This window comes from Streptomyces sp. NPDC004647, assembly GCF_040609575.1.
Taxonomy (GTDB): Bacteria; Actinomycetota; Actinomycetes; order Streptomycetales; family Streptomycetaceae; genus Streptomyces.
This window is the reverse complement of sequence record NZ_JBEXKU010000004.1, coordinates 1-56975: the sequence shown is the minus strand read 5'-3', so window position 1 is coordinate 56975 and position 56975 is coordinate 1. Positions and strand designations below refer to the sequence as shown.

Genomic DNA, 56975 nt, shown 5'->3' with positions numbered 1-56975 from the left:
GCTGGCTCGCCGATGTGCTGTTGGCCAACCCGGCCTCCGTCTACATCGACCTGATGCGGTTCGCCCTGATCGACGGTTACGGCAGGGAGAATCTGCCGCCGCACGTCTGGACCCTGGCCATCGGCTGGGCGCTCCTGGCGGGCATCGGCGGTTTTGTGTACTTCTGGAAGGCTGAGGAGCGGTACGGCCGTGGCTGAGCAGATCGGTGTCTCCGAGGAACATGTCCCCACCGTGATCGCGGACGAGCTGCACATCGTCTACCGGGTGAACGGCGGCACCCGGGGCAGGGGCAGCGCGACCGCGGCCCTGAGCCGGATGATCGGCCGCAAGGGCAGCTCCCCCGGGATGCGGGAGGTGCACGCGGTGCGCGGCGTCACCTTCACCGCGTACCGGGGCGAGGCGATCGGCCTCATCGGCTCGAACGGATCGGGCAAGTCCACCCTGCTCCGCGCCATCGCCGGGCTGCTGCCGCCGGAGCGCGGCAAGGTCTACACCGACGGCCAGCCGTCCCTGCTGGGTGTGAACGCGGCACTGATGAACGACCTCACCGGCGAGCGGAACGTCATCCTCGGCGGGCTCGCGATGGGAATGTCACGCGAGCAGATCAGGACTCGCTACGAGGGCATCGTCGACTTCTCCGGCATCAACGAGAAGGGCGACTTCATCACGCTGCCGATGCGGACCTACTCCTCCGGCATGGCGGCGCGGCTGCGGTTCTCGATCGCGGCGGCCAAGGACCACGACGTCCTGATGATCGACGAGGCGCTGGCCACCGGTGACCGCAAGTTCCAGAAGCGGTCCGAGGAGCGTATCCGGGAGCTGCGCAAGGAGGCCGGTACGGTCTTCCTGGTGAGCCACAACAACAAATCGATCCGGGACACCTGCGACCGGGTGCTGTGGCTGGAAAAGGGCGAGCTCGTCATGGATGGCCCGACCGACGAGGTCATCAAGGCTTACGAAAAGGAGAGCGGCAAGTAATCCGCTCCCCGCACCGCGAATTCACGAGGCCTCCGCCCTCCCGGTGGGGGCCTCGCCGTGGTCCGATCGGCCCGGGACGGTCCGGCGCGCCCGCTCCGCGCCCCAACTCGCCCTCTTTCAGGGAAGGGTGACCCACCGTCCTGTGTTGAGCGGACGGGGTTCTCACCCGCGCGCGCCCGGAGGTGCTGTACGGCGTAAGCTGTACCGGTGCTGATTCGCGGCAAGTCGGGCGGTACTGCTCGGTACCCGCATCAAATAGCGGGAATCGCCGCAGGCGGGCGGGCGGCGTGTCCGAAATAGGATGTTCTGGGTCGGCAGTGTAGAACGGGAGATGTGACGGCTATGGCTACGGGTACTCTCCGGCTCCGAGGCACCTGCGCCGTCTTTCGCTGGGGCACCGTCCAGGAGAGCGCCTCACCGGGCAGACGGCGATGACCGCCGACATGCCACGGGCGCGGAGCGCCTTTCCCCGAAGGGTGGCGGCGGCCGGGCATCCCGGGCCCAAGGCCGCGGACGGAGGGGACGGACACACGCGCGCCGTACTCGGCAAGGCCGCCCACGAGAACTTCCCCGTCGCGCCCTTCTTCCTGCCCCGCGCCTGGCGCACCGACCTGATGGCCGTCTACGGCTACGCCCGGCTCGTCGACGACATCGGTGACGGAGACCTCGCACCCGGGGGCATCGACGCCGAACTGCTCGGCCTCTCCCGCGCACAGGCCGACGACCGGCCCGCGATGCTCGATGCCTTCGAGGCCGACATGTACCGGATCTTCGACAGTTCCGCCGAAGGCCCGCGCCACCCGCTGCTCCACGCGCTCCGGCCGACCGTCCGCCGCTGCCGTCTCACCCCGGAGCCGTTCCTGGGCCTTATCGAGGCGAACCGCCAGGACCAGCGCGTCCGCCGGTACGCGACGTACGACGACCTGCTCGGCTACTGCGAGCTGTCCGCCAACCCGGTCGGCCGGCTCGTCCTCGGTGTCACCGGCACCACCACCCCCGAGCGTGTACGGCGCTCCGACGCGATCTGCACCGCGCTGCAGATCGTCGAGCACCTCCAGGACGTCGCCGAGGACCTCGGCCGCGACCGGATCTACCTCCCCGCCGAGGACATGAAGCGCTTCGGCGTCGAGGAGTCCGCTCTCGCCGCGCCGACGGGGAGCGCACAGGTGCGCGCCCTGGTCGCGTACGAGGCCGAACGCGCCGGTCGGCTACTGGATGAAGGCACCCCGCTGGTGGGTAGCGTCCACGGCAGGCTCAAGCTGCTGCTCGCCGGTTTCGTGGCCGGCGGGCGCGCCGCCCTCAAGGCGATCGCCGTCGCCGGCCACGACGTACTCCCCGGACCGCCCAAGCCCGCCAAGCTCGACCTCGTGCGCGAGGTGGGGGCGACACTGCGAAGAGAGGGGTGAGCCGGACCGTGGACGGATCCGTACACGCGTCCGCGCCGGTGCTCGCTGCGTACAGCTACTGCGAGGCCGTGACCGGACAGCAGGCCCGCAACTTCGCCTACGGCATCAGGCTGCTGCCGACCGAGAAGCGGCAGGCCATGTCGGCGCTGTACGCCTTCTCGCGCCGGGTCGACGACATCGGCGACGGCGACCTCGCCCCCGATGTCAAGAACGCCCGGCTCGAGCACACTCGCGATCTGCTCGGCCGCATCCGCGACGGCCGGGTCGACCCCGACGACACCGACCCCGTCGCCGTCGCGCTCGCCCACGCCGCGCAGCGCTTCCCGATCCCGCTCGGCGGTCTGGACGAACTCATCGACGGCGTACTGATGGATGTGCGCGGCGAGACCTACGGGACCTGGGACGACCTCCAGGTCTACTGCCGGTGCGTCGCGGGTGCGATCGGCCGCCTCTCGCTCGGCGTGTTCGGCACCGTGACCGCCGCGGACCCGGGCGCACGCGACATCGAACGCGCCCCCGAGTACGCCAATACGCTCGGCCTCGCCCTCCAACTCACCAACATCCTCCGGGACGTACGGGAGGACGCCGCGGGCGGCCGCACCTATCTGCCCGCCGAGGATCTCGCCAAGTTCGGCTGCTCTGCCGGCTTCCACGGCTCCGAGCCGCCGGAGGGCTCCGACTTCACCGGACTCGTCGAGTTCGAAGTCCGGCGCGCGCGTGCCCTGTTCGGCACCGGGTTCCAGCTGCTGCCGATGCTCGACCGGCGCAGCGGTGCCTGTGTCGCCGCGATGGCCGGCATCTACCGGCGGCTCCTCGACCGTATCTCCCGCGACCCGGAGGCGGTGCTGCGCGGGCGCGTCTCACTCCCGGGGCGCGAGAAGGCGTACGTCGCCGTGCGCGGCCTGTCCGGTCTCGACGCACGGCAGGTTTCCCGGCATACGCTGCGGAGGCGCGCCTGATGCCGCCGACGCACACGCCGACGCACCTCCGGACCGAAGTCCTGAGCCGGAGGGCAACCCTCCGCGGGACCGCCGCGTCACTGACGGAGACGGCTGCCCGGTGCCACTACGGTGCGGCCGCAGGGGAGGGGCGATGACTGTGGACCGTATGCAGCCCGACAGGATCGGGGCGAGCGCGGCAGGACACGACGACGGGGCGGCGGCACCGGCCGGGCGGCGCAGTGCAGTGGTCATCGGCGGCGGAATCGCCGGAATCACCGCGGCCCTCGCTCTCGCCGACGCCGGCCTGCGCGTCACGCTGCTCGAAGGACGCCCCCGGCTGGGCGGCCTCGCCTCCTCCTTCCACCGGGAGGGTCCTGCCGGCGAGCTGAGCGTCGACAACGGCCAGCACGTCTATCTGCGCTGCTGCTCCCGCTACCGCTGGTTCCTCGACCGCATCGGAGGCAGCGCTCTCGCGCCGCTGCAGGAGCGGTTGGACGTACCTGTGCTCGACGTCGGCCGGCCGGAGGCTCGGCGGCTCGGCCGGCTGCGCCGCACCGCGCTGCCCGTCCCCCTGCACCTAGCGGGCAGTCTCGCCCGCTACCCGCACCTCTCGCTCGCCGAGCGCGCCCAGGTCGCCCGCGCCGCTCTCGCCCTCAAGGGCCTCGACCCGGCCGACCCGGCGCTGGACGGCACCGACTTCGGCACCTGGCTGCACCGCCAGGGCCAGTCCCCGCGCGCCGTCGAAGCGCTCTGGGACCTCGTCGGTGTCGCCACGCTCAACGCCCGCGCCGGACAGGCCTCCCTGGGGCTCGCCGCCATGGTGTTCAGGACCGGCCTGCTCTCCGAGCCGGGCGCGGCCGACATCGGCTGGTCCCATGTCCCGCTGGGCGAGCTGCACGACACCCTCGCCCGTACGGCCCTGGACACGGCGGGAGTACGGACGCTGCCGCGGACGCGCGCCCAGGCTGTCACCCCGGCCTCCGACGGCGGCTGGCGCATCGGGCTCAACTCCGGCAGCCGGCCCAGCGACCCGTTGCACGCCGACACGGTCGTCCTCGCCGTACCGCAGCGCGAGACCCACCGGCTGCTGCCCGACGGCGCCCTGGACGACCCGGACCAGCTCCTCGCCATCGGCAGCTCGCCGATCCTCAACCTCCATGTCGTCTACGACCGTCAGGTGCTGCGCCGCCCCTTCTTCGCCGCGCTCGGCACCCCGGTCCAATGGGTTTTCGACCGTACGGAGGCCTCCGGGCTCACCGGCGGCGGCCAGTATCTGGCCCTGTCCCAGTCCGCGGCGTACAGCGAGATCGACACGCCGGTCGCCGCGCTGCGCGAGCGCTACCTGCCCGAGCTGGAGCGGCTGCTGCCCGCCGCGCGGGGCGCGCGGGTGCGAGACTTCTTCGTCACCCGGGAGCGCACGGCGACGTTCGCCCCGGCACCGGGAGTCGGTAGGCTCCGGCCGGCGGCCCGTACCCGCGCGGCCGGCCTCTATCTGGCCGGCGCTTGGACCGACACCGGCTGGCCCGCCACCATGGAGGGCGCCGTCCGCAGCGGGATCACCGCGGCGGAAGCGGCGCTCGCCGAGATCGGCCGCCCAAATCTCGACCCTCCCCCTACCGTCCGGCGGGGGCACCCCCAGCAGGAGGCGGCATGAACGCGTTTGTACAGGGGGCAGAGCCCCGGACCACCGGAACGGCAGGAGACAGAGGAGAGATCGTGTCTTCGGAGAAAGCGGCCATCGACACTGCGAGCGTCACCGCGCTGCTGGAGCGCGGACGGACACTCGCCACGCCGGTGCTCCGTGCTGCGGTGGACCGGCTCGCGCCGCCGATGGACACCGTCGCCGCCTACCACTTCGGCTGGATCGACGCCGAGGGCCGCCCCTCCGACGCCGACGGCGGCAAGGCGGTGCGCCCTGCGCTCGCCCTGCTGTCCGCCGAGGCCGCGGGCTCCCCGCCCGAGGTCGGCATCCCCGGCGCCGTCGCCGTGGAGCTGGTGCACAACTTCTCGTTGCTGCACGACGACCTGATGGACGGCGACGAGCAGCGCCGGCACCGCGACACCGTATGGAAGGTGCACGGCCCGGCCCAGGCCATCCTCGTCGGCGACGCGCTCTTCGCGCTCGCCGGCGAGATCCTGCTCGAACTGGGCACCGTCGAGGCAGGACGCGCGACCCGTCGGCTCACCGCGGCCACCCGCAAGCTCATCGACGGCCAGGCACAGGACATCTCCTACGAGCACCGCGAGCGGGTCACCGTCGAGGAGTGCCTGGAGATGGAGGGCAACAAGACGGGCGCCCTGCTGGCCTGCGCCGTTTCCATCGGCGCGGTCCTCGGCGGCGCCGACGACCGTACGGCCGACACCCTCGAGGCGTACGGGTACCACCTGGGCCTCGCCTTCCAGGCCGTCGACGACCTGCTCGGCATCTGGGGCGACCCGGAGTCCACCGGCAAGCAGACCTGGAGCGACCTACGGCAGCGCAAGAAGTCCCTGCCGGTCGTGGCCGCCCTCGCGGAGGGCGGTGCCGCCTCGGAGCGGCTCGCCGAGCTCCTCGCGGCCGACGCCAAGAGCGCCGACCTGGAGAGCTTCGACGAGCAGGCGTTCGCCACCCGGGCGGCCCTGATCGAGGAGGCCGGCGGCCGTGAGTGGACCCGCCAGGAGGCCCGCAGGCAGCACACCTCCGCCATCGAGGCGCTGAACCGGGTGGAGATGCCCGCCGGGATCCGGGAACAGCTGGTGGCGCTCGCGGACTTCGTGGTCGTACGCCGGCGATGAACAACAACCTCATATAGCTCGCAGTCGCCGGCCGGCGCTCTCCCTCGTTGTTCGACACGGGGAAACCGGGCGCCGGCCGACGGCAGTCCCCCAGCACAGCAGCTCACTCACTGCACGAAGGGGAAGCCATGACAGCGACGACCGACGGCAGCACCGGGTCCGGGTCCGTAACCCCCCGCGCACCTTCGGCCACTGAAACAACCGGACCCACCGAGCAGGCCGCCGCGCCCTCCGGTCCACCCGGCCCCTCCGGCCCCTCCGGTCCACCCGGTCGATCCGGTCCCGTCGGCCCACCGGACGTGGAGGCCGCTGCCCGCCGAACAGCCGCCCGCGCCGTGGAGCACCTGCTGGGACGCCAGGACGCCGAAGGCTGGTGGAAGGGCGACCTCGAGACCAACGTGACGATGGACGCCGAGGACCTGCTGCTCCGTCAGTTCCTCGGCATCCGGGACGCCGGGACCACCGCGGCAGCCGGCCGCTTCATCCGCTCCGAGCAGCGTGACGACGGCACCTGGGCCACCTTCCACGGCGGGCCGGGTGAACTCTCCGCCACCATCGAGGCGTACGTCGCCCTGCGGCTCGCCGGGGACGCGCCCGACGCACCGCACATGGCCGCCGCCTCCGCCTGGGTACGCGAGCAAGGCGGCATCGCCGCCTCCCGGGTCTTCACCCGCATCTGGCTCGCGCTCTTCGGCTGGTGGAAGTGGGACGACCTCCCCGAGCTGCCGCCGGAGCTGATCTACCTTCCGGCCTGGTTCCCGCTCAACATCTATGACTTCGGCTGCTGGGCGCGGCAGACCATCGTGCCGCTCACCGTCGTGTCGGCCACGCGGCCCGTACGGCCCGCGCCGTTCCCCCTCGACGAGCTGCACACCGTCCCTCCCGTCGCCCACCACCACCCTCATTCGAAGGCTCCCCCAGACTTCGTCCGGGGGCACCCCCAGCGCGTCCCATGGGATTCTGCCCGGCCGAACCCGCCGCAGCGCCGGGCCCCGGCCACCAGCTGGGACGGCTTCTTCCAGCGGCTGGACCGGGCCCTGCACGCCTACCGCAAGGCGGCCGTACGGCCGCTGCGCCGGGCCGCGCTGAGGAGCTGTGCCCGCTGGATCATCGAGCGGCAGGAGAACGACGGCTGCTGGGGCGGCATCCAGCCGCCCGCCGTCTACTCCGTGATCGCCCTGCATCTGCTCGGCTACGACCTCCAGCACCCCGTGCTCCGGGCCGGGCTGGACTCGTTGGACCGTTTCGCCGTGTGGCGCCAGGACGGCAGCCGGATGATCGAGGCCTGCCAGTCCCCGGTCTGGGACACCTGCCTCGCCACCATCGCGCTGGCGGACGCGGGCCTGCCCGCCGACCACCCGGCGCTGGTGAAGGCCGCGGACTGGATGCTCGGCGAGCAGATCGTACGGCCCGGGGACTGGTCGGTGCGGCGGCCTCAACTTCCCCCGGGCGGTTGGGCGTTCGAGTTCCACAACGACAACTACCCGGACATCGACGACACCGCCGAGGTCGTCCTCGCGCTGCGCCGGGTACGGCACCCCGACGCCCCCAGGGCCGAGGCCGCGATCCGGCGCGGAGTGCGCTGGACCCTCGGCATGCAGTCGAAGAACGGCGCGTGGGGCGCCTTCGACGTCGACAACACCAGTGCGTTTCCCGGCCGGTTGCCGTTCTGCGACTTCGGCGAGGTCATCGACCCGCCGTCGGCCGATGTCACCGCGCATGTGGTGGAGATGCTCGCGGTGGAGGGCATGGAGCACGACAGCCGCACCCGGCGCGGCATCGCGTGGCTGCTCGCCGAACAGGAGGCGAGCGGAGCCTGGTTCGGCCGCTGGGGCACCAACTACGTATACGGCACCGGCTCCGTCGTCCCGGCGCTCGTAGCCGCCGGGCTGCCCGGCTCGCACCCCGCGATCCGCCGTGCCGTCGACTGGCTGGAGAGTGTCCAGAACGAGGACGGCGGCTGGGGCGAGGACCAGCGCTCCTACCCCGACCCCGAGTGGATCGGGCGGGGTGCCTCGACCGCCTCGCAGACCGGCTGGGCACTGCTCGCCCTGCTGTCGGCCGGGGAGCGGGACGGCAAAGCCGTCGAGCGGGGCATCGGCTGGCTCGCGGCGACACAGGGCGAGGACGGCAGCTGGGACGAGCCGTACTTCACCGGCACCGGCTTCCCGTGGGACTTCTCCATCAACTACCACCTCTACCGGCAGGTCTTTCCCCTCACGGCCCTCGGTCGGTACCTCCACGGAGAGCCGTTCCGGACCGATCCGCAGGAGGCCTGATGGGGCCGCCCGCGCCGGGCGCGGCACCGCTGCTGATCGCCTGCGCGCTCGGGATCGAGCGGTTCGCCCTGCGCAGCGGCGAGCGCGGCGGAGCCCCGGGACCGTTGACCGTACTGCGCACGGGCATGGGCCCGCAGGCCGCGGAGCGGACCGTCACCCGCACCATGCGCGAGGATCCCGCGGCCCGTGACGCCGCTGTGATCGCCACGGGTTTCTGCGCCGGCCTCGCCCCGGGGATGCACCCCGGGGACGTGGTCGTCGCCGACGAGACCCGCGACAGCGAGGGCAGCACCGCCTGCACCGGCACCGAGGTGCTCGCCAAGGCACTCGCCGACCTGCTGGGCGACCGCCCCGTACGCCCCGGGGGCCGGGCCCGCACCATCCACACCGGCCCGCTCACCGGTTCCGACCACGTGGTCCGCGGCGCCGAACGGGCCGAGCTGCGTGCCACCGGGGCGATCGCGGTCGACATGGAGTCCGCCGTCACGCTGCGCAGCGCGATGCGAGTGCCCGCGGACGGCATCTGGCGGAGGCCCGGAACCCGTCCGGTTGCGGCCGTACGGGTGGTCGTGGACGCTCCTGAGCATGAGCTCGTCCGAATCGGGACCCTGTGCGGTGGAATATCGGCTTTCCGCGTCTTGCGTGCAGTCCTTCCGGCTTTCTTCGAATGGCACCGTTCTTTGCTGCTCCCCAGGAGGTGAGCTAGATGGCCATGCCGCTCCGTCAGACCATCCGGGTCGGAACCTATCTCATGGAACAGAAGGTCCGGCGGCGGGAGAAGTTCCCGCTGATCGTCGAGCTCGAACCGCTCTACGCCTGCAACCTCAAGTGCGAGGGCTGCGGGAAGATCCAGCATCCGGCCGGGGTCCTCAAGCAGCGCATGCCCGTCGCGCAGGCGGTCGGCGCGGTGCTGGAGTCCGGTGCGCCGATGGTCTCCATCGCAGGGGGCGAGCCCTTGATGCACCCGCAGATCGACGAGATCGTCCGGCAGTTGGTGGCGAAACGGAAGTACGTTTTCCTTTGCACGAACGCGATGCTGCTCCGTAAGAAGATCGATAAATTCACGCCTTCCCGGTACTTCGCCTTCGCGGTGCACATCGACGGGCTGCGCGAGCGGCACGACGAGTCCGTCGCCAAGGAGGGCGTGTTCGACGAGGCGGTGGCGGCGATCAAGGAGGCGAAGCGGCGTGGCTTCCGGGTCACCACCAACTCGACCTTCTTCAATACCGACACCCCGCAGACCGTCATCGAGGTGCTCAACTACCTGAACGACGACCTACAGGTCGACGAGATGATGCTCTCGCCCGCCTACGCCTATGAGAAGGCTCCCGACCAGGAGCACTTCCTGGGCGTGGAGCAGACCCGGGAGTTGTTCAAGAAGTCCTTCGCGGACGGAAACCGGCGGCGCTGGCGGCTCAATCACAGCCCGCTCTTCCTCGACTTCCTGGAGGGCAAGGCGGACTTTCCGTGCACGGCGTGGGCGATCCCCAACTACACGCTCTTCGGCTGGCAGCGGCCCTGCTACCTGATGGCCGACGGGTACGTGCCCACGTACAAGGAGCTCATCGAGGAGACCGACTGGGACGCGTACGGACGCGGCAAGGACGAGCGATGTGCGAACTGCATGGCGCACTGCGGCTACGAGCCGACGGCGGTGCTCGCCACCATGGGCTCCCTCAAGGAGACCTTGCGGGCGGCCCGTGACACGGCCGGCGGAAACCGCGGGTGACCGTCATGACCTCGGTGGAGCCGGTCTCTCTTGGGCTCCCCGGCCTGCCGGCCCGGCCGCTCGAGATGCGCCGCCGCTCGGGGGCCATCCAGGTCGGCTCTGTCGCCGTGGGTGGGGATGCCCCGGTTTCGGTGCAGTGGATGACGACGACGGTGACGGGGTCGTCGCGCAGGCGCTGCGCGACGCGGACGTAGATCTGCCGGTCCGCACCTTCGGCGTTCCCGGGCAGTTCCTCGCCCACGGCAAGCGGGGCGAGGTCCTGGCCGATATCGGGCTCACCCCGGCCGAGATCGCCGGCCGGATCAGCGCTTCCCTCACCCGCCGTGAGGCTTCACTCGTCCCTGAGGAGTACGGCACATGACATCCGCTGAGTCCGCCGGGTCCGCCGCGGGACCGGCTCGGCCCGCCGTTCCCGGTGGAGAGGCCTTCGACCTGGGGAAGCTGCTGGCGGAGCGCGGTGACGAGCGCTACGAGCTGCACGCCCGGTACCTCAATCACCAGCTTCCGCGCATGCTGCACACCCTCGGCTTCGACAAGGTCTACGAGCGGGCCGAGGGCGCGTACTTCTGGGACGCGGACGGGCAGGACTACCTCGACATGCTGTCGGGCTTCGGGGTGATGGGGCTCGGCCGGCACCACCCGGTCGTACGGAAGGCACTGCACGACGTCCTCGACGCCTCGCTGGCCGACCTCACCCGCTTCGACTGCCAGCCGCTGCCCGGGCTCCTCGCCGAGCGGCTGCTCGGCCACGCCCCCCATCTGGACCGGGTGTTCTTCTGCAACAGCGGTGCGGAGGCGGTGGAGACCGCGCTCAAATTCGCCCGCTTTGCCACGGGCAGGTCCCGGGTCGTCTACTGCAGTCACGCCTTCCACGGGCTGACCACCGGCGCGCTGTCCGTCAACGGCGAGGCGGGATTCCGCGCCGGGTTCGACCCGTTGCTGCCCGACACGCCCGTGGAGCTGGGTGATCTGGACGCTCTGGAAAGGGAGTTGAAGCGCGGCGATGTCGCCGCGCTGATCGTCGAGCCGATCCAGGGCAAGGGCGTGCACTCCGTACCGCCCGGCTTCCTCCTCGCCGCCCAGCAGCTGCTGCACCGGCACAAGGCGCTGCTGATCGCCGACGAGGTGCAGACCGGTCTGGGCCGCACCGGGGACTTCTTCGCCTATCAGTACGAGGAGGGCGTCGAGCCGGATCTGGTGTGCGTCGCCAAGGCGCTCTCCGGCGGATACGTCCCGGTCGGCGCGACCCTCGGCAAGGACTGGATCTTCAAACGCATCTACTCCTCCATGGACCGGGTGCTGGTCCACTCCGCCAGCTTCGGTGCGAACGCGCAGGCGATGGCGGCCGGGCTCGCCACTCTCGCGGTGATGGAGGACGAGGAGATCGTCGCGGGCGCCCGGCACACCGGCGATCTGCTGCGTACCCGCCTCGCCGCGCTCGTGGACCGCTACGAGCTGCTGTACGACGTCCGCGGCCGGGGACTGATGATCGGCATCGAGTTCGGCAAACCGCGGTCACTGGGTCTGCGCAGCCGCTGGATGATGCTCCAGGCCGCCCGTAAGGGCCTCTTCGCACAGATGGTGGTGGTGCCGCTGTTCCAGCGGCACCACATCCTCACCCAGGTCTCCGGGGACCGGATGGAGGTGATCAAGCTGATTCCGCCGCTGATCATCGGCGAGCGCGAGGTCGACCGCTTCGTCGGCGCCTTCACCGAGGTCATGGACGATGCCCACAGTGGCGGCGGGTTGATGTGGGACTTCGGCCGCACGCTGGTGCAGCAGGCCGTCGCACACCGCTGACTCTTGCCTCTGAGGCAAGAAATTTGCCCCAAAGGCATTGACCTGGCTCAATCGGAGGCATGAGCCCCGAGACCCGGAACGCCTCCGCCGAGCTGCCGGCCGTCGCTCCGCGGCTGCGTGACCTGCGGCGGCGCAGCGGCCTCACCCTGGAGGCGGCGGCGCACCGGGTGGGCCTGTCTCCCGCACACCTCTCGCGGCTCGAGACCGGCCGCCGGCAGCCGTCGCTGCCCATGCTGCTCACTCTCGCCAGGACCTACGGTACGACGGTCTCGGAGCTGCTCGGCGAGACGCCCGCCGCAGCGGACCCGGTCGTACGCGGCTCCCGCACGGAGCCCGTCGGGGCCGATGGCTGGGCGTACTGGCAGGCGGGCGGCTCGGGCCGGGCGATGCAGGCTCTGCGGGTGCATGTGCCGGTGTGCGGTCCGCAGCGCGATCTGGTGCGGGTACACCCCGGAGAGGAGTGGATCTACGTCCTCGACGGGGAGCTCAGGCTGGCCCTGGGGGACGTCGAGGAAACCCTGTCGCCCGGGGACTCGGCGCACTTCGACTCGCTCACCCCGCACCGGATCGCGTCCGCGTCGCCCGCCGGGACCGATCTGCTCTTCGTCCACACGCTGCTGCAGAGCGATGCCGCCGGGCTGTGCCTCGGCAGCGGGCTGCCCCGCCGCACCCAGGAGAACCCCTCCATCCCGGAAAGGCGGCACGATGCCGAAAGATGAACCGGGCGCCGAACGCGGCGAAGGCCGGTTTCCCCGAGGGCTCCTGCGGCTCTTCGCCTACCTGGTCGCGGGCCACCTCTTCGCGGGCTTCCTCTTCCTGCGGTTCCACCTGGGGGCGAACAAGTAGGAGCCGCCGGACAGGGCCTGGAACAGGAGCCGCCGGACAGGCCCCGGGCCGGTCCGGCGGCGAGGGGGCCCTCGGGGTCATACCGCCTCTGCCACGCCGTTCCTGCGATCCCGCCGCGCCCACTCCACCAGTACGAAGGTCACGCTGATCAACAACGCCCAGGCGCCGATCTTCTCCCAGGAGACCGGCTCCCAGCCGTGCAGCTGGTAGGGGTAGCGCCAGGCGCCGAGATACGTGGCGATGTTCTCCGCCAGCCACAGGAAGAATCCGATCAGCGCGAAACCGAGCGCCAGCGGCATGCTCTGACGTGTGGGTCCCACGGTGAACGCCACCCGCGTTCCGGCCGTCGCCGCCAGCAGAGCCGCGGCGAGGGGCCAGCGGACATCGGGCAGCCAGTGGTGGCTGAAGAAGTTCACGTAGATCGCCGCTGCCACCACCGTGGTCGCCCCGGCGCGGTAGCGGACCAGTTTCAGGTCCAGCAGGTGCCACGCGCGGCAGAGGTAGCTGCCGACCGCGGCGTAGAGGAACCCGCCGTACAGGGGCACTCCGGCGAGCTTCAGCACCGCAGGTTCCGGATAAGTCCAGGAACCCAGGGAGACCTTCACGAGTTCGAAGGCGAGTCCGACGACGTGGCACACGGCGATCACCGCGAGATCGCGCCCGGTTTCCCATCCGCGGAGCCGGAACACCGCGGTCAGCGCCACCCCGTAGAGGACCAGCAGGTCGTACCTGGCGACGGGCAGATGAGGCAGCACCGTGGACAGTGCCACCCCGGCCAGCAAGGCGACGGCGAACGCGCAGCAGCGCGTCTCGAGCCAGGCGAAGGTGAGCAGCTGCCGCACAGGGAAAGAGATCGCGGACATGCCCGAACTGACGCGCGTACGCCTCACGGGGTTCCCGATCGCCCGGGCCGGGGGTGGCGGAGCGCCGCGCTTCAGGGGGACGGCACGCCGCCGCCCAGGGGCGGATGTCCTGCTCAGCCGCTGTGGAGGAGCCGCTCGCGCAGCTTCTCGCGCTTCTCGGGGCCGAACTTGAGTCCGTCCCTGAGGTAGTCCTCGGTGGAGCCCCAGGTCTCATGGATGGTCTCGAACGCCGCCGCCAGATACTCCGCACGGGCATCGAACAGCGGGCTCAGCAGCTCCCTGACCTCGGCGGACGTGTGCGCTTCCGAATTGTCGCTGCGGCGCAACTGGTAGCGGCGGTGGGCGGCGTTGCTCGCCAGGTAGTCGGCCTCGATGGCGTCCCGCTCGACGCCGAGCGCCAGCAGCGTCACGGCGATGGACAGGCCCGCGCGGTCCTTGCCCGCCGCGCAGTGCATCAGCGCCGGAACGCTGTCCTCGGCGAGAGCGTGCAGCACCTGGCTGTGCTCGGCGGTACGGGTCCGGATGATGGTGCGGTACGTACCGGTCATCCGCCGCGCACCCTTGCCGTCGGCCAGCGCCGTACGCAGCTGCGCCAGCTCGCCGTCGCGCACCATGCGCCAGAACTCGGCGCCGTCCGCCGGGTCGGTGAGCGGGATGTTCACATGGCGCACGCCCGGGAGCGCGACATCCGGGCCCTCGAGGGCGACGTCGGCGGAGTTCCGGAAGTCGAAGATCGTATGCAGGCCGAGCGAGCCGAGGTACTCGGCGTCCTCGGTGGTCGCGCTCGCGAGGTGGCCGCTGCGGAACAGACAGCCGTGCCGGATGCGGCTCCCGCCCACGGCAGGCAGCCCGCCGACGTCACGGAAGTTGCGAATCCCTGCCAGCGCGGGCTCGGTCGACGGAACCTGCGGGACCTGCGGCGTCTGCGTCACGGACACTCCTCGCTGTCGGCCGCCGGCCCGATTTGCCGACGAGGTGACACATCGACGATACGACACGCATGCCAGAGGCAATCATCTCGCCACATGCCCCTCCCTGCGCCCCCCGCGGCATCCGCCTCCACCGGCTCAATGGCACTCTGTGTGAACATCCGGTTACGGTGCACGCGTGTCGGAGGGCGAGCCCCATGGGGCCCGGCCCGTTCGGGCAAGGGTGTACCGGGGCCGTCCGGGCAGGGGCATACCCGGGTAGAGACCGCTGCCGAACGCCTACTCGACGGACGCGACGCGGTCGGCGGAGAGGACGTTGCACCGGATCGGGCCGGTCAACGTGTTGTTCGTTCCCGAGGCATCCTCCTCGCCGTCGCCATTGCCGGTGTCGACGCTCTGGCCGGGGGCCAGTTCGGTGACGACGGAAGTCAGCGTTTCCTTCCGGTCTCCTGTCGCCGGATCGGTGACCTCGATCTGAATCAGGTAGTCGGAGACCTTGGACGACGCATTCCTGATCTCGAAATCCGCGACGGCCAGTCGGTCTCCGAGGCCGTACGGGTCGCCGATCCGGCAGGACTTGATGGTCACGTCCGCCCGCCCGTCATTGAACACCGAGTCCTCATCCGGAGCGTTCGGCCGGGGAGTGTCCTCCTTCTTCGGAGTTTCCTTCTTTGACGGTGGCATCTTTTGGGAGGTTGCAGCGCCGCTGTCGTCGTTGGTTTTTACCGACCTCGCCGCTGCCGCATGCGGCCGTGACAGCTCCGCATGTGGCGAGCAGCAACGCGAGGGCAGTCGGTGGTGAGGGGCCTGCTCTTCATGTCCTGCGCCAGGACTTCTCTCTCGACCTTCTCTCGCAACGTTCTCTCTCCCTCTCAACGCTCCCTCCGGGCAAGCCGGTAGATGAGGTACGTCATGGCGAGAATGAAGTCAGCGGCCACCCATAGAACGACGATCAGGCCCACTCCGATGGCGGTTCCGACATCGTTGGCGTCCTTGCAGAGTTGCAGGTCATCGCCGGTGAGGCCGGAGCATTCGGCGGGAGTGCCACTACTGCTCGCCGCACCGGTGATGATCCAGACCAGGAACAGCAGCTGCACCGCCAGGAAGACCCAGAGGAAGACCATGTGCCTCTTCCTCGGGGCGGATTCCTGCCGGTGACCGGAGCCGCCGTCCGCGGGCGGGGTCTGCTCGCCTTCGCTCAGCGGGGGCGGATAGCCGGGAGTTCGCGCTGCCCATGCCCCCTGGTCGTGACCGCGTCGGGCGGAATGCTTCGCTCTGTTCATGGCGCATTCCTCTTCTCCCCCGTTCATTGATACGTTCCGAGCGCGGCGGAGAGATTGCCCAAATCTCTCCGCTTTCTCGATGGTGCGGCCGATTTGCCGCGGCTCGCCCATGTGAGCCGGTTCCGAGCCGCGGCGAGTTACGGTCGCGTAAGGAGGGGATCAAGGTGCATCATCTGCTGACGTGGAAGACGATTCGACATCAATCACCGGAGGCGTCATCGGGTCGTACGCGGCCGTCGGTGACAGTTTCACCGAGGGCGTCGGCGATCCGGGGCCCGGCGGCACTTTCATCGGCTGGGCCGACCGGCTTGCGGTGCTCCTCTCCGACCAGCGGCCGGAGCAGGACGACTTCCGCTACGCCAATCTGGCCGTCCGCGGCCGACTGCTCGACCGGATCGTCGCCGAGCAGGTGCCGCGCGCCAAGGAACTCGGCCCGGATCTCGTGACTTTCTGCGCCGGGGGCAACGACATCCTCCGTCCGGGCAGCGACCCCGACGACGTGGCGGAGCGCTTCGAAGCCGCGGTCGCCGACCTGACCGGGGGCGCCGTCGGCACCGTCATGGTGTGCACCGGCTTCGACACTCGCGGGGTACCCGTACTGCGCCATCTCCGCGGCAAGATCGCCACGTACACCGCACACGTCAGGGCCATCGCCGACCGGTACGACTGCCCGGTGCTCGACCTGTGGTCGCTGCGCTCCGTACAGGACCGGCGGGCCTGGGACTCCGACCGGCTGCGTCTCTCGCCGGACGGGCACACCCGGGTCGCACTGCGGGCCGCCCAGGTCCTCGGCCTCTCGGTCCCCGCCGACCCCGACCAGCCCTGGCCGCCGGTGCCGCAGCGCGGCTCGGCCGAGGTGCGCCGGGACAACGTCCAGTGGGCGCGGGAGTATCTGGTGCCGTGGATCGGACGGCGCCTGCGCGGTGTGTCCTCCGGAGACCATGTCGAGCCCAAGCGCCCGGATCTGCTCCCGCTGCGGTGATGCTCCTCGCGGGTGATCTGAACCCGCGGGCGTGTGACCCGCAGGGCGCGTATCGCCGGGGAGGCGTGTGACCCCGCGACGTCCAGACGTAAGGACGCGCGTGACCCGCGACGTACAGACGCAAAGACGCGCGTGACCCGCGACGTAGAGACGTACAGGTGCGGTCCCGCAGGGGTCAGTGGCGCCCCAGCTGCCGTTCAGGACCGGTGGGAGCCGGGCCGCACTCCAGTTCGGCCCAGACGACGTGACCCCGGCCGCCCTCCGCAGGCCGTACCCCCCAGGCGTGTGAGAGAGCGTCGACGAGCAGCAACCCGCGTCCGCCCTCGCCGTCGAGATCGCCCGATCCGGGGTGCGGCGCCGTGGCCGCGCAGCCCTGGTCGGCCACTTCCACCCTCAACCGAGCCCCGATGAACCGCAGTTCACAGCCGATCTTTTCACTGTCGGTGTGACAGACCGCGTTGGTGACGAGTTCGGAGACCACCAGCTCGGCGCTGTCGCGGCACTCCCGGCCGACGCCCCACTCGTACAGCTGCTCCAGGACGCGCCGCCGTGCCTCGGCGACGGAGGTGCGCAGCGCAGGGAATTGGAACGCGTCGCGGCGGCCCCCGGCGTGAACGCAGCCGCGGTCCGCTAACAGGAGAGCGTCTCGGAAGGAACCCACTCCGCAACTATGCGCGTAGCGACCGACGTATGGCAAGGTTCAATCTGTAAATTGCAGAAACGCATGGACAGTCTGTCAGGGTGACTGACGGCATGACACACTTCGGGGCAGTGACGGCAGTTGGAGGGAAACGGGTAGTGGCGGACACGCGATCCGGCGGCGCACCCACCGTCCTGCGAGTGGTGCTCGGCAAGCGCCTGCAGGATCTGCGGGAGAAAGCGGGACTGACGTACGAGGACGCGGGACGCGCCCTGGACGTCACCCACGCGACGATCCGCAGAATGGAAAAGGCCGAAGTGGGCCTGAAGATCCCGTACGTGGAGAAGCTGCTCCTGACCTACGGAGTCACCGAGCACGAGGAGCTCGAGGGCTTCCTCTCACTGGCGCGCGACGCGAATCGACGCGGCTGGTGGCACCGTTTCCGCGACGTCCTGCCCGAGTGGTTCAGCGCCTTCGTGAGCTTGGAGGGCGAGGCCAATCTCATCCGGGCGTACGAGCCGCATTACGTGCCAGGCCTGTTGCAGACTCCGGACTACGCGCGGGCCGTGCTGCGCGCCGGGATGCCGCATGCCTCGGAAGAGGAGATCGAGCGTGGCGTCGCACTGCGTATCGAGCGTCAGAGCCTGCTGACCCAGGCCGATCCGCCGCTGCTGTGGGTCGTGATGGACGAGACGGTGCTGCGTCGGCCCATCGGGGGACCGGATGTGATGCGCGGTCAGGTCGACCGGCTGATCGAGGCGACCGCCACACGACACGTCCGGCTGCAGATCATGCCGTTCGCAGCGGGTCCGCACCCGGCCATGTACGGGCCCTTCCACATCTTCCGGTTCCCGATCCAGGAACTGCCGGACATCGCCTACACGGAGAGCCTCGTGGGCGGCGTCTACCTTGACCAACGTGACGACGTCTCGGCGTTTCTGGAAGCCCTTGACCGGATGTGCGCGCAGGCCGCGCCGGCACACACCACCGGGGATTACCTGGGTGGCATTCGCGAGGAGTTCTGAAAACCATGGGTCGCATATACAACGGCATGCCCGCCAAGGACCTCGGTACCGAGGGCTGGCGCAAGCCGTGGAGCGGCGGCAACGGGGGAAGCTGTCTCGAGGCCTTGCGGCTGAGCGACGGCCGGGTGGCGCTGCGCCAGTCGACGGATCCCGACGGGCCCGCCCTGATCTACACCCACCATGAGATCGAGACGTTCATCCGGGGCGCGAAGGCAGGCGAGGCGGACTTCCTGCTCGCCTGACCAGCAGATCAGCCACCACATGACCGATTGGAGGCCGGCGTGACCGACCAGGGCTTCTCCGCCGACGAGATAGACACCAGCAGACCGCACCCGGCCCGGATGTACGACTACTACCTCGGGGGACGGGACAACTACGAGGTGGACCGCGAGGCGGCCGAACGCGTCATCGAGGAAATCCCCGAAATCCGCTTCGCCGCGCGGGCGAACCGGGACTTTCTCCAACGGGCCGTCCGCGCCGTGGTGCGGAGCGGCATCCGCCAGATCATCGACGTCGGCACCGGCATCCCCACCTCGCTCAACACCCATGAGATGGCACGGGAGATCGCGCCCGACGTACGGGTGGCGTACGTCGACAACGATCCCATCGTCGCCTCCCACGCGGGCGCCCGGCTGACCGGCACCCCCGATACGGGCTTCGCTCTGGCCGATGTCCGCAAGCCCGAGTCGGTCCTGGAGCATCCGACGGTCAAGGAGCTGATCGATTTCGACCGGCCAGTGGCGCTGCTGCTCGTCGCCGTCCTGCACTATGTCACGGACGAGGAAGGGCCCGGCCAGGTCGCCGGCACCCTGGGGCAGGCACTGCCCGCGGGCAGCCAACTGGTGCTGTCCCATGCCACCACGGATTTCCATCCCGACGGTTTGCCCAACGTTCTCAAGGTCTACCGGAACGCCACAGCCAGCATGAACCCGCGCCCGCACCGGGAAGTCCTGTCGTTCTTCGACGGGTTTCGGCTCCAGGAGCCGGGCCTGGTGCAGGTTCCGCTGTGGCGGCCGGACGGCCCGGCCATGCCCGCCGAGGAGATCGCAAAGACAGGCGTCTACGGTGGCGTGGGCGTCAAGGTCTGAGCAGGCCGGGCGGCCCGGCGCGGACGCCTCCGCAGCCATCGCGAGCAGCCTGTGGCGTGCCCACCGGGGCCCACCGGAGATGCGCCGACCAGCGAACGCGCCGACCGGCGGGCGCACCCACGGGCGAACGCGCCGACCGGCGGGCGCACCCACGGGCGAACGCGCCGACCGGCGGGCGCACCCACGGGCGAACGCGCCGACGGGCGGACGCGTCGACCGGCGGAAGCGCAGATGGTCGGACGCACCGACCGGCGAACGCACCGACCGGCGAACGCCCCGAGCGGCGAACGCCCCGACCGGCGAACGCCCCGACCGGCGGGCGCACAGGCGAGCGGGCGGCAGGCTGCTCTGCCCGGCCTTGCGCCCGAGCCGCGGGTAGGGTGACGCCGTGGCCAGAATCCGGTTGAACGTGGCGGAACGGCGCGAAGCGCTGCTCCTCGCGGCCGTCGAGCAGATCGAGGAACGCGGCATCGCCGCGCTGCGCATCTCGGATGTCGCCACGGCCCTCGGCGTCAGCAACGCCCTGGTGCTCTACCACTTCTCGACGAAGGAGAAGCTCGTCGCGGCCGCGTTCGAGCATGCGGCACAGGCCGACCTGGCCCGGCTGCACACGCTCGCCGGCCGCGGCGGCAGCGCGGTGAAGCGGCTGCGCGCCGCCGTGCGCTGGTACTCGCCCACCGGGCAGGCCAAGGGCTGGAAGCTGTGGATCGAGGGCTGGGCGGCCTCGCTGCGCGAACCCGTGCTGCGCGAGGTGACCCTGGGCTTGGACCGGCAGTGGAAGGCGACTCTCACGCGAATGATCGCGGAGGGCGCGGAGGCCGGCGAGTACGAGTGCCGGGATCCGCGCGCCTCGGCCTGGCGGCTCACGGCGCTGCTGGACGGGCTCGCGGTCCAGATGACCGCACTCCCGGGCGCGCTGAGCCGTCGGCAAATGGAGTCCTGGGTCGACGACGCCCTCGCAGCGGAACTGGGCCTGGACCGCGCCGATCTGGTTTCGGGACGCTGAACACGGCGTCATCCGGCGGGGTTTCACGGCTCATGTGCCGCCGGGGTTCGTCTCCACGGGTTGTCCGGGGCCCGTCATGCCGCCGCGGCGGGTGTCGCCACGGGCGGCCGTTTTCGTCGGTTCGGCGGGTTGCTGCGTCCGACGGAGGGGAAAACACCCGCCCGGGCGAAGTCCGGGGGAGTGTCCGCGAGGGTTGGACAACCGGCCGCGGAACGCGCGAACTTGGCCGAGTCCGCCATCGCTGGCGTTTCCGCCTCCCAAACCGCACCGAGATGCCACGTCAGGGAGCACATCCGGACGATTCCGGGGGTTCCTCGTGCGCCCGGCGGGAATGATCGGACAGGCCGTAGGCTGACGGCGGCGCGGGGACCGTACAGGAGGAAGAATGAGCAGCTCGGTTGGGCCGGAGGCCGCGACAGCGGTCGCGCCGTACGACGTACTGGTCGTCGGCGGGGCAGGCGTTGACACGGTCGTACGGGTGGACACCCTGCCGGTGCCGTACGCCGACTCCTACGGCGTTCCACCGATCCGCGAGTGGGCCGGGCACACCGGAACCGGCGTGGCGCTCGGATGTGACGCGCTCGGGCTGTCCACCGGCTTCCTCGACTTCATCGGGGACGATCCGCAGGGAGCGCTGGTGCTGCGCCGACTGGCCGACAGCGGCGTGCGGTTCGACCCGCTCCTCTCGCCGGACGGCACCCGGCGGGCCGTGAACCTCGTCGACGCCTCAGGCCGCCGCACCTCCTTCTACGACGGCCGTGATCCACTGCATCTGCGGATGCCGCCCGAGCACTATCTGCCGCACCTGCGACGGACCCGGCACGTCCACGTGTCGATCACGCACTTCGCCCGTTTCCTCCTCGACGACATCGAGGCGCTCGGCATCCCGGTCTCCACCGATCTGCACGACTGGGACGGACTCGCCGACCACCACCGCGAGTTCGCGCTCCGCGCCGATGTCGTCTTCCTCAGCGCGGCGGGCGCCGGGGAGCGGCTCGCCGGGGTGATGCGGCAGATCCTGGGCGAAGGCCGCGCGGAGGCCGTGGTCGCAACGGCCGGCGCCGGCGGCGCGTATCTGCTGACCCGCGAAGGCGGCAGGATGCCCCGGCACGTGCCCGCGGCCGCGCCGCCCGCACCTGTGGTGGACAGCAACGGCGCGGGGGACGCGTTTGCCTCCGGATTCCTGTACGGGCGGCTGGCGGGCGAGGATTTGGAGGAGTGCGCACGGTACGGGTCAGTGGCCGGCGCGTACGCCTGCACCGCCGAGGGCACGCACACCGCGCTCATCGACGCCCCGACACTCATGGAGAAGAAGGACGAGCACGTCGGTCACCCGGTCGCGGCACGCCCCTAGAGGGTGCTTCAGAAGTGGATCACGTTAGTGATCCACTCTGGCACGATCTTGGCGTGGGTCGGGGTGATCTGACCGCCGCACAGTGGGCGGTGCTGGCGCCGTTGCTGCCGGTTGGTAAGAAACCGGGGCCTACTCGTCCCGTGCCAACCGTTCGGCGCGGTAGTGGTAGCCGCATATTTCGCTGAAGCCTGTCCGCTCGTATAGCCGGAGAGCCGGGATGTTGTCGCGCTCCACCTGGAGATACATGCGGTCGGCTTCGTGTGCACCGGCCCAGTCGGCCAGCGCGGCGAGCACATTGCGGGCCGCACCTTTCCCGCGTGCTTCGGGAAGCGTGGCCATACCGAACACTCCCGCCCAGCCGGCGTCGGCGACCGCGCGGCCCACCGCGACAACGTCGTCCCCGATCAACGCACTGGTGTAGGCACACGGCCGCTCCACACGAGCGAGCATGTCCCACTCGGAACGGGAGTCCCCACCATGACCATGCACAGCGTCCCAGACGTCGAACCACACGCTTGTCGGGCGGTCATCCACTCGAACCCGCAGCGAGCCTGTCGGCATCTGTTCCAGAACACGCGCGGTCGACGCCACCTGCAACGACATCGGGCTCTCACGACGATAGCCACGCTCCGCCAAGACTGTGTCGAGCCCTTCTGGACACGCCCCCGGGCTGATCTGGAACCGTGCGGCTGCGTGGTGACCGGCATAGAACTCCTCCGCCCCAACGACCCTGCGTACCAATTCGCCCGGCCTGGCTTCACCATGTGGCAGCACAGTTCCCACCCACCAGGAGCAGCTGGGGACATGGCGCAGCCGCCACCCTTCAACGTCCTTGACGTGCTCAGCCGGAAGAGCCCGAGCCGCTCTCTCCTGTAGGCCTCTCACCATTTCCGATCTGCTCATGGCAGACGGCACCGACACGCACACCCTCTCCAAGAACGGCAAGCATCGGACCTCTACAGACCTTGGCGTATCAAGAACCGCCGACCCGACCGGGTGTTCGCCGACAAGGCGTAACTCAGGCGAAGACGAAAGCGAGGATGAGCAACACAACGAGAAGGGCGAACGTCTCCCACCGTGCCGCGCGCTTTGGCGTGCTCAGCGACATGGGCTTTGTGGACCCTCGGGTCTGTGGCCCGTTGGAGACTGTGTCATCGGAGGTGTCGTCGCTCATCACCCCATGCTGTCACACCATCAGTATTTGCGGCCTGTCGGGGAGATGGACTGCGGCCAACCGTCGGCGGCCGTGAAGATGGCGTCAGCGCCACTGCTGGAGCGGCCGAGGGCCCGGCTTGTTCTCGCACGTAATGGCGGTGCGGTGGCTGGCGCATGACTGCGATCATGTGCCGGACACCGACCCGTGATGCGTAAGGAACCGTTCGCCATGTCTGTGCCTGCCGACCCGACGGTTCTCCATCCCATGCCTGAACAACCGCGGGTGGTACTGCTCAGGCCGCTGGTGAAATCCCCGTTGACCGAGGTCGGGGAGTACTCCTACTACGACGACCCGGACGACGCGACCGCGTTCGAGACGCGCAACGTGCTCTACCGACGTGAGCGCAATCGGGCACGCGCAGCCCCACGACGAAGTATGCGGATTCGTAGCGGCCCCCCAGGTCTGCCAGAGCGACCGGCGTTCTGGTACTCGCTGCCACACGGCACTGCCAAACTGGGCTGAGGCCCCCAGCATCCAGCATTCCCCGGCGGGCGCCGCCGCCAAAGAGGAGAACCCATGCCGGCTAACCGCGAGGCGGTCATCTTCGACATGGACGGCACCCTCTGCGACGTCCGCCAGATCCGGCACCTCATCAACGGGCCCGGCGGCTTCCACGCCTTTCACGCGGCGTCGGCAAGCTGCCCTCCTCATCCGCATGTCGTCGATGCTGCCCGAGCAGCACACGCGGCAGGCATGGCTGTCCTGATCGTCACGGCACGCACGGCCCGTTTCCGGCATCACACGGCGATGTGGCTCGCTCTGCACGACGTCCCATCGGATGCGATGTGGATGCGCGCGAACGGCGATGGCCGGCCCGATGTCGAGGTGAAGCGGGACATCCTGGCCCGGATTCGAACCAGGTTCACGCCGGTCCACGCGTGGGACGACAACCCCAACGTGCTTCGATTGTGGGCCGAGAAGGGCATCCCCGCCACGGTTGTTCCTGGTTGGGAGGACAGGTCACTCGCCGATGTGCGCCCGTAGCTGCGCCAACGGAGTGTCGGGGCCGGCGAGTACGGTGAGGTCGACCAAACGCAGCGGAGGATGGGGTTCACGCACCGCGTGAAGTTGTGCGAGCGCCTCGGGAGCATCGGTGCCCACGTAGAAGGCGGAGGTGGGGATGGCGACCACACCCGCGCGCTGCGGCAACTCGCGGCAGAATTGCACACCGTCCCCGTAACCCCAGGGCCGTACAACCGCTTGCACGGAGCTGCGCCGCGCCCAGGCCTTTGTACGGGAACGCGTCAGTGAGGGGCCTCGGCCGCAGGCCCCCGGAAGGCGCGCCGGTACGCGTGGGGGCTGGTGCCCACCACGCGTTTGAAGCGCTCCCGGAATGCGGTCGGCGAGCCGAATCCGGCCTGGACAGCGATGCGTTCCACCGAGTGCGTCGTGCTCTCCAACAGGGCCTGGGCGCGGCGGATTCGGGTGCGGTGGAGCCACTGCAGCGGGGTGGTGCCGGTCTGTTCACGAAAGCGCCGGTTGAGTGTGCGGGTACTCATTCCGGCGTGGGTGGCGATGTCTTCGAGGGTGAGTTCCCGGTCGGCGTGGTCCTCAAGCCATCCCAGCAGCGGCTCCATCGTGGTTCCGGCGGGCGCGGGAGGCCGGTTGTGGACGATGAACTGGGCCTGGCCGCCTTCGCGTTCGAGCGGCATGACGGACAGGCGCGCCGCGTCGGCGGCGACAGCCGAGCCGTGGTCCTTGCGGATCATGTGCAGGCAGAGGTCGAGGGCGGCGGCGGCGCCCGCGGAGGTGAGGAACTGGCCGTTGTCGACGTAGAGCACGTCCGGATCCACGGTGACCTCCGGGTGGAGGGAGGCCAGGAGCGGTGCGGCGATCCAGTGGGTGGTGGCACGCTGTCCGTCCAGGAGCCCGGTGGCGGCGAAGATGAAGGCGCCGCTGCAGACCGATGCGATACGGGTGCCGTTGGCGGCGGCGCTGCGCAGGGCTTGGCGGACCTCCTCGGGCAGGGGAACAGTGGCGTCGGCCGTGCCGGGCAGGATGATCGTGTCGGCTTCGGCCAGGGCGTCGAGTCCGTACGGAGCCCGCAGGGTGAATGGCCCGGCGTCGACTTCCTCGGTGGCCGCGCAGATCCGGACGCGGTAGGCGGCGCGGCCGTCCGGCAGCCGGGCGCGGGAGAAGACCTCGATCGGGGCGGACAGGTCGAAGGCGATGACCTGGTCGAGCGCGAGTACAGCCACCGTGTGCATGGCTAGAGGCTATGGGTTGCGTGGGTTGCAGCCAATACCCTGACCTGGGGAGTCGTGAATCAAGTGGCCAATCTAACCCTGGTTTCCGCGGGTTCCCAGTGTGACGAGAACCCGTTGGAACGTGGCAGTATTGCCACTTCTCGGGTGTCCGACCGCGGCTCTAGCGTCGGTTGAGGCTCCCCGGCCGGGGAGCCTCACGGCTCTGGAGGACCGCATGATGCTTGCCCAGTTCGTCCTGTTCGACGGCTTCGATCCGCTGGATGTCATCGCACCGTTCGAGGTGTTGGGGATCGGCGGTGTGGCCGGCGAGGGCGCGATCCGTGTGGAGCTGGTGTCGGCGGAGGGGGCGCGTGAGGTACCCAGCGGCGTGGGGACGCTCTCCCTGCGGGCAACCGCGAAGCTGGACCCCCAGCAGGCCGACCTGATCGTTGTGCCGGGCGCCGCCGGGCGGATTCCGGCGAAGGGCGAGGAAGCCGCCGACGAGGAGGCGATCCCGGCGATCCTCGGCGGTGCGTTGCAGACGGAACTGCCTTCGCTGCTGAAGGCGGCTCTCGATGAGCCGGGGCTGACGGTGGCCACGGTCTGCGGCGGTTCCCTCATCCTCGCGATGGCGGGCCTGATCGACGGACGGCCCGCGACGACCCATCACATGGGCCTGGACGCTCTCGAGGCCACCGGCGCTGTCGTCGTCGCCGCCCGGGTGGTCGATGACGGCGACCTGGTCACCGGCGCCGGTGTCACCTCCGGCCTCGATGTCGCTCTGCATCTGCTGGAACGCGAGCTGGGCCCGCGCGTCGCGCATGCGGTGGAGCAGGTGGTCGCGCATGAACGCCGCGGCGTCGTCTGGCGTCCGGAAGGCCTTGTGCCCGCGGGCCTGTAGCGCACCTCGAACCGGCAGGCGGGGAGACGACTCGCCCCGGGAGGACCGGCCGTCCGCCGGCCTCCCGGGGCGTCGCCCGCGCCGTGCCGCCACATGTCCGTACGTACGAAAGGGCGATCCGCCCCGTGACGAAGTTCCTTCTCGCCGTCCACGTCCTGGCCGCGATCATCGCGATCGGGCCGGTGACCGTGGCCGCCAGCATGTTCCCCCCGGCCGCCCGCCGGGCCCTGTCCGCCCCCGCTGATGGACACGTGTTCTCGTCGGCGCGTCTGCTGCACCGGATCTGCCGTGTCTACGCCGTCCTCGGTGTGGTGGTACCGGTCTTCGGGTTCGCCACCGCCGGCAGTATGGGTGTGCTGGGTGATTCCTGGCTGATCGTCTCGATCGTCCTGACGTCCATGGCCGCCGTGGTGCTCGGCGCTCTCGTCCTGCCCCGCCAGAGCGCGATCCTGGCCGGCCTGGAGTCAGCCGCGCCCCCCGGAGCGGACGACGAAGCAGCTCGGCGGATGACCGTACGCCTGGCCATGTTCACCGGCATCTTCAATCTCCTGTGGGCCGTGGTCACCGTACTCATGATCGTCCGGCCCGGTTCCAGCACAGGAGCGTGAGCATGTCGTCCCTGCGACCTTTCGGGATCGCCGCTCGCGTCGAGCTGTTCTCGCTGGTCCTGCTGCTGGCCAACCTCGCGACCGTGCACTGGAAGGCCGTCTCCTCAGTGATGGGCCCCACGCACGGCTGCGCGTATCTGTTCGTCGTCATCGCGGCCCTGCAAGCCGAAGACGCGACCAGGGCGACGCGGATCACCGCCGGGATCCCCGGCATCGGCGGTCTGCTCGCCCTGCGCCGGATCCGAGCGGCCGTACGCGATGCACCGTGACCGGAGCGGCCGGACAGACGGGCAGGTGACTGCCGTCAACGGCGGCCGTTCAGGAGGGACAGGACGGCGTGCCGCACCCTCATCCGTGCCATCCGAAGCGTTCGGTGATCAACGGGAGCCGGTCGGCGACGATGGCGTGGGCCGCCGCCCGCGGCGTGCTTCCGTCGGCCTCGGCCCGGGCCAGCATCCGGTCGGTGAGGGCGCGCAGGGAGCGCCGGATGTGAGCGAAGGCGTCGTCGGGGTCGGGGCCGATGTCACCGAAGAGCGTCCACCACCACCAGGCGTTGGCGGCGGAGTTCACCACCACATCGGGCAGGACAGTGACTCCCCGGGCGGCAAGCAGTTCCTCGGCCTCCGGCAGTACGGGCATGTTGGCCGCCTCGACGACCCAGCGGGCGGTGATTCCGCGCTCGTTGGCCGTGTTGATGCAGTACGAGACGGCGGCCGGCACCAGGACCTCCGCGGGTGTCTCCAGCCAGGCCGCGCCGGGCAGTTCGGTGTCGCCGGGCCGGAGCGCGGTGCGGTCGACCGTGCCGTACGGATCGCGCGCGGCGAGCAGTGCCTCGACGTCGAGGCCGTCCGGGTTGGCGATCGTGCCCTTCACGTCGGCGACCGCCACGACCGGCAGGCCGGCGCGGGAGAGGAACCGGGCGGTGGCTCCGCCCATCGTGCCCAGGCCCTGTACGGCGACTCGCGTGCTCGCGTACGGCACTTCGGCCCGGTCGAGGGCGGTGAGGGCCGACTCGGCGACTCCGCAGCCGCCGACCAGCTCGTCGAGGCCGATGTCCTCCACGTCGGCGGCGAAGGCGTCGGTCAGCCGTCGCCGGGCTGCCCCCTCGTCGTCCAGCAGCGGGTACACCGCCTGGATGGAGGAGACGAGTCCCGCCTCGGCCACGGCCTCGTCCACCCGGTCCTGGGTCAGGCCCAGGTCCTCACCGGTGGTCCAGAACTGCTCGATGTACGGGCGCATGGCGCGCAGATAGCGGACCAGCACACCGTACGCGGCCGGGTCGTGCGGATCGCAGTCGATACCGCCCTTGGCGCCGCCGAGCGGAATGTAGCGGGCGGTCGGGTCGTAGTGCAGGGCCTCCTTCATCGTCATTCCACGCGCGAGCCCGGCGACTTCGTCGAGCCCGCAGCCCTGACGCATCCGCAGGCCGCCGCTGCACACGCCGCGTACAAGACGGTCGATCACGAGGAAGCCCTGGCGGCCGGTGACATGGTCGGTCCAGCTGGTGGAGAGAAAGGGGGCTGCGGCGGTCACGGGCCGCTCTCCTCGGGGACGGTGATGACGGTGGGGCCGGGCGTGTCGAGTGCCGTCCGCAGGGCGTCGGCGAGCTCGCCCGGGGTGTCGGCCCTGGCACCCTGGCCGCCGTACGCGCGGGCGAGTGCGGCCAGATCCGGCGAGGGGAGGTCCACGGCGGTGGGGGAGTCGCCGCGGGCGGTCATCTCGTCGCGGATCTCCCCGTAGCCGCCGTTGTCGAATACCACGACGGGGAGGGGATACCTGAGCTGAGCGGCCGTGCCCAGCTCCTGGACGGTGAACTGCAGTCCGCCGTCCCCGCTGAGCGCGATCACCTGCCGCCGCGGATCCGCGGCCTTCGCGCCGATCGCGGCGGGGAGGGCGTAGCCGAGGGTGCCGAAGCCGGTGGGGTGGAGGTAGCGGCCGGGCGGGTCGACGGGGAGGTGGGGGAGCGCGCCGTAGTAACAGCACTGCGCGCTGTCCGAGGTGATCACCGCATCGGGTGCGAGGACCTCCCGGATCGCCGCGAGGTACGGGAGCCAGGGGGCGTCGCGCTCGGCGGTCTCCCAACTGCGCGCTGCGCGCAGGGCGGTGGCGGTGGCGGCGGTGGTGGTGGGTGGTGCGGCGGTGGTGGTGGTCGAACGGGCGGGGGGCATGAAGTAGGCGGTCGTGTCGGCGGGTCCGGCACCGTCAGGGAGCGAGCCGGCTTCTGCTGTTCCGGTTTCTGCCGTACCGGTTCCTGCCGTACCGACTGTCTCAGCGGCAGCGGCAGGGGCAGGGGCAGGGGCAGTGGCAGGGGCAGTGGCAGGGGCAGTGGCAGTGGCAGGGGCAGTGGCAGTGGCAGTGGCAGTGGCAGTGGCAGCGCCGGCGGCCGCGGGAGTGGCGGTGGCTGCGGCCGCCGCGTCCGTGGCGGGCAGCAAGCCGGTCAGCAGGTCGGTCAGAACCGCCCGCGCATCGCCCACGAGCGCGATCCCCGCCGGCAGGCCCGCGTACATCTGCGCCGGGTCCAGATCCGCCCGGATCAGCGTGCCTCCGAGGGAAAGCCCCTCGCACCAGAGGTCGGATTCCGCGAGCTCCGTGCCGACGGCCAGCACCACATCGCAGTCCGCCAGCCATTCCCGCACGGCCGGACTGTGCAGCGCGACACCCACGGAGAAGGGATGGGACTCCGGGACGACACCCTTGCCGTTGGCGGTCGTCACCACGGGTGCGCCCAACTTCTCCGCCAGCGCCAGACATTCGGCAGCCGCGCTGCGCGACCCGCCACCCAATACCAGCGCGGGGCGGCGCGCTGACGTCAACGCCGTGGCCGCCGCTCGTACGGCCTCAGAAGCGGGCCGGAGGGGCGCGATGACCGGCGCGCGGCGCGCGGCGCCCACCGGTTCAGCCGACTCCAGCAGGTCGAGCGGGATCTCGATGTGCACCGGCCGTGGCCGCTCGCCGCGGAACAGGGCGAAGGCGCGGGCGACCGCCGCATCGATCTCCGCCACCGAAGAGACCCGGTGGCTGAAGGCGGCGATATTCCGGAACACCTCGCTCTGGCTGCGCATTTCATGCAGCAGACCGACCGGCTGCCGCGGATGGCGCAGCGGCATCCCGGGTGAGACGACGAGCAGCGGCACGCTGTCGGAATACGCCTGCCCGACGGCGGCGGCGATGCTGAGCAGGGCGGGCCCGGTGGTGGTGATCGCGACGCCGGGGCGGCCGGTCGTCCGGGCGTAGCCGTCGGCGGCGTACCCGGCGCCCTGCTCGTGGCGCGGCGCGATGTGCCGGATCCCGTACGCCGAGAGGTGCCGGTAGATCTCCAGGTTGTGCGTGCCGGGGATGCCGAAGGCGAGGTTCGTACCGTGCGCGGCCAGCGCCCGTACGGCCACCTCACCGCCCGTCAGTGCCCTCATCGCACACTCCGGGAGAGGGCCCGGCCGCGTACTGCCGCCTGTGGCTCGGCCATCCGCTGGGTGCGCGGGTACAGCTCGGTGGGGAGGACGGACATGGTGCCCCCAGGCTCGGACGGCGGCAGAGACAGCGACGGCGACGGCGACGGCGACGACGGAGCCACGGCAACGGCGCAGTGGCACCGCGTATGGCGAACCGCGAACCGCGAACCGCGAACCGCGAACCGCGCACCACGGCGACCGCGGATCGCACGGTTGGCGGCTCCAACTGAATAGTCATTCAGTATCCGGACGGCGTGGAGCGCCTGTCAACGCCGCGCACCCCGCCCCCGGCCCCGGTGCGCGACCATGGAGGGATGGACGGTGAACTGTTCCCCCGCACCCGCGCCGAAGTGGCTCCCGGGGCCGTTCACGCCCCCGACTGGCTCGATCCCGACGCGCAGCGCGAGCTGGTCGACGAGTGCCGCGAGTGGGCGAAGCCGCCCGCGGGGCTGCGTACGGTGCGGCTGCTCAGCGGCGCGGAGATGTCGGTCAGGCAGGTCTGTCTCGGCTGGCACTGGGGCGTTGTGCCGCGCTGTCCGAACTGCGGGCGGGCGGTGAGGAACAGTCCGCAGTGCCCCGGCCCGCACTGGTTCCCGTACAGCTATGCGCGCATGGTGATCGACGGCGACGGCGCTCCGGTGAAGCCCTTCCCGGAGCGGCTCGGCGACCTGGCGCGCAGGGCGGTCGAGGACGCGTTCGGGCAGCCGTGCACCGCCCCGTACGACATCGCGCTGATCAACTTCTACGGCGCGGACGCCCGCATGGGCCTGCACCAGGACTGCGACGAGCGGTCGGACGCCCCGGTCGTCTCGTTCAGCCTGGGCGATTCCTGCGTCTTCCGCTTCGGCAATACGCGGACCCGCACCCGCCCCTGGACCGATGTCGAGCTCCACAGCGGCGACCTCTTCGTCTTCGGCGGCCCGTCCCGGCTCGCCTACCACGGAGTGCCGCGCACCCGCCCGGGCACCGCCCCGCCGGCTCTCGGCCTCACCGGCCGCCTCAACATCACCCTGCGGGTCAGCGGTCTGGACAGCGACAGCGCGGACCGCCCTTCGCCGGACTGATCCCGGCCACGCCACGCCGCGCACCTGCCGTCGGGCGACGATCCCACTGGTCCGGGGCGCTGCAGAGACGCCCGAGGCCACCGACTACCCTCGGCTGCCAAGCACGTGGGACATGGGGGGAGTAACGGGGGACAGGTGACGTGGGAGAGGCACCCGCCATGGACGCACTGACAGCTGAGGACCCGCAATGGATCGGTGACTACCGGTTGCTGGGCAGACTCGGCGCGGGCGGCATGGGCCGGGTGTATCTGGCGCGTTCCGGAGGCGGGCGCACCGTGGCGGTCAAGCTCATCAAGGCCGGGATGGCCGAGCAGAGCGAGTTCCGCCACCGCTTCCGCCAGGAGGTCGAGGCCGCCCGCCGCGTCGGCGACGCGTGGACGGCGCCGGTGCTCGACGCCGACACCGAAGCCGAGGTCCCCAGGGTCGCCACCGGCTACATAGCCGGGCCGTCACTACAGCAGGTCGTCGGCGGCCCGCCCGAGGACGGGCGGGGCCCGCTGCCGGAACACTCCGTACGGACCCTCGCGTTCGGACTCGCGCAGGCGCTGCGAGACATCCACGGCGCCGGTCTGATCCACCGTGACCTCAAACCCTCCAACATCCTGATCACCATCGACGGCCCCCGCGTCATCGACTTCGGCATCGCCCGGGCGCTGGAGTCCGCCGCGGAGGACGGCGTGACCCTGGACGGCACGGTCGTGGGCTCGCCCAGCTTCATGTCGCCCGAGCAGGTACGGAGCGAGCGCGTCACCGCGGCGAGCGATGTCTTCTGCCTCGGCACGGTGCTGGCCTACGCGGCGACGGGGAGAACGCCGTTCGGGAGCGTCGACAGCGGGATCCACGCGGTGATGTTCAAAATTGCCGAGGAGGATCCGGACCTGAGCGGGCTGCCGGACGGACCGTTGCGCGCACTGATCGCGTCCTGTCTGGCCAAGCAGCCCGGTCTGCGCCCGACGCCGGACGAGATCGCGGCGCGTACGCGCCCGGAGGAATCGGGGACCGCGGCGCCGCCGTGGCTGCCCGCTCCGCTCATCGCCCAACTCGGGCGGCAGGCCGTACGGCTCCTTGACACCGACACCCCGCCGTCCGGAGCGCCCGGACATCAGTCCGCGTACGCCGCGCGGCCGGCGCAACCGGACGTCTCAGCGGCTGCGGAGTTCCCCCAGTCCTCGCAGTCTTCGGAGGCACTGGAAGCTTCGGAGGCCGACACCTACACGCTGCCGGCGGGCCACCACGGTCCGCCGTTGCCCGAGCCCGGCCACGGGGCCGCTGAGCGCCCGGGACAGCGGGCCCGCCGGGCCCTGCTGGCCGCCGCCGCGGTGGTGGTCGTCGCGGCGGTCGCGGGCACCGCTGCCCTCCCGGCGCTGCGCGGTCGGGGCGACGACGGCGCAGGGGCATCCGCATCCGCCGTTCCCCAACCGTATGTCGGTACGTGGTCGGGGGCCGTGGAGCGGGACGGGGAACCCACCGGCGGGTACCGCCGCTTCGTCATCTCCCGGGGAGAGATCGGCGAGTTGGTGGCCACCAGCATCAGCCTCGGCGGGACGTACCAGTGCAAGAGCGACGGCAAGCTCGTATCCACCGACGACGGGGTGCGGCTCGACACCAAGGTCGTCAAGAGCAGGCCCGAGGGCCGGTGCGCCGCGCTCGGTGAGCACTTCCTGAAGCTGCGCTCGGCCTCCACCCTCACCTGGTCCGCCGCGGGCCGCAACGGCACGCTGCGGAAGGTGGTGCCCGGGTCGGAGCGCGTCCCCGAGGGCTATCTCGGCACCTGGGAGCAGCAGTTGAGTGGCGGCGGGGGAGGCGGGCGGCAAATGATCGTCCGGCAGGCTCCCGTGGGCAGCCCGGTCCTCTCCCTCGTCTCGGACGTCAACGGCAGACACTGCGAGGCGAGCGCCGAACTGTTCTCGGTCGGCGAGACGCTCATGGTGGGCCCCTCGGTGGTCACCGAGTCCGAGCCCGCGGGCGGGTGCGAGGCGGGTGCGTCCTCCACACTCCGGAGGGTGGACGGTGGGCGCGGGCTCCACCGCGAGTTCACTGGTGGCGACATGGAGCCTCGGACGTACGCCAAGGTGCGGTGAGGATCCGGCCGGTCTGCGGGGCGCCGACCCGGACGGCTTCCGGATCTCGTCGCAGAGAGTGATTGATTTTCCCTAATTTTCACTCACAGTGATGAATTGCCGGTTAGAGTCCGCCCGTACCGGGGATGGGCCAGCACCGTGACGGTGAGCGGTGAAACAGGGTCCGCGGGCGACGAGTCCGTGGTCGGTCCGGGTGAGCTGGCCAGAGACGTCAGCGAGGGTCGTGCGGGCGTCGTATTGATGCGCACTGACAGCTTTGTGCAGCTCAGGCCGCTCGGCGGCGGACGGCAGTGGGACGCCAAGCCCGAGAGCGTCCGGCGAATGACTCCCCGGGAAGAGCTCAGTGTGCGGCTCGCCTGGGTCAACGCCGGGCACAGATGGGGGCGGTGAGTCCGGCGCATCGCGCCCACCCGAGATCATCGCCCACCCGGGATCGCCACCCGCCCGCGGCGCTCCCACGCCGACCGGCTCGGCAACCCTTGATATGTGACTAAAAGGTCACCTATTATCGACGGCATGGACGCAGTGTTCAGAGCCCTCGCCGACCCGACGCGGCGGAGCCTGCTCGACGAGCTCTTCCGTGAGGACGGGCAGACGTTGAACGCCCTCGCGGAGCGCTTCGAGATGACGCGCTTCGGCGTGATGAAGCATCTGAAGCAGCTCGAAGAGGCGGGCCTGGTGGTCGCCAGGCGACGAGGCCGCGAGAAGCTCCACTTCCTGAACCCGGTCCCCATCCGGCTCGTCCACGACCGGTGGGTGAGCAAGTACGCCGAGCCCTGGGCGGCTGCGCTCAGCGGTCTCAAGAGCACACTGGAGAGTCCCATGGAGAAGATCTTCGAGATCTATATCCGCACGACCCCGGAGCGACTCTGGGAGGCGATCACCGACCCCGAGATCAGGAGCAAGTACAACTTCGGTGTCGGGGTCACCTCGGACTGGACGCCCGGCTCGCCGTACGAGATGAGCTCGCCACGCGCCGACGCACCGCTCGGCGAGGGGGAGAACCTCGAGGTCGACCCGCCCCGCCGGCTCGTCCAGAGCATGATCGCGCTCTGGAGCGACGACGTGAAGAACGAGGGCACCTCGAGAGTCACTTGGGAGATCGAGCCCGTCGGCGACTCCTGCCGTCTGACCGTGACCCACGACCAGCTGCGCGAGGGCGCGAACGAGGAGCTCTACGGCGGCTGGCCGATGATCCTCTCCGGCCTGAAGACCTGGCTCGAGACGGGCGAGCTGCTCACCACGCCGGGATCGCTGCTCTATAGCTGAGCTCTATGACTGCGGAGCTGAGACGCGGAGCCGCTGCCCCGCGCACGGTTGTCTCCCTCCTCTGGGCGCGGTCTCTGTCGGAGCGCGAAACTGGGCGCGGTCTCTGTCGGAGCGCGAAAATCCGGCGAACAGGATGAGACGGCAGGGGAGTACCTGAGGGGCGCGCGTGGTTGTGAGGGGGAGCGCTTCACCCGCAGCCGGGCGCATCCCCGGGCCGCGGAACGGTCGGGGCGGACCGGAGCGGACACCGTCGGAGCCCGCCCCTCACCCCCTGACCTGCGGTGACGCTCTCGGGATATACCAAGATTATTTCCCGGTGCTCATAATGGAAGGTACGGAGTGCGCCCCACCTCGGGCGCGCTCCCCGACGTCCTCACCCTGGAGGTTCCGTGACCGGATCCAGCCCCCGACGCTCCCTGATCACCCGGCTGCGCCCCGCGTCCTTCGGCGCGGACCCGGCCGGAGAGCGGCTGGAACGCATCCGGCAGTCCCCCCAGTACGCCGACGGGCAGTTCCGCAATCCCGTCCCCACCCGCACCATGCTCCCCGGCTCCGCCATGCCGATACTGCGCACCCAGTTGAGCCGCGCCGACCGCGCCGGCCGATCGCCCGTCGCCCCCATCCCGGTGCACCGGCCCGACACCGCCGACTGGGGGCAGCCGCCGGCCTCCGGGCTGCGGCTGACCTGGATGGGGCATGCCAGTGTGCTCGCCGAGATCGACGGGCACCGGGTGCTGTTCGACCCGGTCTGGGGCGAGCGCTGCTCGCCCTTCACCTTCGTCGGGCCGCGGCGACTCCACCCCGTACCCGTACCGCTCACCGAGCTGGCCCGGGTCGACGTGGTGGTCATCTCCCACGACCACTACGACCACCTCGACATGCCGTCGATCCGCGCGCTGGCCCGGACGGGAACACGGTTCGCCGTGCCGCTCGGCGTCGGCGCGGACCTGGAGCACTGGGGCGTCGCCGCCCAGCAGATCACCGAACTCGACTGGCATGAGTCGACGCAGGTCGGGGCACTGACCCTGACCGCGACCCCGGCCCGCCACTTCTGCGGGCGCGGACTGCGCGGCGGGATGCGCACCCTGTGGGCCTCGTGGGTGGTGGCGGGGCCCGATCACCGGATCTTCCACAGCGGCGACACCGGCTACTTCCCTGGTTTCGCGGACATCGGCGCACAGTACGGCCCGTTCGACGCGACCATGATCCAGATCGGTGCCTACAGCGAGTTCTGGCCGGAGATCCATATGACCCCGGAGGAGGGGCTGCTGACGCACGCCGACCTCTCCGGAGGCAGCCCGGCCGGGACGCTGCTGCCGATCCACTGGGGCACCTTCAACCTCGCGCCGCACCCGTGGGCCGAGCCTGCCGAGCGGACGGTGGCGGCGGCGCGGGAGGCCGGGGCGAAGGTCGCCGTGCCACGGCCCGGAGCGCCGTTCGAACCCGCTGCCGACCAGACCGTCGACCCGTGGTGGCGTGCGGTCGCCGTGCCGCCCGCGCACGGCTGGCCGAGCAGCACCGGCACGACTGCCGAACCGGCCATGGGAGGGGCATTCGGCTCCGCGCCCAGTCCGGCCGCCGGCTCTGCGCCCAGTCCGGCCGCCGGTTCCACGGCCGGTGCCGCTGCCGGCTCCGCGTCCGAGGGCTTTACGACCGCCCCGGCCGACGGCTCCGCGACCGGCACGGCCTCCGGTTCCTCCGCCGGACCGGCCACCGCCACCGCACCGTCGTCCTAGCCCGTCCGACGGCGGACGGCGCACGCCAGGCGGGGTGGGCGGTGGGCGGCGTACCGCGGGCGGCGCCATGCGTCGGACCAGTCGGCCCCACGTCCTAACCGGCGTCCGGTTCCTCCAGCGTCGAGAAGGCGTACGAGAATGACGCGGGTGCCGCGGCGAGCCCGTACTGCGGAAGCACACCGGGTCCGCAGGACTGGCTGCCGATGCCGTGCAGCCCGTGGTCCAGGTTCACCCACACCGCCGGCCCCGGCCTCAGATCCGGGGTGTGCGCGGCAGCGTCCAACTGCTCGCTCGTCCAGCGCCGGGCCGTGAACCAGAAGGCGGGGGAGCCCTCGATCCGCAGCCCCGTGCCGTCGATGCGGCGCAGCTCCGCCCACCGGACATCGGCCCGGGCGCCGTTCTCCTGCGGCCGGACGTACGGGGTCTGCAGCGCGTCGACCGGCATGGCCCAGCGGCCGATCCGGGAGGCGGACCGTGTGTCCGGGTACGCCTCGCCCGGACCGCCGCCGTACCACTCGGCGCGTCCGAGGCTTTCGCACACGCCCAGCCGCACGCCGAGCCGTGGCAGCGGGCACGGCCATACGCCCTCGGGCGTCACCGACACGTTCAGCCGCAGCACGCGCCCCTTCCTGCCTCCGACTCCGCCCCTGTCCCGATCCGCATTCGTATTCGCATCCGCATCCGCATCCGCAACCGCTGCTCCGTCTCCGTCTCCGTCCGCGCTCCAGCGGAAGGTCGTGTCCAGAGCCAGGTCGTTGGCTGCCGGCGCGACCCGGGTACGGACCACCAGTTCCGCCTCCCCGGCCTGTACCGAGACCACCCGGTGCTGCATGCGGTGCAGGCCGAGCCCGCGCCAGACCGGGCCCATGCGCAAGTCCGGCTGCCAGGGCGCGCCCTCGTCGTTGTCCGTCGGAGCCCGCCACACATCCAGCCGGGGTGCCACGATCTCGAAGCCGTCGAGGTAGCGCAGTGCGCCGGTGGCGGCGTCGAACGTGCCGGGGCCGAGGACCAGGAGGTTCCCCTCACCCCGGCGCGGGACGGCCAGTGCAACGGGGGCCCGCGGCGGGACGCGCGTGGCGGCCGGGAGCTGAGCCCACGCGACCTCGTGCCCCGCCCCCGCCCACCCGGTGTCGCACGCGAGCACGGCCCGTACGGTCCACAGCGCCTCGCTGCCCGCACGTTCCGGCGCCGGGGCCGGCGGCGCGGGCAGCTTGAGCTCCGTCGACTCGCCGGGCCCGAGCGGCGGAACCGCCAACTCCCCCTCCGCCGCCGGGACTCCCTCGACCTCGTACGACCAGAGGAAGGAGAGCCCGGCCAGGTCGGCGAAGTCGTACCCGTTGGTGATCCGTACGGTGCCGGCCTTTCCGTCGCCCTCGATCCGGACCGGCTCGATCACCTTCTTGTACTCGACCAGGCCGGGGGAGGGGGTGCGGTCGGGGAACAGCAGGCCGTCGCAGACGAAGTTCCCGTCGTGCAGCTCCTCGCCGAAGTCCCCGCCGTACGCGAACCACCGCTGCCCGTCCTCAGTGCGGCGGGCGATGCCGTGGTCGATCCACTCCCAGACGAAACCGCCCTGGCAGCGCTCGTACGTCTCGAACAGCCGCTGGTAATCCTTCAGGCCACCCGGCCCGTTGCCCATCGCATGGGCGTACTCGCACAGGATGAACGGCAGTGCCCGCCGCCGCGTATCCAACTCCGAGTCCCCCCACGGGGTCTCGGAGCACCGCCCGATCCGCTCGACCTCGGCGTGGTCCGCGTACATGCGGGAGTAGACGTCCGTGTCCGCGCAGGACTGATCGCCCTCGTAGTGGATCGGGCGGTGCGGGTCGCGGTCGCGGATCCACTGGGCCATGGCGGTCAGCCCGCGCCCCGAACCGCACTCGTTGCCCAGCGACCACAGGACGATGGAAGGGTGGTTCTTGTCCCGTTCGACCGTCCGGGCGGCGCGGTCGAGCAGCGCCGGGGTCCAGCGGTCGTCGTCCACCGGGTTGCCGCGCCAGCCGATCGCGTGGAAGCCATGGGTCTCGAGATCGCACTCGTCGATCACCCAGAGCCCGAGCTCGTCGCACAGGTCGAGGAAGGCGGGGTGCGGCGGATAGTGGCTGGTGCGGACGGCGTTGATGTTGTGCTGCTTCATCAGCAGCAGATCACGGCGCATCGTCTCGCGGTCGACGGCCCGGCCGTGCTCGGGGTGGAACTCGTGCCGGTTGACTCCGCGGAAGAGGATGCGCCGTCCGTTGACCTTGAGAACACCGCCCTCGACGGTGACCGTGCGGAAGCCGATGCGCAGCGGTACGCGCTCTCCGCCCGTCGTCAGGACGGCATCGTAGAGCCGCGGAATCTCGGCGCTCCACGGTTCCACGGGAACGGTCGCGGACTCTCCGGCTGCGAGGTCCAACTCCAGCTCGGGCACGCTGATCCGGCCGTTTCCGGGCTCGGACTCGACGCGGAGGGTGCCGGTACCGTCCGTGTGTTCGTACGCGGCGTGCACGAAGAAGTCGCGGACCGCGCCCTCGGGGCGGTGCAGCAGCGACACCTCCCGGAAGATGCCGGGCAGCCACCACTGGTCCTGGTCCTCCAGATAGGTGCCGGACGACCACTGGTGGACCCGGACGGCGAGAACGTTGCCGGCCGGTCGCAGCAGCCTGCCGACCGCGAACTCGTGCGGCAGCCGGCTGCCCTTGAAGGTGCCGAGCTCCTCCCCGTTGAGCCAGACGCGGGCGCAGGACTCCACGCCGTCGAAGCGCAGCACCGCCTCGCCGTCCCAGTGATCCGGGCCGTCCGGGCCGGGGAGGTCGAAGACGAACCGGTGGTCGCCGGTCGGGTTCTCGGTGGGCAGGTGCGGGGGGTCGATGGGGAAGGGGTAGGGGGTGTTGGTGTAGGCGGGGGAGCCGTGGCCGTGCAGTACCCAGTGCGCGGGAACGGGCAGTTCGCGCCAGCCCGAGGCGTCGTAGTCGGGGCGGGCGAAGGACTCGTCCTCGGCCGTCGCGGTCGGGGACAGCCGGAAGCGCCAGATGCCGTTCAGGCTCATCCGGGCGGCGTCGGAGGCGGCGTACCAGGCGCGGGGCGGCAGGGTGCCCTGCCCGGGGGAGGGGTCCTCGTAATAGGGGAGGGAGGGGAGGGGAGTGTCCGGAGTGTCGTGGGCGTCGCTCATTCGTCTCCTCAAGGCGCGCGCGCTCTGCAGTCCTGCACCACACCCTGCAACAGCCGGTGCCGGAGGAGAATGGACCCAGCTGACGACTTATGGGATTTCGCTCCTGCGGGGGGAGCGCGAGGCAGCGCGGGGGGCGGGGCCGTAGCTCGGGTCACTCCGGGGCGCTGCGGGTCACTGGGGACGGTACTGCGGATCGATGCGGGTCGATGCGGTCACTGCGGGCGGTACTGCGGGTCGATGCGGTGACTGCGGGCGGTACTGCGGATCGATGCGGTGACTGAGGTGAACTGCGGTGACTGCGGTAACCGCGGCGAGGTGGGGGCCGTCGGCCGAGGTTCCCAGGGCGTCGAGGCCGAGGTTCCCAGGGCGTCAGGTCAGGGCGTCAAGTAGGAGTGGAAAACGCCCTCCGGGTCGTACTGCCCCCGCACTGTCTGCAGACGCTGCCAGTCGTCCGGTGTGAACGACCGTTCGGCGCGGGAGGCATCGGCGGTGAGGTCGGCCTCGCCGACATAGTGCCCGGTCCCCAGCGGCTCCACGGTGCGCACCGCCTCGCGCAGCCAGCGGATGTTGAGGTCGTCCTCCGCCGGGTCCGCCCACACCGCGTAGGGGACGACATAGCTGTCGCCGAGCAACGAGAACGCCATGTTGCGCAGCAGATTCCGGTCGCGCGAGACGGACGATACGGGGGCGAGTACGTGGGACTTGTCGGAGGGAGCTTTGGCGACCGCGCCAGTGAGCTTGGAAAGCAGCGTCGTCAAGTCCGTCTCCGACCAGACGGTGTCGGTGGCGTAGCGGTACTCACGGGGCAGCACGGCGTCGGAGTTGGCGTGGAGGTCGTCGAAGGTCGTCGGTTCGTTCAGCGCACGGGAGAGGGAGCGTTCGGCGAAGGGGCAGTTGTTGAGGGGCTCGAGGGACTGGGCCGCCGTATCCCCGGAATCCGCGTAAGCGGTGGCGGCCACGGTGATCACCTTGGGCTTCGGCGACTGCGTCGTCATGCCGGGGGCGGCGGTACCGAGTACGAGCACCAGTTCGACGGTCGGATCGAGCTCACGGGCGGTCTGGGTGGCCCAGTTCGAAACCCGCTCCGTATCCGCCAGAGGGAAGGCGTAGGTGGTCGTCATGATCGCCTCTGGGAGCGGATACAGGCCGAGGCGGAAGCTGGTGACGACAGCGAAGAAGCCGGGCCCCGCTCCACGTGCCGCCCAGAAGAGGTCGGGGTTCTCGTCCTCGTTGCAGCGGACCACTTCGCCGTTCGCGGTCACGGCTTCGATCTCGCGAACGCTCGCACAAGCCGGGCCCAGGACACCGGAGTTCCAGCCGAGGCCGCCACTGAGGAGATATCCCCCGAGGGCGACGGATCCGCAGTGCCCGGTGGGAAAGGCGAGGCTGTGCCGGGCGAGGTCGGAAGCGAGTTCATGTCCGGTGATGGCGGGCTGTGCGGTCGCTGTCGCGGAAGAGACGTCGATGGCACACCTGCGGAGTGCGGAGAGGTCGATGAGCATGCCTCCATCGCGTACCGGTGATCCGATCCAGCTGTGCCCGCCCGCTCGTACGGCGATGCGCAGACCCCGGGACCGAGCCAGCGCGATGGCTTCCGGAACATCCCGTTCGGAGGCGGCACGGAGAATTACGTCGGGGTATCGCTCCGGCTTGAGGCCGTTCCACACCATGCTCGCCCTGGTGCTCTCGTACTCGGCGTCGCCCCACTGGACGAAGTTTCCTTCGATCCCTCGGGTCTGAGTGTGATCGGGCATGGTGGACTCCTCGCCTTCGCGCCTCCGCCTGATGTCTCACGAACGTCTCACGAGTTGCGCCATGGTCTCGCGTCTCGCGTCTCGTGCCGGGGCGGACTTGCGGCTGCTGCGGACGAAGCTGGAACTGAATATCGGGAATCCGCAACCCGCGAACGTGTTACGGGGTGCCAGAATGGCGCCAGAGACGTACCTACCGGAAACGTATTACTGGACGCATTTCAAGTTTACTCGGCTGCTTATCTGTCTGCTATCCGTCTGCTCCGAGAGCGGCGTGGTGGCGGGCCTGAGAATTCCGCCGTGCATTTGCACCCATTAGCGCAGGGCGGATTTCTTCGGTCCCGGCCGCTGGGTGACTGGTTACTGTCTTCCTGGGCCGGGTTTCGCCGCCGGTGAGAACCTCTTGTTTGGTGTCCCTTCGATACGGGGCGGACCTCGTCCGGATTCCTTGACGAGCACACTGACGTAGCATCACTCCCCTGTACGACGAGACGTACTGGTCCTCCCCAAACGGCTCGCGTCGGGGCGCGGGGCTGGCCACTGCACGAGGGCACGGCGAGAGCCCACGCGTTCTCCGTCCTCCGACCCCGCGCCCGCCTTCGCCCCGCACCTCAACTCACCTTTATGTGCGGTGGGTTGGGATGCGGGAAGGGACACCCGCCCGGGCCCTGCACTCGTGCCCGCCGGAAGGCATGAGGCGCGCGGGCCCGGGGAGGGTGACGTCGGGGCCGCAGACTCCGACGAAGCCCCGATAGGGAGGCGAGCCGCATGGCGAACAGCAACGGCACAAACGGAAGCAACGGCGAGGGAGCGGCCGAGGGAGCGGCCGAGGGAGCGGCCGAGGGAGCGGCCGACGTCCCGGCCGACCGAACGGCCGACGGCAGCCCTGCGAACGGAACGGCTAGGACCACCGGCACCGACAACACCCACCGCTCCGACCATCTGGAGACGCCCGACGGCGCGCGCGTGGCGACGTACACCTGGTTGCCCGAGGGCAGCGACCCCCGGGCGCTCGTGCAGATCGCGCACGGTGCCGCCGAACATGGGCTGCGCTACGACCGGTTCGCCCGCTTCCTCGCAGGGCAGGGCTATGCCGTCGTGGCATCCGACCACCGTGGCCATGGCGCCACGGCCGCGTCGACCGGTGGCTACGGCGTGGCGGGAGACGACGGATGGCGGGCCGTCGTCGCCGACCTCAAGGCGGTCGGCGACCGGGCGCGTGCCGAGCATCCGGGGACGCCCCTGGTCCTGCTCGGTCACAGCCTGGGTTCGATGCTGGCTCGCGACTGCGCACAGGAGTACGGCGACGAGCTCGCCGGGCTGATCCTCTCGGGCACGTTCCGTTCGCTGCCCGGTGCGGAGACCGAGGGCGCGATCGCGGACCTGGAGCGGGAGATCGCGCAGCGCGGCCGCAGCGCACTGTCCTCGTTCATCCCGAACCTGTTCGCATCGTTCAACGACCCCTACACCCATCGGACCGGCTTCGAGTGGCTCTCGCGCGACGAGGCCGAAGTGGACGTCTACGTGGCGGACGAGCGCTGCGGCTTCCCGTTCAGCGCGGGGCTGGCACTGGACTGGGTGCGGGCCGTACGCAAGATCAACGACCCCCGGAACCTCGCCCGCATTCCCACTGGGCTGCCGGTGCACATCGCCGTCGGCACCGAGGACCCCTGCCATCAGGGGATGACGCTGATCTACGAACTGCTGGAGGACTTCCGCTACCTCGGTACCGAGGACCTGAGCTGGAAGGCGTACCCGGACGCCCGGCACGAGATCCTGAACGAGACGAACCGGGACGAGGTGCAGCACGACCTGCTGGACTGGCTGAACAAGCACACCTGAGGTCGCGCTGAGCGGGGTCGTTGTCAGTGGCGGGCGTTACGGTCGGTGGCAGTGGGTAATCGCTGCCAGTCGGGCTGGTCGAACTGGTCGAACTAGTCGAGCTGCCCGACTGGTCACGCCGGTCGAGCCGATCGAGCCGATCGATTCGAGTTCGAGGCAGTCGGGAGAAACGGAGGGCCGGGATGGCCACCAACGCCGAGGACGTCCGCCGGATCGCGCTCGAGCTGCCGGAGACGGAGGAGAAGCTCGCCTGGGGAATGCCGACCTTCCGCGTCCGGGGGAAGATCTTCGTCTCGCTGGCCGACGACGACGCCTCGATGGGGGTCAAGTGCCCGATCGAGGACCGGGAGGAGTTGATCACGTCGGAGCCGGAGAAGTTCTTCGTACGGCCGGGACACGATGACAACTTCGCCTGGCTGCGCGTACGTCTCGCTGCCGTGGAGAACGAGGAGGAACTGCGGGCCATCCTGCTGGACTCCTGGAAACAGGCGGCGCCACGCAAGCTGGCGGAGGCCTACGGGGAGGACGAGCAGACCCCCGCCAGCTGACCAGTCGGCTGCGCCGGCGGCACGCCGGGATCCCGGCACTCCATCGCAAACCGCCCCACCTCCTCTCCCGCAGCCGACCACCCCCGGCCCGCCCGGCTCCGGTGGCCGACAACCCCCCACGCCGACCACCTCTGCCCGACCCCAGCCCAAGCCCCGACCCCAGCCCAAGCCCCGACCCCAGTGCCGGCCACTCCCGCCCGCGCGCGGGCCACCCTCGTACCCCCGATCGACCAGCTGCGCGAGGCCGTGCTGACGGCGCGCTCGGTGCGTATGTCGTGTTCATGGCCGCCGCTGTCACTGACTTCCGGCCCGGCGTCCGCTTGCGGCTACTGGTCGATGGGTACACGCCACCGCTTCCCGCTCACCAAGGTGGCTGACGCTGACGGCACTGCGGGGGAGTGCGTCTGCAGCAGCCGCGCGTCGGTGCTGTCGGTGGAACTAAAGCCCCAAGGCGGCGCAAACGACCCAGCACATTCCGCACCTACAGCGCTACTCTCCGAATCAACGAACGCAGGCGCCACGACCGCGCACACCGCGCACACCGCGCACACCGCGCACACCGCGCGGATCACGCAGATCACGAGGTCGCGCAACTTCTCCGGGACCGCTGTGACGGGCGCGCGGCGCCCGGAGCTGCGACAACGTGCATGCCGATCCGCTCCCCGGAGGCCGATGGCCGGGGGGGTGAATGCGCTGGTCGACGTCCACTCGCAGAACCCTGACCGGCGCTAACATCCGCGTCGCCCGGCCGGAGCCCAGCCGAGCCACGGATCAGAGGTTCTTTGTGTCGAACGGGTCGTGCTCGGAGATCAGCTTGTCGATCCGCGCCTTGTCCACTCGGCTGGTCACCTCCTCCGTCTCCTCCCGGTCGCGCACACACTTGGCCAGGGTGAAGCTCGACGTCACGACGAAGATCAGCCCGAGCGCCATGAAGCCCCGCTCCCACGCGCCGACGGGCAGCTTGCCGATGCCGTACGCCACGGCTGCCAGGGAGATCCCGAACGAGATCGCGGCCTGAACGAAGAACGCCGTGGTCGTGGGCCGCTGGATGGGTGTCCTCATGCCCGTAGCGTCGACCTTCCGCCCGGTCCGCACATGAGTAGCCGTACTCATCCCGGCATGATCAGTCCGCACTCCCGCAGGGTTGAACGCGGTGGGCAGCCACCCGCTGGAGTGCGGTATTGTTCTCGTGCGCGGTCGGCCGGGGGAAACCCCAGGCCGCACGGGCACCGGGACGTGGCGCAGCTTGGTAGCGCACTTGACTGGGGGTCAAGGGGTCGCAGGTTCAAATCCTGTCGTCCCGACGGTGCAAACGCAGCTCAGGGGCGGTATCTCTCTACGGGATGCCGCCCCTGAGGCGTGTGCGTGACTAACTGCGTGACTGTCGGTCCGCGTCACCACCGAAGATGCGGTCCATCGCGACCGCCCCGGACTGGATGACGGGTCGGATCTGTTTCCGGTAGACCTCCTCGGTGACGGCTGTGCTGGAGTGGCCGACAAGCCGCGAGATCTCTTCGAGGGGGATGCCCCGGTCCGAGAGCAGCGACACGAAGCTGTGGCGCAGCTCGCGCGGTGTCCACTCTGCCGGGGTCAGCCCGTCCACGCCCTTGATCGCCTGCCGAAACGCCCGGCGGACGTTCGCGGCGTCCAGGGGAGTGCCTACGGCCGAGGTGAACACCAGCCCGTGCTCCTGCCAGCGGTCGCCTACGGCGAGCCGCTGCCACCCCTGGCGCTCGTGGTGCATGCGCAGCGCCTGTATACAGCGCTCCGGCAGTGCCAGCGTGCGCCGGGACTTCCGCGTCTTGGTGTCGCCTCCGGCCCGCACAGAGCGCCACACAGCGATGTGGGGCGGGACCAAGGGAGACACCGACGTGTCCCCCTCCAGATCAACGTGGCCCCACGTCATCGGCCGCAGTTCCTCTGTGCGCGCGCCCGTGAGGAGGGCTACCACGAGGTACGCGTGCAGCGTCGACCGTTCCGACGCGATGAGCACGGCATCAGCCTGATTGAACGTGAGCGACTTGGAAGGCCGACCCTCCAACCCTCGCGGGATGGAGCAGAGTTCGACCACGTTGCGCTTGACCTTGTCCCTGGCCATCGCTCTCTTCACCGCGCGGTTGAGACATGAGTGCATGAGCCGCACTGTCCGGGTGCTGTGGGTCTTGGCCTTGCTGGCAAGCCACTTGTCCACGACGTCGGCGCTGAGGCCGTCGCACAGCGCGGCGAGGATGAAGGAATAGGGCCCGCGATGGGGAGCAAGATTCGGAATGCTCTCGTGAACTACGGGGCTCTCTTCGGGCTCTCAGGCGTCGAATTCCGGCTGCACTCGACTACGCTCTACAACTCGATCTATCGAGCTGATGACGAGATGCTCGCGAACGGCCACGTCTACGGGGTCGGCGCTTACCTCGCGCCCGTTCTGCACCTCCAACGCGTCCCCGGTGGCGAACTCTTCGACACGTACGTCGAGAGCATCGAACGCGTCTGGGAGTCCGCCCGTCCCATCTCCTCACCTAGCGATTGCTGAGGCATAAACAGTGAGCCGCGTCGACTACTTCAACGATCCCAACGCCCCAGCGGCCAACTCCGTCGTGCCGTCCGTAACCGCGATCGTTCGCGACCAAGCGGGGAGGCTGCTCCTCATCCACAAGACGGATAACGACCTGTGGGCACTTCCCGGCGGGGGGCACGACATCGGTGAGGACGTCGCTACGACCGTCATCCGTGAAGTAGAGGAGGAGACTGGAATCCGCGTGGAAGTCGAATCCGTCAGCGGTCTCTACACCGATCCTCGTCACGTCATGGCCTATGACGACGGAGAGGTGCGCCAACAATTCTCAATTTGCTTCCGAGCACGCCCAGTGAGTGGAGAACTCCGCACTAGCTCAGAGTCCAAAGAAGTGCGATGGGTGAATTTGTCGCAGCTGGAAAACCTTGAGATTCACCCATCCATGCGGCTTCGCATTACGCACGGCCTGGACGACTCACGCACCGATCCCTACATCGGTTGAATCGCTCTCAGCCTCGCTCACGCGCCGTTCGACGCGGCTGGCCGCCGCGTGGATCTCCGGGGCCGCGGCGCGGATGAACCGCGTCACCAGGTCCTCCGGCCCGTAGCGTTCCGCGATCTCGTCCAGTCGCGCGGTCGGCGTCGTCCGCGTCCCGTCCGGCGTGGTCGTCATGTCGCAGAACATGAGGGCATCAACGAGGTCCGGTCGCTCCAGCTCGAACTCAGCGGCCAACTCGTGCCGCAGTCCGCGCAGTTCGGCTTCGAGCAGAGCGCACGAGTGATGCGCCACGAGCCGCGTGACGCGTTCGTCCGCATCCTCCGTGTCCCGGAGGTACCGGGCGCCGTCCAGCGGGTGAAAGCCCGTCACCACGAGCGCGGGCGAGTACCCGACGTCATGCAGGATCGCGGCGGCTTCGAGTAGTTCGGCGTCCGGGCCGAGGATGGGCCGCAGGGCATGCGCGCGCGCTGCGACGCCCTGAGAGTGTGCCCAGCGTCGCGGCAGCGGTTCGGCGAGCAGCGATTCCGCCAGGGTGTACGCCCACTGTGTGAGTCCCATTCCAAGCAGCCTACGCAGACGGGTCCGCGTCGGGCAGAGCGCGTACGGTGCGCCCGCGGCCGTGAGACGTCGCCAGCACGCCCCGCCCCTCCAGGTGGGCCAGCGCGCTGCGTACGGCCGTCCGCGAGGCTCCGAACCGCTGGCAGAGCGCGGACTCAGAGGGGAAGGCGTCCCCGACGGCGAGACCGTCAGTCGCGACCACGCCGGCGACGCGCTCAACGAGCGGACGCCGGTCCGTCACGAATCCGCGCACCGGACGCCAGCCGACTCCGGGGGCCGACTCGATGAGCCCGTCATCCGCCAGCACGCGCAGAGCACGCCGGACAGTCGTCCGCGAGACACCGTGCTCAGCCATCAGCGCCGCTTCCGATGGCAGGGTCGCCGCCGCGTCCACGCTTTCGACTCCCTGTCGCAGCGACTCAGCGATGATCAAGTATGTCCCCCTCGGACTGGCCTCCGACACGTGCTCTCCCCTCATCACGGGCGGACTCTGCAAGCTTGCCACGGTGCCGCAGCACGGCGGTACGGTCCGTACGGGCTGCAACAGTGGGGGGTGTCACACCTGTCACAGTGTCACTGCAAGCCTTCTGACCTGCGCGGACACCCGTGAGTGTCGCGGTTGCCCTTCGGCGCAGGCCGAGGCACGTGCTGGCGACGTCACGCGGCGAAGTTCAGTAGCTGGACAGGCGTCGGTCCGCTGCGCGCGGATCCGGAAGGTGTCCCAACTGTCCGACTGTCCGGTCGGGGCGCTCACCTGCACTAATGAACCGGACAGCCCGAAGTGAGGGTGTCCGGTTGTCCGGGTAGAGCGCTGCAACATTGGGGGGCGGCCCCCAGGGGCGTCGGTCCGCTGCGCGCGGATCCGGAAGGTGTCCCAACTGTCCGACTGTCCGGTCGGGGCGCTCACCTGCACTAATGAACCGGACAGCCCGAAGTGATGGTGTCCGGTTGTCCGGGTAGAGCGCTGCAACATTGGGGGGCGGCCCCCAGGATGTTGCAGCCGTCGGCATAGCCGACTGGGAAAGGCGGAGGAGCCGGAGGCGACTTCGCTTCATCCCTCTGGACGAGCCCGACGCAGCGCTGTACAAGTCCGACGGCCGTATGGTCCTCGACGCCGAGAAGGTGGTCCGAGCCCTCAATGACCCGCCCGACGGCAGCGACGAGGATTAAGGGGAGGCCACAGGGAGGCAGGGAGTTCTCCCTGATCACCTCCTAACCCCCGACAGGCCAGTTGATCAGCGGAAACACCCCTGCCAGGAGGCCACGGAAGCAGGGGTTCGCCCGGCACCGAAACCCCTCAAGGCTACGGACCCCCTCCCCGCCGCACACGCGAAGCGGACACGCGCTGAGATGCAGCCTGCCAAGACGGTTCACACACTGGAAGCAGAAGCGAACCAAAGGAGGACGAAATGTCTGAATGCCGTGACCGTGTCGGCAAGCCATTCGGTCTGGGTGACACCGTCATGTATGCCGACAGCGACTTCTTCGCGGAAGGCGAGGTCGTATACATCTCCCGGAATATCGAGATCTTCCCGGAGCTGGCCATCCATGGTCCCCAAGGGGGGATCGTCGCGCGCCAGGGCAACTTCATCGACGGCTCCCACGCCCAGTTCGACGACCTCCTCAAGATGTAGCGTGATTCGGGCAGCATGGCTTGATGCGTCCTCGTCGACACTGCCGCCGCCCAGCTCGCCGCCGGCATCAAGCCCCGGCACCATCCGCGTCTGGCTGTGTAACACTCGTGGCAGATCAGCCCGCCCAAAAGCAGGTTGACCAGCCAACACACGAAGGCTCCGACCAACTCACCTGGTCGGAGCCTTCGCCGTGATGCCCTAGTCTAGAATCCAACTTGCCGCCCCCGCAGCGACTTGCTTGCCGGGGCCTTCCTTCATCTTGCCTATCTGCTTGGCCGCGTAGACCTTCGCGTAGAAGTCGAGGTTCGTCGCCACATGGTGCACATCGGCGACGAGCTCGACGGCCGCGATTGTGGTGTCGACTGCCTCAGTCAGCACGTCGTTCACGGCGTCCTCCGCCAGACTTCCGACTGCCGCGCCGACAACGCCACCCACTGGACCGCCGATCGCCTTACCTACCGCTCCTGGGATCCCCTTGCAGATGCCAGCGCTCACAGCGGAGATCGCCCGCTCTTTTGGTGATGCTGCGCACCAGATACCTGCTGATCACGAATCACCTCTTACCTGCCCGGCGAGGACCCGCCACTGCGGCGGCGTCGTGCCGTACTAGCGCTTGACCCAACGAGCCCTCGTCGCCGCGCGTTCCAGATCATGACACTGCAAATCAGCACAGAGGGCGCACAGGGGCGCACTCCGCATCCGTGATTGCCTCGGCCGCACGCAGCTGGTGTAGCGTCGCCAGACGGGACGCTACATTCTGACCTGCCGGAGCGGCCGCCGGCGCTGCTGCCGGAGCGCCTGGAGCGCTCCCCTGGGCGATATGCATGCGCAGCTTGTCCGGGCGGTGGGACCACTTTGGGACCACACGCTAAGCACGCACCCGAACAACGCCAGCTCAGCCGAACAACGTAGCGTGCGTCATATGCACTCTGACCTGTAGAAACAGCTCCTGCAATGTGTTGGGGGTCAAGTGCGCTCAGCTGGCTGTATTTGCAGGCAGTGGGCTCCTAGGGGCAAGGTGCCACATCGCTGGGCGTCCCAGCCGTCGGCAAGCGGGCTTCGGGATGTCGCAGTCGCGTAGTAGGGGGCTTCGGTTTCCTCGTCGGTGGCTGCGTGACGATCTGAGTGACAACGCGCGCGGACCGTGGTGGACGTCCTGGGACTGTCACGGACGTGCGAAGCAGGTCAGGGTGTGGCGCAACCCAGTACATGTGGATGCTTGGTGTGCCTGGGGGTCAAGGGGTCGCAGGTTCAAATCCTGTCGTCCCGACGGTGTTTTCGCAGGTCAGAGGCCGTTTCCGATCATCGGGAGCGGCCTTTGTCGTATGAATGTTTGCTCCCATGTGGGAGCCCTCTGGGAACGCTCGTGCTCCCATGCTCCCAAGGTGTCAATCGCGCCCGATTCGTCCGTCGCCCGGTCCGGTCGATGTGTCCGGCCGTTCGCGGTGGTGGTGCGCGGTCGTCAACAGTAGGGAGCCGTTGGTCGCCCGTTCGCGGTTGGTGGACGTGTGTGCACCGTGGTGGCCGGGAGTCAATTGCCCCTTTTCTCTACTCCATGCCCCTTTACTGATTCCGAGATCGACGTTGCTCCCACGCGACGCCCCAATCGACGGGTCGGTGAACGCGGAGGCGAAGCATCGGCGAGACAAGCGTGCAGGTCACGGCGCATGACGGGTGGCGTCCACAGCCGTTGGCTTGGTTCAAGACGAGGTAATGCCCCTTATCAACGATCGTCATCTGTTGACTCCCGGAGTCGGAAGCGCCGTAGACGGCTGTGATGATCCGGCAAGCGCCGCTACCTTCATCATGCGACGGGGGATCCGACGCCCGTGCCGACTGTCGCCGGACCCTGAGGGTCGAAGCTGACGAATGGTCAAGTGGGGGTTGCTGGGACATGAGCGTCCGTAGCCGCAGGTTCGAGCCCTCGGCAGGAGCCACAAAACATGGCTGGTCGTGGAGACGGCGCTGACCTGCGGATTTATGCCACGGTGGCGGTTGAGGGACGGGCACGGCTGGTGCCGTTCCCCCGAGGCGGTAAGTGACGAGCGCCGACGGCAAGCTACCTGTCCGGGGCTCGGTGTCGAATCGGTCGACGCGAGCGCGGCGAGCACGCAATGAGCAGCTGATGTGACGGATAACTGGGACGTCGGCGAGATGCTGGAAGGTATGACGAGTGAGGCGAAAGCGCAGCCGCTGGCTTCTCCAGGCGCGGCAGATGGGGACCCAAGCCCTCCGTTCACGCCCGGTACATCGTCGACGTCCTGAGGTCCCTTGCGGAGCGGGAGCAAGCTGCCGGCCACTCCGAGGACAGCGGAGTGACTTCGTGATGACTGTCGGCCGCCCAGTATCCGGCCGGGAGCCGTGGCCGCGTCCTCCCGGTGTACGGCGACGACGGGGCCCGCACCGTGCTGGGCGCGTCGGACGAGGCGCTGTGGAGCCGTTGTTGCTGCCGCTACTTGTCGAAGGACCGTGGGACGGAGTGGCGGGGGAACCGTGTTCGCGCAGTGATCACGTTTCCATCAGTGGTTGTTGCTGTAACTGGGTGATCACCTCCGTCAGGCCGAGCATCTCGTTGGCGATGCGGGCGGTATTGGTTAGGAGAGCGGACGGGGCCTGGTTGAGGTCGAGTGCGTGCTGGAGGATGGTCACTCCGGCGTTGCGGACGGTGTGTTGGGCCTGGGGTTCGTTGCCCTTTGCGTAGACCAGGTGGCCGTGGGCCAGGTTGAGGGCGGTGCAGTAGGCAAGCATTTGATAGAGGTCGGCATCGGGGAATCCGGCGGGTTTCTCGGCTTTGTACTTGGCGTCGGCGACGGCGAGGGGACGGCGGTCGGCGTCGTACCAGACCAGGTCGGGCTTCATGCGGATGCGATTGTCCTCATCGAGGTGGTGCGTGGCCTGGAATCGGCACCTGCCGCCATGCGGGGAGAGCGATTCGGCGAGCGCTGTGGTGATGAAGTCCTCAAAGACCTGGGCCATGTTGAGCAGGAAGCCGTCCACGCGGACGGCGCCCTCGGCGTGCTCGATGGAAGCCTCACGCAGCACGATCTCGGCGAGGCCCAGCGCCGTCTCGTAGCGCTCATTGAGTGAGGTGAGCCTCCACGTCGGCAGCGGTCGGCCTCGCACCAGCCGGCTGACGTCGGTGAATCGCAGGCGCAGCCGTAGCAGCCGGTGGCGTACGTCTTTCGCGACGCCCGCAAGCCGCAGGAGGCGCTCTGTCGCGGCGAGCAGGAGCTGGTTTTCGGGGATGTCGACGGTGAACTCGTCGTAGCTCACCTCGAGTGGCACGGGGAGTCCCTGCCAGTCGCGGAGCTGGTCTGTGTAGCGCAGCCGTCCGCGGATCACTGGGAGGGCGTCCTCGGTGTATCGGTATCCCTGCAGGATTCCCTGGCGCACCGCGCGGTCGGCCTGGCGCTCGAAGGCGTAGGCGAGAGCGGGCAGCAGGCCGCTCTCTTCCCCGACTTCGACGGGGTGTTCGCGCCAGCCGCGCGGGTTGCGGACGTAGCCGAGCAGGAAGAACAGTCGCCGGATGGGGATCTTTGGCGCGATGCGCAGCTCGACGCTGGCGATCTTAGCCACGCCGACTTTGGCGAGTGCCCGTACCTGCCACAGTCCGGCGTCGTACGGAGTCGGGCGGGTCTCGACGACCTGTGAGGCAGCGAGGGCCTGACCAGTGGCGGGGTCGAGCCGGACGTCGGTCCAGTCGCCGAGTTCTACGAGGTCGAGGCGGGTCACTGCGGCTCCTCCGGCGAGGGCTGCGTGGTCTCGGGTTGGGGAACGACCGAGTGTCTCAGCGACGCCAGCCCGTACCGCTGCTCGATATCGAGGTCCTGGCCGTAGTGGTGTTCTTCCAGCAGCGGCAGGATTGCGGTTCGCCAGATGCGCTCCAAGCCGCCCTCCGTGTAGGCGGAGTCGCGCATCAGGTAGGACGGGCCGATCTTGAAATCCTTGTCATCGATACGGAAGTTGAGTGCGTACCAGAGCTGAGCGACGTCCTGTCGGCCGGGATGGTGGCGATCGATCCAGCGGGAGAGCAGCCAGCGCGTGGGCTCCTGGTCCGGATGCAGGGCCTCGAAGGCGAAACGGCGTCGCATCGCCGCGTCTACCAGGGCGATGGAGCGGTCGGCAGTGTTCATGGTGCCGATCAGAAAGACGTTCGACGGCATGCTGAAATCGCCGGAGTACTGCAGATCGACGGAACGGTTGCGGTACTCCAGGACGAAATACAGCTCACCGAAGACCTTGGCAAGGTTGGCCCGGTTGATCTCGTCGATGATCAGGAAGTACGGGGTTTCCGGGTTCTCCTCGGCGGCGTCGACAAGTTTACGGAAGGGGCCTGAGCGCAAGTCGAAGCCGATGGTTCCGCCCTCGCCCCCGTGGAGGACGGGCCGGATGCCTTCGAAGAAGTCCTCGTAGGCGTAGGAGGGGTGGAACTGCACGAGCTTGACGCTTTCCCGGCCGCCCGCGAGGTGCTCCGCGATCGCCTGGGCCAGGTAGGTCTTTCCGGTCCCAGGCGGGCCGTAGAAGATGAGCTGTTTGCGTTCCTGGAGGAGGTCGCGCATCTCCTGGAGCCATTCGAGCGGGACGAGTAGTTCGTCGGCCAGGGCCGTATCCGGATCCTTGAGCACGACTTCGCGTGCGGCCCGAACCTCGACGACAGCCTGTTCGACGGCGGCCGCCTCGACCGTGAACAGCCCCTCGACGACGTCCAGCAGTTGGGTGAGGTCGACGACGTCATGCTGCACGGACAGCTTCGCCTGCAACGCTTCGGGCAGGTCTGCGTAATCGATCGAAACCGAGTGCCAGTCAACGTCACGGCGCAGGTTGGACCGCCCGTCCTCGGTCGGGACGTACTCGGGCGCACCGGTGATGGTGCCGACGTAGAGCTGGCCGCCAGTGGTGGTCGCGACGAGGTCGGCGGGCTGCATACGGGAGAGGAAGGCGTGGAGCTCGTCGATCTTCAGGCTTTGCGCGTTGTACGAGAGGTGCTGGTAGCGCTCGTGGACGAGCGACTTCAGTTCGTCCTTGGTGGCGCCTTCGCCGACCTCGCCGAGTCGAGAGGCCGCGAGCGAGCAGAAGCCCTCGGAGAGCCAGGTAGGGACCAGGTCCTTGCCTTGGACGTTCGCCCCGCGCACCAGCCACGCGCGCTCGCCTCCATCGGTGCGCGAGGCATGCCACTCACGCCAGAGCCGGTCAGCTTCGGCCATGTATGCCTCGGGGTCGGGGAACGTCGCGAGGATGCGTCGACCCTCCTCGGTGATGACCCAGGCGCCGTTCTTCTTGGTCACCCAGCCGTATTTCGCCGGACCGACCGCGAACCAGCTCTCCGCGAGCGAGTAGCTGTCCCGCCCGTCGTCGGCTGGGGAGATCAGCTCCCAAGGGTGGGGAGGGACACGCTCTCGGAGGATCTTGTCCGCCTCGGCTTCCTGGATGCCGTCGGGGTGCTCGGCGAAGACGGAGAGGAGCCCGCGGATGATTTCACCCTTGCGGCGTTTGGTCATGACTTCGTAGGCGGTGGGTTCGGTCACAGGAGTTCACCGCCTTCAGGGTGAGCCGACGTGGGTGTTTCGCGGTTCGGGTCTCGTGCCGAGTGTTTAGCGTGGCGGGGACCGTGACCGGGGGTGGGGTCGAGGATGGTCTTGTAGGGCTTGCCAGTTCGGATGGCGGTCGTCATGTCGTCGTAGATCTCGAGGATGAGCTCCTTGGTGCGGTAGGTGCCGTAGGCGGCCTCGTCCTTGCGCTTGACGATGGGGAAGGTGTCCATGATGTAGTCCACGTCGTCGCGCTTGATTCCGTAGAGGTGGAAAAAGAGCGCGTCCAGCTCGGCCCGGATGACCATGCGGCGGTCCTTGTCCCAGAGGAAGGGTGCGCCCGTGTCGCCTAGATCGGCGGCGAAGGGGGCCATGTCATGGGCGGTGTAGGTAAGTTCGAGGACACGTGGGCCGATGAAGCTTCCGTGGGCCACAAGAAGTTCTGGCGTCGGTACAGGAACTTGCTCTGATGTAATTTGCGGGACGCTCGGCTGACTGAGACTGTTGCGCAAGGCGTAGTCGTAGGGGAAAGAGTTGAATGACGCTTCCAACCAGGTGAGATGCTTGGCGGAGGGGCCTGCTGAGAGAATCCATCCGTAGGAAGCTGCTCCCCATGGGATGATCGTTGAGATGCACGTGCGCTCGTCGTTGTTGCGCGCCACTCGTCGATGACCCAGCATTCCCGTTCTGCATTCGAATCTGCGTCGATCTTGACGCTTGCGTGTCTCCGCGAGAGAGATCCAGTAATGCGGGTGAACGACAAAGTCTGCGGCATTCAGTTCAGCAATCGTCGACTCGTGCGAGCCGGTCGCGTCAGCGAATCGGTGATTATATTGGTGGCCCATCCGACCTTCGTAGAGCGGGAGTATGCGCTCCTTGCCGCGGGTGAAGACGTTGCCGCGGAGGGTCCAGCCGTCGGCTTCGAGGGCGGCGCGGGTGTGGAAGAGGTGGGAGTCGGACGTCATGTTGAAAAGGCCTTGCATGAACGACACGCCCCAGGGGTTGCCGTGGCTGCCCTCCTTGATGAGGACAGGGACGCGGCGGTAGATGCCGAGGGTAATTTCGGCGTCGCGGCGGGAGCGGAAGACCGGGCAGGTCCCGGTGTTGGGGTTGAGGAGCGTGATTTCGTCAGGCGTAAGCGGGAAACGCTTGGCGGCCTGGTCCAGCTCGGACGGGTCGTGGAGGAAGAAGGCGAAGTCGGCAGCGGGCTCGCGGTCGGCGCGGCCAGTACTGAGGCGTTCGCCCGCTGGCTGAACTCGTTGACCGGGCCCATTTCCACCCAAGCCATGGGCGTACTCCTTGTTCCAGTCAGTGCGGCGCGGTTGGCGGCGCCACGGTGGCGACCATGGACGCTCCGCCGGGGCGCCCAAATTCCCAGGATGTCCCGGTGGCCCTCGACCGTCACGCCCATGACCACGTAGACTGGCCGGTTCGCGACCTGCCCGTCGCGGATCTTGACGTTGATGGCGTCCACGAACAGGACCAGGTAGACACGGTCGAGAGGCCGGTTCTGCCACTCGGCCATGCCCTCCATGACCTTGTCGGTGATGTTCGAGACCGTCTGCTTCGACACCTCGGCCCCGTAGACCTCGGCCAGGTGCGCGGAGATCTCGCCGTGCGTGAGGCCCTTCGCCGACAGCGACAGCACCATCTCGTCCACGCCGGTCAAGCGCCGCTGGCGCTTCTTCACGATCCGCGGTTCGAAGCTGCCGGCGGTGTCCCGCGGCACCTTCACCTCTACGGGGCCGACTTCGGTGAGCACGGTCTTGGCGCGGGTGCCGTTACGGCTGTTGCCGCTGTTCTTCCCGGCCGCATCGTGCTTGCCGTAGCCGAGGTGGTCGGCGATCTCACCGTCCAGAGCCGACTCCAGCACCCGCTTGGTGAGTTGCTGCAGCAGCCCGCCTTCCCCGGTCAGCTGCAGGCCCTGCGACCGGGCCCGATCCACCAGCATCGAGACCAGCTGGTCATCAGCGGCCCCCGCCGGCGACCCCTGCTCGACGGTCCCCGCCGACTTCAACGCAACGCTTTGCTCAGTCACTTGGCGTCTCTTCCTTGATCGGCAGATCCGCCGTTAGTTTTACACTCCCCTTCCTGGGTGCTGAGCCCATCGCGCATGGACATGCCGCTCACCGGCTTCCGGCGGCGGGGGCGGGCACCAAGCCTGCCTTGCGCAGCGCCTGCAGGCATTCCCGGCCGAGGGTGCTCAGTCCCGGGAGCGGCGATGCCGCCGCCCAATCCAGGAACGCGGCCATCTGGCGCCGGTCGGGATAGATGAACCGGCGGTTCCCGTCCTTCCAGCCGAATCCCGGAGACACTGCCTCGGATTCCCGGACGAGTCGGATAATCCGGTCCGCGGCCGCGTCGCCGTCGATGGCATTCGATTCGTACTGCGCGCAGGCTTCCGCCATTCCGTCGAGCACCGCCTTGAAGGCGTCGCTGTCGGGCCACCACAGGCCGGTGTGCGTTGCCTTCTCCAGGTTGTCGAAGACGCTCGCGTCGCGGTCGGCCCGGAAGGTGC

Annotated in this window: 49 protein-coding genes, 1 tRNA gene and 7 pseudogenes (1 of these 57 running past the window's edge); 35 read left to right on the top strand and 22 right to left on the bottom strand. The window is 69.5% G+C overall.

Annotation, left to right across the window (positions count from 1 at the left end; genetic code table 11):
- From ABZW18_RS03070 to ABZW18_RS03010, 13 genes and pseudogenes are all read left to right on the top strand, one after another.
- A protein-coding gene (locus tag ABZW18_RS03070) for an ABC transporter permease (protein ID WP_356181233.1) crosses the window boundary here: on the top strand, positions 1-197 show its final stretch. It extends 739 nt beyond the left edge of the window; only the last 197 of its 936 coding nucleotides appear in the window; its start codon lies beyond the left edge, outside the window; its stop codon occupies positions 195-197.
- Positions 190-978, top strand: coding sequence for an ABC transporter ATP-binding protein (locus tag ABZW18_RS03065; RefSeq protein WP_356181231.1), 789 nt, complete (start codon positions 190-192; stop codon positions 976-978). The genes ABZW18_RS03070 and ABZW18_RS03065 overlap by 8 nt, the downstream gene beginning before the upstream one ends.
- Before the next feature lie 431 nt (positions 979-1409).
- Positions 1410-2384, top strand: coding sequence for a squalene synthase HpnC (hpnC, locus tag ABZW18_RS03060; RefSeq protein WP_356181228.1), 975 nt, complete (start codon positions 1410-1412; stop codon positions 2382-2384).
- Positions 2381-3343 carry a presqualene diphosphate synthase HpnD gene (gene hpnD / locus ABZW18_RS03055; protein WP_356181225.1) on the top strand — a complete coding sequence of 321 codons (963 nt, stop codon included), beginning with the start codon at positions 2381-2383 and terminating at the stop codon, positions 3341-3343. The genes hpnC and hpnD overlap by 4 nt, the downstream gene beginning before the upstream one ends.
- 133 nt (positions 3344-3476) lie before the next feature.
- Positions 3477-4979: a hydroxysqualene dehydroxylase HpnE gene (gene hpnE, locus ABZW18_RS03050; protein WP_356181222.1), complete on the top strand. Its 1503-nt coding sequence runs from the start codon at positions 3477-3479 to the stop codon at positions 4977-4979.
- Entirely contained in the window at positions 4976-6100 is a 1125-nt protein-coding gene (locus ABZW18_RS03045) for a polyprenyl synthetase family protein (RefSeq protein WP_356181219.1), read from the top strand. The genes hpnE and ABZW18_RS03045 overlap by 4 nt, the downstream gene beginning before the upstream one ends.
- 128 nt (positions 6101-6228) lie before the next feature.
- The gene (gene shc / locus ABZW18_RS03040; protein ID WP_356181216.1) at positions 6229-8379 is read left to right on the top strand and encodes a squalene--hopene cyclase; all 2151 of its coding nucleotides are present in this window, start codon (positions 6229-6231) and stop codon (positions 8377-8379) included.
- Complete coding sequence (locus tag ABZW18_RS03035; RefSeq protein WP_356181445.1) at positions 8376-9080, top strand: 1-hydroxy-2-methyl-2-butenyl 4-diphosphate reductase; 705 nt, start codon at positions 8376-8378, stop codon at positions 9078-9080. The genes shc and ABZW18_RS03035 overlap by 4 nt, the downstream gene beginning before the upstream one ends.
- Before the next feature lie 5 nt (positions 9081-9085).
- Positions 9086-10108: an adenosyl-hopene transferase HpnH gene (gene hpnH, locus ABZW18_RS03030; protein ID WP_356181213.1), complete on the top strand. Its 1023-nt coding sequence runs from the start codon at positions 9086-9088 to the stop codon at positions 10106-10108.
- A 163-nt stretch (positions 10109-10271) separates the two neighbouring features.
- Positions 10272-10469: pseudogene (locus ABZW18_RS03025) on the top strand (hypothetical protein); the annotation flags it as partial.
- On the top strand, positions 10466-11908 hold the full coding sequence (locus ABZW18_RS03020; RefSeq protein ID WP_356181210.1) for an aspartate aminotransferase family protein: 1443 nt from the start codon (positions 10466-10468) through the stop codon (positions 11906-11908). The pseudogene ABZW18_RS03025 and the gene ABZW18_RS03020, both read left to right, overlap by 4 nt.
- A gap of 59 nt (positions 11909-11967) precedes the next feature.
- Entirely contained in the window at positions 11968-12627 is a 660-nt protein-coding gene (locus tag ABZW18_RS03015; protein WP_356181207.1) for an XRE family transcriptional regulator, read from the top strand.
- A complete protein-coding gene (locus ABZW18_RS03010) occupies positions 12614-12754 on the top strand; it encodes a DUF6126 family protein (protein WP_356181204.1) in 141 nt (46 codons plus the stop codon). Before ABZW18_RS03015 ends, ABZW18_RS03010 begins: the two co-directional genes overlap by 14 nt.
- Before the next feature lie 77 nt (positions 12755-12831).
- On the opposite strand, the gene ABZW18_RS03005 is transcribed toward ABZW18_RS03010, so the two are convergent.
- From ABZW18_RS03005 to ABZW18_RS02990, 4 genes are all read right to left on the bottom strand, one after another.
- Entirely contained in the window at positions 12832-13617 is a 786-nt protein-coding gene (locus ABZW18_RS03005) for a DUF817 domain-containing protein (RefSeq protein WP_356181201.1), read from the bottom strand.
- A gap of 113 nt (positions 13618-13730) precedes the next feature.
- On the bottom strand, positions 13731-14549 hold the full coding sequence (locus ABZW18_RS03000; RefSeq protein ID WP_356181198.1) for a tyrosine-protein phosphatase: 819 nt from the start codon (positions 14547-14549) through the stop codon (positions 13731-13733).
- Between the two features lie 276 nt (positions 14550-14825).
- Positions 14826-15230 (bottom strand): hypothetical protein, encoded by a 405-nt coding sequence (locus ABZW18_RS02995; protein ID WP_356181195.1) that lies wholly within the window; start codon positions 15228-15230, stop codon positions 14826-14828.
- A gap of 188 nt (positions 15231-15418) precedes the next feature.
- Positions 15419-15670 (bottom strand): hypothetical protein, encoded by a 252-nt coding sequence (locus ABZW18_RS02990; protein ID WP_356181192.1) that lies wholly within the window; start codon positions 15668-15670, stop codon positions 15419-15421.
- Positions 15671-16010: 340 nt separating this feature from the next.
- On the opposite strand from ABZW18_RS02990, the gene ABZW18_RS02985 reads away from it, so the two are divergent.
- Complete coding sequence (locus ABZW18_RS02985) at positions 16011-16811, top strand: SGNH/GDSL hydrolase family protein (RefSeq protein WP_356181189.1); 801 nt, start codon at positions 16011-16013, stop codon at positions 16809-16811.
- 175 nt (positions 16812-16986) lie between these two features.
- On the opposite strand, the gene ABZW18_RS02980 is transcribed toward ABZW18_RS02985, so the two are convergent.
- Entirely contained in the window at positions 16987-17472 is a 486-nt protein-coding gene (locus ABZW18_RS02980; RefSeq protein WP_356181186.1) for an ATP-binding protein, read from the bottom strand.
- Between the two features lie 137 nt (positions 17473-17609).
- On the opposite strand from ABZW18_RS02980, the gene ABZW18_RS02975 reads away from it, so the two are divergent.
- From ABZW18_RS02975 to ABZW18_RS02955, 5 genes are all read left to right on the top strand, one after another.
- The gene (locus ABZW18_RS02975; protein ID WP_356181183.1) at positions 17610-18476 is read left to right on the top strand and encodes a helix-turn-helix transcriptional regulator; all 867 of its coding nucleotides are present in this window, start codon (positions 17610-17612) and stop codon (positions 18474-18476) included.
- A 5-nt stretch (positions 18477-18481) separates the two neighbouring features.
- Positions 18482-18718, top strand: a complete 237-nt coding sequence (locus tag ABZW18_RS02970; RefSeq protein WP_356181180.1) for a DUF397 domain-containing protein — start codon at positions 18482-18484, stop codon at positions 18716-18718.
- Between the two features lie 39 nt (positions 18719-18757).
- Positions 18758-19564: an SAM-dependent methyltransferase gene (locus tag ABZW18_RS02965; protein ID WP_356181177.1), complete on the top strand. Its 807-nt coding sequence runs from the start codon at positions 18758-18760 to the stop codon at positions 19562-19564.
- A gap of 388 nt (positions 19565-19952) precedes the next feature.
- Positions 19953-20570 carry a TetR/AcrR family transcriptional regulator gene (locus ABZW18_RS02960; RefSeq protein ID WP_356181174.1) on the top strand — a complete coding sequence of 206 codons (618 nt, stop codon included), beginning with the start codon at positions 19953-19955 and terminating at the stop codon, positions 20568-20570.
- A gap of 385 nt (positions 20571-20955) precedes the next feature.
- Positions 20956-21924, top strand: coding sequence for a PfkB family carbohydrate kinase (locus ABZW18_RS02955; protein ID WP_356181172.1), 969 nt, complete (start codon positions 20956-20958; stop codon positions 21922-21924).
- 129 nt (positions 21925-22053) lie between these two features.
- On the opposite strand, the gene ABZW18_RS02950 is transcribed toward ABZW18_RS02955, so the two are convergent.
- Positions 22054-22374 carry a GNAT family N-acetyltransferase gene (locus ABZW18_RS02950; protein ID WP_356181169.1) on the bottom strand — a complete coding sequence of 107 codons (321 nt, stop codon included), beginning with the start codon at positions 22372-22374 and terminating at the stop codon, positions 22054-22056.
- A 934-nt stretch (positions 22375-23308) separates the two neighbouring features.
- Here ABZW18_RS02950 and ABZW18_RS02945 point away from each other — a divergent pair.
- Positions 23309-23473, top strand: a pseudogene (locus ABZW18_RS02945) (antibiotic acetyltransferase); the annotation flags it as partial.
- A 183-nt stretch (positions 23474-23656) separates the two neighbouring features.
- Positions 23657-24124: a hypothetical protein gene (locus tag ABZW18_RS02940; RefSeq protein ID WP_356181166.1), complete on the top strand. Its 468-nt coding sequence runs from the start codon at positions 23657-23659 to the stop codon at positions 24122-24124.
- A gap of 117 nt (positions 24125-24241) precedes the next feature.
- Here ABZW18_RS02940 and ABZW18_RS02935 read toward each other — a convergent pair.
- Both ABZW18_RS02935 and ABZW18_RS02930 read right to left on the bottom strand, forming a co-directional pair.
- Positions 24242-24334 (bottom strand): annotated as a pseudogene (locus tag ABZW18_RS02935) (aminotransferase); the annotation flags it as partial.
- 50 nt (positions 24335-24384) lie between these two features.
- Complete coding sequence (locus ABZW18_RS02930; protein WP_356181163.1) at positions 24385-25347, bottom strand: helix-turn-helix domain-containing protein; 963 nt, start codon at positions 25345-25347, stop codon at positions 24385-24387.
- A gap of 217 nt (positions 25348-25564) precedes the next feature.
- Here ABZW18_RS02930 and ABZW18_RS02925 point away from each other — a divergent pair, with 217 nt between their 5' ends.
- From ABZW18_RS02925 to ABZW18_RS02915, 3 genes are all read left to right on the top strand, one after another.
- Positions 25565-26227 (top strand): DJ-1/PfpI family protein, encoded by a 663-nt coding sequence (locus ABZW18_RS02925; RefSeq protein ID WP_356181442.1) that lies wholly within the window; start codon positions 25565-25567, stop codon positions 26225-26227.
- Between the two features lie 125 nt (positions 26228-26352).
- A complete protein-coding gene (locus ABZW18_RS02920; RefSeq protein ID WP_356181160.1) occupies positions 26353-26835 on the top strand; it encodes a DUF2269 family protein in 483 nt (160 codons plus the stop codon).
- Positions 26836-26837: 2 nt separating this feature from the next.
- On the top strand, positions 26838-27104 hold the full coding sequence (locus ABZW18_RS02915) for a DUF3817 domain-containing protein (protein ID WP_356181157.1): 267 nt from the start codon (positions 26838-26840) through the stop codon (positions 27102-27104).
- Between the two features lie 79 nt (positions 27105-27183).
- On the opposite strand, the gene ABZW18_RS02910 is transcribed toward ABZW18_RS02915, so the two are convergent.
- Positions 27184-28368, bottom strand: a complete 1185-nt coding sequence (locus ABZW18_RS02910) for a Glu/Leu/Phe/Val dehydrogenase dimerization domain-containing protein (RefSeq protein WP_356181154.1) — start codon at positions 28366-28368, stop codon at positions 27184-27186.
- Positions 28365-30245, bottom strand: coding sequence for a thiamine pyrophosphate-dependent enzyme (locus ABZW18_RS02905; protein WP_356181151.1), 1881 nt, complete (start codon positions 30243-30245; stop codon positions 28365-28367). The genes ABZW18_RS02910 and ABZW18_RS02905 overlap by 4 nt, the downstream gene beginning before the upstream one ends.
- Before the next feature lie 353 nt (positions 30246-30598).
- Between ABZW18_RS02905 and ABZW18_RS02900 the strand changes: the two genes are divergently transcribed.
- From ABZW18_RS02900 to ABZW18_RS02880, 5 genes are all read left to right on the top strand, one after another.
- Entirely contained in the window at positions 30599-31348 is a 750-nt protein-coding gene (locus ABZW18_RS02900; RefSeq protein ID WP_356181148.1) for an alpha-ketoglutarate-dependent dioxygenase AlkB, read from the top strand.
- A gap of 158 nt (positions 31349-31506) precedes the next feature.
- Positions 31507-33429 carry a protein kinase gene (locus tag ABZW18_RS02895; RefSeq protein ID WP_356181146.1) on the top strand — a complete coding sequence of 641 codons (1923 nt, stop codon included), beginning with the start codon at positions 31507-31509 and terminating at the stop codon, positions 33427-33429.
- Positions 33430-33573: 144 nt separating this feature from the next.
- Positions 33574-33819, top strand: coding sequence for a hypothetical protein (locus tag ABZW18_RS02890; RefSeq protein ID WP_356181143.1), 246 nt, complete (start codon positions 33574-33576; stop codon positions 33817-33819).
- Positions 33820-33945: 126 nt separating this feature from the next.
- Positions 33946-34698, top strand: coding sequence for a metalloregulator ArsR/SmtB family transcription factor (locus ABZW18_RS02885; protein ID WP_356181140.1), 753 nt, complete (start codon positions 33946-33948; stop codon positions 34696-34698).
- Positions 34699-35087: 389 nt separating this feature from the next.
- A complete protein-coding gene (locus ABZW18_RS02880; RefSeq protein ID WP_356181137.1) occupies positions 35088-36434 on the top strand; it encodes an MBL fold metallo-hydrolase in 1347 nt (448 codons plus the stop codon).
- 94 nt (positions 36435-36528) lie between these two features.
- On the opposite strand, the gene ABZW18_RS02875 is transcribed toward ABZW18_RS02880, so the two are convergent.
- Complete coding sequence (locus ABZW18_RS02875) at positions 36529-39588, bottom strand: glycoside hydrolase family 2 TIM barrel-domain containing protein (protein WP_356181134.1); 3060 nt, start codon at positions 39586-39588, stop codon at positions 36529-36531.
- 374 nt (positions 39589-39962) lie between these two features.
- Positions 39963-41342 (bottom strand): FAD-binding oxidoreductase, encoded by a 1380-nt coding sequence (locus tag ABZW18_RS02870; protein ID WP_356181131.1) that lies wholly within the window; start codon positions 41340-41342, stop codon positions 39963-39965.
- A gap of 765 nt (positions 41343-42107) precedes the next feature.
- Between ABZW18_RS02870 and ABZW18_RS02865 the strand changes: the two genes are divergently transcribed.
- Both ABZW18_RS02865 and ABZW18_RS02860 read left to right on the top strand, forming a co-directional pair.
- Complete coding sequence (locus ABZW18_RS02865) at positions 42108-43181, top strand: alpha/beta hydrolase (protein WP_356181128.1); 1074 nt, start codon at positions 42108-42110, stop codon at positions 43179-43181.
- 182 nt (positions 43182-43363) lie between these two features.
- Positions 43364-43729, top strand: coding sequence for an MmcQ/YjbR family DNA-binding protein (locus ABZW18_RS02860; RefSeq protein ID WP_356181125.1), 366 nt, complete (start codon positions 43364-43366; stop codon positions 43727-43729).
- A 771-nt stretch (positions 43730-44500) separates the two neighbouring features.
- On the opposite strand, the gene ABZW18_RS02855 is transcribed toward ABZW18_RS02860, so the two are convergent.
- On the bottom strand, positions 44501-44791 hold the full coding sequence (locus tag ABZW18_RS02855; protein ID WP_356181122.1) for a YiaA/YiaB family inner membrane protein: 291 nt from the start codon (positions 44789-44791) through the stop codon (positions 44501-44503).
- A gap of 168 nt (positions 44792-44959) precedes the next feature.
- On the opposite strand from ABZW18_RS02855, the gene ABZW18_RS02850 reads away from it, so the two are divergent.
- Positions 44960-45033, top strand: a tRNA-Pro gene (locus tag ABZW18_RS02850).
- Between the two features lie 65 nt (positions 45034-45098).
- Here ABZW18_RS02850 and ABZW18_RS02845 read toward each other — a convergent pair.
- Positions 45099-45935, bottom strand: a pseudogene (locus ABZW18_RS02845) (site-specific integrase); the annotation flags it as partial.
- Here ABZW18_RS02845 and ABZW18_RS02840 point away from each other — a divergent pair.
- Both ABZW18_RS02840 and ABZW18_RS02835 read left to right on the top strand, forming a co-directional pair.
- A pseudogene (locus ABZW18_RS02840) lies at positions 45930-46256 on the top strand (XRE family transcriptional regulator); the annotation flags it as partial. The pseudogenes ABZW18_RS02845 and ABZW18_RS02840 sit on opposite strands and share 6 nt — an antisense overlap.
- A 10-nt stretch (positions 46257-46266) precedes the next feature.
- Positions 46267-46740: an NUDIX domain-containing protein gene (locus ABZW18_RS02835; RefSeq protein ID WP_356181119.1), complete on the top strand. Its 474-nt coding sequence runs from the start codon at positions 46267-46269 to the stop codon at positions 46738-46740.
- On the opposite strand, the gene ABZW18_RS02830 is transcribed toward ABZW18_RS02835, so the two are convergent.
- Both ABZW18_RS02830 and ABZW18_RS02825 read right to left on the bottom strand, forming a co-directional pair.
- Positions 46714-47295: an HD domain-containing protein gene (locus ABZW18_RS02830; RefSeq protein ID WP_356181116.1), complete on the bottom strand. Its 582-nt coding sequence runs from the start codon at positions 47293-47295 to the stop codon at positions 46714-46716. The two genes, ABZW18_RS02835 and ABZW18_RS02830, sit on opposite strands and share 27 nt — an antisense overlap.
- 10 nt (positions 47296-47305) lie before the next feature.
- The gene (locus ABZW18_RS02825; RefSeq protein ID WP_356181113.1) at positions 47306-47758 is read right to left on the bottom strand and encodes a GntR family transcriptional regulator; all 453 of its coding nucleotides are present in this window, start codon (positions 47756-47758) and stop codon (positions 47306-47308) included.
- A 946-nt stretch (positions 47759-48704) separates the two neighbouring features.
- Here ABZW18_RS02825 and ABZW18_RS02820 point away from each other — a divergent pair.
- Complete coding sequence (locus tag ABZW18_RS02820; RefSeq protein WP_356181110.1) at positions 48705-48929, top strand: hypothetical protein; 225 nt, start codon at positions 48705-48707, stop codon at positions 48927-48929.
- A 198-nt stretch (positions 48930-49127) separates the two neighbouring features.
- Here ABZW18_RS02820 and ABZW18_RS02815 read toward each other — a convergent pair whose 3' ends face one another.
- The 6 genes and pseudogenes from ABZW18_RS02815 to ABZW18_RS02790 form a co-directional block, all read right to left on the bottom strand.
- The gene (locus tag ABZW18_RS02815) at positions 49128-49307 is read right to left on the bottom strand and encodes a hypothetical protein (protein ID WP_356181107.1); all 180 of its coding nucleotides are present in this window, start codon (positions 49305-49307) and stop codon (positions 49128-49130) included.
- A 2130-nt stretch (positions 49308-51437) separates the two neighbouring features.
- Positions 51438-52661, bottom strand: a complete 1224-nt coding sequence (locus tag ABZW18_RS02810) for a restriction endonuclease (protein ID WP_356181104.1) — start codon at positions 52659-52661, stop codon at positions 51438-51440.
- Positions 52658-54454, bottom strand: a complete 1797-nt coding sequence (locus ABZW18_RS02805) for an AAA family ATPase (protein WP_356181101.1) — start codon at positions 54452-54454, stop codon at positions 52658-52660. Before ABZW18_RS02805 ends, ABZW18_RS02810 begins: the two co-directional genes overlap by 4 nt.
- Positions 54451-55449 (bottom strand): hypothetical protein, encoded by a 999-nt coding sequence (locus tag ABZW18_RS02800; RefSeq protein ID WP_356181098.1) that lies wholly within the window; start codon positions 55447-55449, stop codon positions 54451-54453. Before ABZW18_RS02800 ends, ABZW18_RS02805 begins: the two co-directional genes overlap by 4 nt.
- A gap of 371 nt (positions 55450-55820) precedes the next feature.
- Positions 55821-56408: pseudogene (locus ABZW18_RS02795) on the bottom strand (transposase); the annotation flags it as partial.
- Between the two features lie 175 nt (positions 56409-56583).
- Positions 56584-56975: pseudogene (locus ABZW18_RS02790) on the bottom strand (FAD-dependent oxidoreductase); the annotation flags it as partial.

Coding starts and splice junctions, on each gene's coding strand:
- ABZW18_RS03005 (WP_356181201.1), bottom strand. CDS start 13,617: ATGTCCGCGATCTCTTTCCCTGTGCGGCAGCTGCTCACCTTCGCCTGG.
- ABZW18_RS02955 (WP_356181172.1), top strand. CDS start 20,956: ATGAGCAGCTCGGTTGGGCCGGAGGCCGCGACAGCGGTCGCGCCGTAC.
- hpnC (WP_356181228.1), top strand. CDS start 1,410: ATGACCGCCGACATGCCACGGGCGCGGAGCGCCTTTCCCCGAAGGGTG.
- hpnH (WP_356181213.1), top strand. CDS start 9,086: ATGGCCATGCCGCTCCGTCAGACCATCCGGGTCGGAACCTATCTCATG.
- ABZW18_RS02950 (WP_356181169.1), bottom strand. CDS start 22,374: ATGCTCGCTCGTGTGGAGCGGCCGTGTGCCTACACCAGTGCGTTGATC.
- ABZW18_RS02830 (WP_356181116.1), bottom strand. CDS start 47,295: ATGGGACTCACACAGTGGGCGTACACCCTGGCGGAATCGCTGCTCGCC.
- ABZW18_RS02990 (WP_356181192.1), bottom strand. CDS start 15,670: ATGGTCTTCCTCTGGGTCTTCCTGGCGGTGCAGCTGCTGTTCCTGGTC.
- ABZW18_RS02925 (WP_356181442.1), top strand. CDS start 25,565: ATGCTTGCCCAGTTCGTCCTGTTCGACGGCTTCGATCCGCTGGATGTC.
- ABZW18_RS02860 (WP_356181125.1), top strand. CDS start 43,364: ATGGCCACCAACGCCGAGGACGTCCGCCGGATCGCGCTCGAGCTGCCG.
- ABZW18_RS02915 (WP_356181157.1), top strand. CDS start 26,838: ATGTCGTCCCTGCGACCTTTCGGGATCGCCGCTCGCGTCGAGCTGTTC.
- ABZW18_RS03020 (WP_356181210.1), top strand. CDS start 10,466: ATGACATCCGCTGAGTCCGCCGGGTCCGCCGCGGGACCGGCTCGGCCC.
- ABZW18_RS02870 (WP_356181131.1), bottom strand. CDS start 41,342: ATGCCCGATCACACTCAGACCCGAGGGATCGAAGGAAACTTCGTCCAG.
- ABZW18_RS02855 (WP_356181122.1), bottom strand. CDS start 44,791: ATGAGGACACCCATCCAGCGGCCCACGACCACGGCGTTCTTCGTTCAG.
- ABZW18_RS02905 (WP_356181151.1), bottom strand. CDS start 30,245: ATGAGGGCACTGACGGGCGGTGAGGTGGCCGTACGGGCGCTGGCCGCG.
- ABZW18_RS02900 (WP_356181148.1), top strand. CDS start 30,599: ATGGACGGTGAACTGTTCCCCCGCACCCGCGCCGAAGTGGCTCCCGGG.
- ABZW18_RS02940 (WP_356181166.1), top strand. CDS start 23,657: ATGCCGGCTAACCGCGAGGCGGTCATCTTCGACATGGACGGCACCCTC.
- ABZW18_RS02995 (WP_356181195.1), bottom strand. CDS start 15,230: ATGCCACCGTCAAAGAAGGAAACTCCGAAGAAGGAGGACACTCCCCGG.
- ABZW18_RS03045 (WP_356181219.1), top strand. CDS start 4,976: ATGAACGCGTTTGTACAGGGGGCAGAGCCCCGGACCACCGGAACGGCA.
- ABZW18_RS02820 (WP_356181110.1), top strand. CDS start 48,705: ATGTCTGAATGCCGTGACCGTGTCGGCAAGCCATTCGGTCTGGGTGAC.
- ABZW18_RS02895 (WP_356181146.1), top strand. CDS start 31,507: ATGGACGCACTGACAGCTGAGGACCCGCAATGGATCGGTGACTACCGG.
- ABZW18_RS02865 (WP_356181128.1), top strand. CDS start 42,108: ATGGCGAACAGCAACGGCACAAACGGAAGCAACGGCGAGGGAGCGGCC.
- ABZW18_RS03015 (WP_356181207.1), top strand. CDS start 11,968: ATGAGCCCCGAGACCCGGAACGCCTCCGCCGAGCTGCCGGCCGTCGCT.
- ABZW18_RS02970 (WP_356181180.1), top strand. CDS start 18,482: ATGGGTCGCATATACAACGGCATGCCCGCCAAGGACCTCGGTACCGAG.
- hpnE (WP_356181222.1), top strand. CDS start 3,477: ATGACTGTGGACCGTATGCAGCCCGACAGGATCGGGGCGAGCGCGGCA.
- ABZW18_RS02885 (WP_356181140.1), top strand. CDS start 33,946: ATGGACGCAGTGTTCAGAGCCCTCGCCGACCCGACGCGGCGGAGCCTG.
- ABZW18_RS02930 (WP_356181163.1), bottom strand. CDS start 25,347: ATGCACACGGTGGCTGTACTCGCGCTCGACCAGGTCATCGCCTTCGAC.
- ABZW18_RS03010 (WP_356181204.1), top strand. CDS start 12,614: ATGCCGAAAGATGAACCGGGCGCCGAACGCGGCGAAGGCCGGTTTCCC.
- shc (WP_356181216.1), top strand. CDS start 6,229: ATGACAGCGACGACCGACGGCAGCACCGGGTCCGGGTCCGTAACCCCC.
- ABZW18_RS02875 (WP_356181134.1), bottom strand. CDS start 39,588: ATGAGCGACGCCCACGACACTCCGGACACTCCCCTCCCCTCCCTCCCC.